Below are 57,671 nucleotides of genomic sequence, written 5' to 3'. Positions count from 1 at the left end.
GACCACTGCCTCGAACGGCTGCGCGAGCCGGAGTTCGCCGAGCACCTGTGGACGGACCACTCGACCGTGCCGAAGACCGCCGACCGCATCGCCGTCCTGGCCGGCCTGACGCTCCGCCCGAACCACGAGGGCCGGCTGCGCACCCGGGCGCGCCAGGTACGGGTCGGGCTCCGGCACATCCGCTTCGACTGACCGGCCCCGGCCGCGCACGCGGAGGCACATAGCCTGTGCGGGTGAGCGAGGAAGCGGCGGACGAGGGACCCGGGCCCGAGTGGCAGGGGTGGCGGGAAGCCGCCCAGGAGGCCCTGTACGGGCCGGAGGGCTTCTACCGGCGCCAGGGGCCCGAGGGGCCCGCCGGACACTTCCGTACGTCCGTACACGCCTCGCCGCTCTACGCGGCCGCCGTGGCCCGGCTGCTCGCCCGGGTCGACACGGCGCTGGGCCGCCCCGCCGAACTGGCCTTCGTCGACATGGCGGCCGGCCGCGGGGAACTGGCCGCCGGTGTCCTCGCCGCGCTCCCCGGGGAGCTCGCGACCCGCACGCGCGTGTACGCCGTCGAGATCGCCGGCCGTCCCGGGGGGCTCGACCCCCGCGTCACATGGCTGACCGCGCCCCCCGAGGGCGTCACCGGGCTGCTGTTCGCCAACGAGTGGCTCGACAACGTGCCCGTGGACGTGGCGGAGACGGACGCGGCGGGGGTACGGCGCCGGGTCCTCGTACGGCGGGACGGCACCGAACGGCTCGGGGAACCCGTCACCGGCCCGGAGGCGGAGTGGCTGGAGCGGTGGTGGCCGCTGCCGGCGGGCGAGGGCCCACGCGCGCGTGGAGGGCTGCCCGCCGAGGCGGACGCGCTCGACGAGGCGGGGCCACGCGTGGAGGCGGGTCTGCGTGCCGAGATCGGGCTGCCCCGGGACGCCGCCTGGGCCTCGGCCGTCGCCTCGCTCGGCCGGGGGCTGGCCGTCGCCGTCGACTACGCGCACACCAGGGACGCCCGTCCGCCCTTCGGGACCCTCACCGGGTTCCGGGCGGGCCGCGAGACGCGCCCCGTGCCCGACGGCGGCCACGACCTCACCGCGCACGTCGCCCTGGACGCCTGCGCGGGCCCCGGCGCCCGGCTGCTGCCCCAGCGGGAGGCACTGCGCGCCCTGGGCGTCACCGGCGCCCGTCCCCCGCTCGCCCTGGCCACCACCGACCCGGCGGCGTACGTACGCGCCCTGGCGTCGGCCGGCGAGGCCGCCGAGCTGACGGCCCCGGGCGGTCTCGGCGACTTCGGGTGGCTGCTCCAGCCGGCCGGAATCGCGGACGTGCCCCTTTAAGGAGCACGGTTTCCGCGTACCGCCCTACTTGTCGATGTCGCCGACCACGAAGAACATCGACCCCAGGATGGCCACCATGTCCGCGACCAGCGTCCCCGGGAGCAGTTCGGTGAGCGCCTGGATGTTGTTGTACGAGGCCGAGCGCAGCTTGAGCCGGTACGGCGTCTTGTCGCCCTTGCTGACCAGGTAGTAGCCGTTGATCCCGAGCGGGTTCTCGGTCCAGGCGTAGGTGTGGCCCTCGGGGGCCTTGAGCACCTTGGGCAGGCGCTGGTTGACCGGGCCGGGCGGCAGCTCGGCGAGCCGGTCCAGGCAGGCGTCGGCGAGGCCGAGGGCGTTGTGGGTCTGCTCCAGCAGGCACTCGAAGCGGGCCAGGCAGTCGCCCTCGTCCCGGGTGACGACCTTCAGGACGTCCTGGAGCTCCCCGTACGCCAGGTAGGGCTCGTCCCGCCGCAGGTCGAAGTCGACCCCGGACGCGCGCGCGATGGGGCCGCTCACCCCGTAGGCGTGCACGGCCTCGGGCGCCAGGACGCCGACCCCGCGCGTACGGCCGCGGAAGATCTCGTTGCCGAGGACCAGGTCGTCGTAGACGTCCATGCGGGAGCGGACGGCGGCGACGGCGGCACGCGCGCGCGTGGTCCATCCGGCGGGCAGGTCCTCCTTGAGGCCGCCGACCCGGTTGAACATGTAGTGCAGCCGGCCGCCGGAGACCTCCTCCATGACGTGCTGGATCTCCTCGCGCTCCCGGAACGCGTAGAACATCGGCGTGATGCCGCCGAGCTCCAGCGGGTAGGAACCGAGGAACATCAGGTGGTTGAGCACCCGGTTCAGCTCCGCGAGCAGCGTGCGGATCCAGACCGCGCGGCCGGGGACCTCCATGCCGAGCATCCGTTCGACGGCGAGGACGACGCCCAGTTCGTTGGCGAAGGCCGACAGCCAGTCGTGGCGGTTGGCGAGCACGATGATCTGGCGGTAGTCGCGCGCCTCGAACAGCTTCTCGGCGCCCCGGTGCATATAGCCGATCACCGGCTCGGCGCTCAGGATCCGCTCGCCGTCCAGTACGAGGCGCAGCCGCAGCACGCCGTGCGTGGAGGGGTGCTGGGGGCCGATGTTGAGCACCATGTCGGTGCTCTCCGCGGCGCCGCCGACACCGACCGTGGTCTCCGTCGTGGGAGTCATGGCACCAGTCTCTCGTACGTACGCTTGCGGCATGGAGCAGGGGAGCACCGCGGCCGGTACCGCGGCGGACGGCGGGGACGGGGGCGCGGCCGACGGCGGTGACGCCGGCGGCGAGCCCGTGTGGCGGGGGCTGCCGCCCGGGCTGCTGCGGATGCGGCGGCTGCTGCTGGTGCTGTGGCTCGTGCCCGCGGCCCTCGCCGCCGGGCTGCTGCCGGGGCTGCTGGCCGGGCCCGGCTGGGCGCTGTGCGCGCTGCTGCCGCTCGTCGCCCTTGCCTGGGGCTGGGTGCTGCTCGGCCGCAACTGGCGCTCCTGGCGGTACGCCGAGCGCGCGGACGAGCTGCTGATCAGCCGGGGCGTGCTGTGGCGCGAGGAGACCGTGGTGCCCTACGGCAGGATGCAGCTGGTGGAGGTCTCCTCCGGCCCCGTCGAACGGCGGTTCGGGCTGGCGACCGTGCAGCTGCACACGGCGGCCGCGGCGACGGACGCCACGATCCCGGGCCTCGCCCCCGCCGAGGCCGAACGCCTGCGCGACCACCTCACCCGGCTCGGCGAGGCCCGATCGGCCGGGCTGTGACGGGCGAGGAGGCGCACACCGGCGCGGGAACCCGGCCCGGTGAGCGGCGGCTGCACCCCGTCACGCCGTTCCGGCGCGCCTGGGCGCCGGTCGCCGTCGTCTTCGGCTGGGCCGTGCACGACCCCGACCAGACCCAGCGCCAGCTGGACCGGCTGACCACCACCACCCTGCTGGTCGCCCTCGCCGTCCTCGTCCCGGCCGCCGCCCTGTACGGCTTCCTGAGCTGGTGGTTCACCCACTTCTCGGTCACCGACAGCGAGCTGCGCATCCGCACCGGACTGCTGTTCCGCCGCACCGCGCACATCCGGCTCGAACGGCTCCAGGCGGTCGACGTCACCCAGCCGCTGCTCGCCCGGGTCGCGGGCGTGGCCAAGCTGCGGCTGGACGTCATAGGCGTCGACAAGAAGGACGAACTGGCCTATCTGGGCCAGTCCGAGGCCCGCTCCCTGCGCGCCGAACTCCTCGCCCGCGCGGCCGGGTTCGCGCCCGAGACCGCGCACCAAGTGGGCGAGGCACCGGCCCGCCGACTGCTGCGCGTGCCGCCCGGCAGGCTCGCCGTCTCGCTGCTCCTGACCGTCACCAACTGGGCCGCGCCGGCCGGCGCGCTCGTCGTCCCGGCGCTGCTGTGGCTCGCCACCCACAACCTGTGGACAGTGCTGGCGACCGCGCTGCCGCTGCTCGGCGCGGCCGGCGCGGGCAGCGTGGGCCGGTTCGCCACCGAGTACGACTGGACGGTGGGCGAGTCGCCCGACGGGCTGCGCATCGACCGCGGACTGCTCGACCGCGCGCACGAGACCGTGCCGCCGGGACGGGTGCAGACCGTGCGGATCGTGCAGCCGGTGCTGTGGCGGCGGCGCGACTGGGTGCGGGTGGAGCTGGACGTCGCCGGGTCGTCCAACTCGCTGCTCGTGCCGGTCGCCCCGCGCGAGGTCGCCGAGGCGGTCGTGGCGCGGATACTGCCCGGCGTCACCGTGCCGGCGGGTCTGTCCCGTCCGCCGCGCCGGGCGGGCCGCTGTCTGCCGCTGTGGTGGCGCGGCCACGGGCTCGCGGTGACGGACACGGTGTTCGCCGCCGGGCACGGACTGCTGCGCCGCCGGCTCGCCCTGGTCCCGCACGCGAAGGTGCAGAGCGTACGGCTGACGCAGGGGCCGTGGGCGCGGCTGCACGGGCTGGCCTCGGTGCATGTGGACAACGGCGCGGGCGGCACGGTCACGGCCCGGCTGCGGGACGCGGGCGAGGCGGCGGCCCTCCTCCGCGCCCAGGCGGACCGCTCCCGCACGGGACGCCGGGCGGCGAGGCCGGACCGCTGGATGGCGTGAGCGACCCTTGAGCGCGTGAGCGGCCCTTGGGAGCGCGCTGTCGGCCGCCGACACCGGCGGGGGCCGACCGCGCCACCGCGCCGGAGGCGCGCGGAGATGCCCGAAGCGCTGCGGAAACCCGGAGGCGCGTTGTCGGGTGACGGCCGGTGGGGGCTGGTCGCGCCACCGCGCCGGAGGCGCGCGGTGCCCGGAGCGCCGGGAACCCGGAGGCGCGTTGTCGGCCCGTCGGCCGACGGGAGCCGACCGCGCCACCGCGCCGGAGGCACGCGAAGGTGCCCGAAGCGCTGCGGGAACCCGGAGGCCCGTTGTCGGCCGACGGCCGACGGGAGCCGACCGCGCCACCGCGCCGGAGGCGCGCGAAGGTGCCCAAAGCGCCGGGAACCCGGAGGCCCGTTGTCGGCTGACGGCCGGTGGGGCTGGTCGCGCCCACGCGGCGGAGCCGCGGATCGGATACGGCCCCGCGCCCCTCGCGCGGCGCGGTGCGTGCTCGCCTTCCCCGCTGCGGAGCCGCGCGAGAGCGGGCCCGGGCCGCCGGGGAACCGACGCGGCCGGGAGCCGGGGGCACCCCGGTCGGCCGCGCGTGGTTACGACGCCGCCGTGCGGAGGCCCTCGATGTCGATCTGTTCGGTCTCGTCGTGCTCGGTCAGGTCGATGACCTGTCCGGCCCGCACCTCGGGGCCGGCCGGCTTGAAGCCGGACTCGGCCTCCGCCTTGTGCAGCGCGAGCGCCTCCTGGCCGACGACGTCCGCGAGGTCCTCGTTGTGCACGGAGTCCGCCGTGCGCTCGGGAGCCGTCTTCTGGGTGCCGAAGAAGTCGAAACCGCCCTGGACGAAGGGGCGCCGGGGGGCCTCGGCCGGTACGACGGCGACCGCCGTCGGCACGGTGAAGTGCCCGGGTCCGGCCGGCCGGCCCGGGGAGGCGGGTGCGGCGTGCTCGGGGGCGGGGGCCGCCGCCGAGTCCGTCGGCCCATGGGCGGTGGTGTCCTGCGCCGGGGCGTCGGCCGCGGCGGCCGCGTCCTCGGCGGAGCGCTGCCGGGGAGCGCGGGTCGGCGGGTCGTCCTGCGGGCCCCGGTCGTCGGGCGAGCCGCCCTCGCCGTCCTGCTTCGGCTCGGGCTCCTGCCCGCGCGGGGCGGCCCCGGCGGCGGCCGGCTCGGGAAGGGCGTCGCCCTCCGCGGCCGCCTCGGGCGCCTCCGCCCCGGTGGCCGACGCGTCCTCGGCGACGGAGACGGGCTCCGCGGCGTCCGTCTCCTCTTCGGCGCGGGCGGCCTTGTCGGCGGCGCCCTCGCGCACCAGGCGCTCCAGCGCGGAGCCGGCCTGCTGGAAGAGCTTCCCGCCGGCCGGGGAGAACGCCCGGGGCACCCCGGAGGCCGCCAGTGCCGACGCGTCGGCGCCGCTCCCGCCCGCCGTGGCCGTACCGGCCTTGGCCGCCGTGGCGGCCGTCGTCGTACCGGCCTTGCCCGCCGTGGCGGCCGTCGTCGCCACGTCCGACGCCGCCGTGTCCTCGGATGCGGACTCCTCCGTCTCCGGTGCCGCCTCTATCTCCAGCAGGCGGCGGCCCTCCAGGGCGCTCGCCCGCTCCGTCTCCGCCGTGGCGTACCGGCGCAGCAGCGCGGCGTGCTCGTTGCGCAGCCGGGCCAGCTCCGTGCGCTTGCCGCGCAGCTTCTGCTCCAGCTTCTGGCGCAGCTCGCGCGACTCCTCGAGGTCGGTCTCGAGTTCCGCGACCCGCTCCTCGTGCCGCCACTCGTCGCTCGCCCGCGCGCGCGTGAGGTCGGCGACGCGCTTGCCCGCCGCGACGTCCCAGCGGCGCATGACGAACGTGCCGACGACAGTTGTCACCGCGGCACCCGCCGCCAGCCCACGGAGCAGCGCGGCTTCCGTGAACAACCAGGGCCCCACGGCGCAGACGACCGAGACGCCTGCGATCACCGAGGGAGGCAACAGCCGGTGCAGGGGCGGGGAATGACGGTGACGTCCACGTGGCATGGCCAGAAACTTACCGCGCGTAGGCGAATGATGGTGCCCCGCCCGGTAAAAACACGGCCACGCCGAAAGCTTCGCCCCGCATCAGCCGTACCAAGGGCACGGACGGGAAGTGCGGGAGCGGTGCGCGGGAGTTCCGGCATCGCACTTTCAAGATCGTTTATGGCCGGGGCGCGGGGTGACGGGCAGCGCGGAATTCCGGTGCCGCACACGCCACCTGACCTGCGCGTACATCACCGTCGACCATTGCACCGCGAATTACCGCGCGCCGAGCCGGTCGCTCATCCACCGCAGCGTCGCCGGGATCTCCCGCCGCCAGGTGTTGAAGTTGTGGCCGCCGCTGTCCAGGATGATCGACGAGATCCGGGTGACCCCCTTGGCCTTCACCCGCCTTATGAACTCCAGTGTGTCCTTGTAGTTGTTCTCGCCCGTGCGGCTGCTGCTGACGAGCAGTGAGGTGTCCGGCGCGGGCAGATGGGCGAGGCACCACCACAGGTCGGCGCGGTCGCGCAGGTTCTGGTCGCCGCCGTAGAGGTCGCCGGTGGTGCGGTCGACCGGCGCCCGGTAGTACGGCGACAGCCCCGCCCCGGCCGCGTAGGCCTCCGGGTGACGCATGGCCAGTTTCAGTGCGCAGTAGCCGCCCGTGGAGTCGCCGACGACGCCCCAGCCGGCGGGGGCGCGGTCCACCCGGTAGTGCGTGCGGACCGCCTCGGGCAGGTCCTCGGCGAAGAACGACTCGGTGCGCGGGCCGCCCGGGACGTCCGCGCACTCCGTGTCGCGCGGCGGCGCCACGGTGGGCCGCAGCATCACGAGCACCATGGGACGCATCCGTCCCGCCGCGACCAGCCGGTGGGCCGTCTGCGGGTAGCGCAGCCCCCGGACGAGCGCCTCGGCCGTCCCCGGGTAGCCGGTGAGCACCACGGCGACGGGGAACGTGCGGGTGCGGTAGCGGGGCTGGAAGTACTCCGGCGGCAGATAGACCAGCGCGGGCGTGGCGATCCGGGTCGTACGGCCGACGATACGGACGCGCTGGATCCGCCCACCGGTCCCGTCCGCGCTGTGGAGGCCGACGACACGGAGCGGTCCGCCCGCGCCGTCCGTGCCGTACGGAGTGTGGTCGACGACCACGCCCTCTCCCCGTTCCCGGCCGAAGAGGTCCGCCCAGCTCGCGTAGAAGCCGAAGCTGCGGTTGGCGGCCAGGGCGACGCAGGCGAAGAGGGCGAGCTGGGCGGCCAGCAGAAGGCCCACGCGGCCGCCGACGGTCCGCCAACTGGTGCGGGCGAGGCGGGGCCAGCACCAGACGGTGCCGGTGAGCAGCGCGGCGGCGCACAGCGTGGTCGTGAGGAGGGTGGGGGTGCTGGTGAGGCCCACGGGGCGTCCCTTCGCCTGTGCGGGGGTCCCGGCGGGCCGGGAGGAAACAGGTTATAGGGGGCGGGGGAGGGCGCGGGCGCAAGCGCGGTGGAGCGCGGACGGTGCGGTGCGGTGCGTCGGCGGGTGCGGGTGCAGGTGCAGGTGCAGGTGCAGGTGCGCTGTGTGGCTGGTCGCGCCCACGCGGCGGAGCCGCGGATCCGGCACAGCCCGCGCCTCCTACCGTACGTGCGCCGCCTAGGCTGAACACATGCGCGACAAGACCGGGCGGAGCCCCGTGGGTGGACTGCCGAGATGGGACCGCTGTGCGGTCATGGGCGTCGTCAACGTGACGCCCGACTCCTTCTCCGACGGGGGCCGCTGGTTCGACACCACCGTCGCCGTCAAGCACGGCCTGGACCTCGTCGCGGAGGGCGCCGACCTCGTCGACGTCGGCGGCGAGTCCACCCGGCCCGGCGCCACCCGCGTCGACGAGGCGGAGGAGCTGCGCCGTGTCGTCCCCGTCGTGCGGGGCCTCGCCTCCGAGGGGGTCGTCGTCTCCGTCGACACCATGCGCGCGCGGGTCGCCGAGCAGGCGCTCGCCGCCGGTGCCGTCCTCGTCAACGATGTCAGCGGCGGACTGGCCGACCCGGCGATGGTCCCCGTCGTCGCCGCCTCGGGCGCCCCCTTCGTCGTCATGCACTGGCGCGGCTTCCTGGCGGGCGGCAACGTCAGGGGGGTCTACGAGGACGTCGTCACCGAGGTCGTCGACGAGCTCCACGCGCGCGTGGAGGCCGTGCTGGCCGGCGGCGTCGCGGCCGACCGCGTCGTCGTCGACCCGGGGCTCGGCTTCTCCAAGGACGTCGACCACGACCTCGCCCTGCTGGCCCGCCTGGACCGGGTGCTCGGCCTCGGCCACCCGCTGCTGGTCGCCGCCTCCCGCAAACGGTTCCTGGGCCGGGTACTGGCCGGTCCGGACGGCGCCCCGCCGCCCGCGCGGGAGCGGGACGCCGCCACGGCGGCCGTCTCCGCGCTGGCCGCGGGGGCGGGCGCCTGGGCGGTCCGGGTGCACGAGGTGCGCGCGACCGCCGACGCCGTGCGCGTCGCCCGTGCCGTGGAAGGAGCCCGGTGACCGCTCCCCACCTCGACGTCGAACAGGTCGAACAGGCCAACACCGCCTTCTACGAGGCGATGGAGCGCGGCGACTTCGAGGAGCTGTCGTCGATGTGGCTGACGCCGTCCGACGTGGGCGTCGACGAGGAGTACCACGACCCCGCGGAGGCCGGCGTGATCTCCTGCGTCCATCCCGGCTGGCCGGTGCTGACCGGGCGCGGCGAGGTGCTGCGGTCGTATGCGCTGATCATGGCGAACACGGAGTACATCCAGTTCTTCCTGACCGACGTGCACGTCTCGGTGACCGGCGACACCGCGCTGGTCACGTGCACGGAGAACATCCTCAGCGGCGGGCCCGCCGAGGACGGCGACGAGCCGGGTCCGCTCGTCGGCCAGCTGGTGGTCGCCACCAACGTCTTCCGCCGCACGGCGGACGGCTGGCGGCTGTGGTCCCACCACGCCTCCCCGGTGCTGGCCGAATCCGACGGCGGGGAGCCGGACGGCACGCCGGACGCGACGGCCTGAGCGGACCCGTTCGCCCGGCCGGTACGGGCGGGAACGCCCCGGAACGTCCCCCCGCACGCGGGACGTGGGGGGAATCACGGCCGCCGGGCGGCGGCCTGCCCGGCGGCGCCCTTCGCCCAGGTGGCGCGGCCGGAGCGGCCCGTTCCGGCCGTCCCGCCCGGGAAGGGGACGCGTGCCCCCGCGCGGGGGTGCTGTCGGTGGGCGCGGGTAGATTCGTTCGTGGCCGTTATGCCGCCCGCATATGGCCCCGACGGCCGCTGCCCGGCCGTCCCGTACGAGACGCAGGAGTGAGGCGCGTGGATCGTGTCGCGTTGCGCGGCCTGAGGGCCCGCGGGCACCACGGCGTGTTCCCCGAGGAACGCGAGCGGGGCCAGACCTTCGTGGTGGACGTGGTCCTCGGCCTGGACACCCGCCCCGCCGCGGCGGACGACGACCTGACGAAGACGGTGCACTACGGCATCGTCGCCGAGGAGATCGCCGCGATCGTCGCGGGCGACCCCGTCGACCTCATCGAGACCCTCGCCCAGCGCATCGCCGACGCCTGCCTGCGGCACGAGCCGGTCCAGGAGGTCGAGGTGTGCGTGCACAAGCCCGAGGCCCCCATCACCGTGCCGTTCGACGACGTGACCGTCACCCTCACCCGGAGCCGCGTATGACAGCCTTCCCCCCCGGTCCCGGCGACCCGGTGGTCCAGCCCGTGCCCGCCGCGGTGACCGCGCGCGTGGACGCCGCCGACAGCACCCTTCAGAACCCCCGGCGCGCGGTGCTCTCCCTGGGCTCCAACCTCGGCAACCGCCTGGAGACGCTCCAGGGCGCCGTCGACGCCCTGGAGGACACGCCCGGCGTCCGCGTCAAGGCGGTCTCCCCCGTCTACGAGACGGAGCCGTGGGGCGTCGAGCCCGGCAGCCAGCCGTCGTACTTCAACGCGGTGGCCGTGCTGAAGACCACCCTGCCGCCGTCCTCGCTCCTGGAGCGGGCGCACGCGGTGGAGGAGGCCTTCCACCGGGTCCGGGACGAACGCTGGGGGCCGCGCACCCTCGACGTGGACATCGTGTCCTACGACGACGTCGTCTCCGACGACCCCGTGCTCACCCTCCCCCACCCCCGCGCGCACGAGCGGGCCTTCGTCCTGGCGCCCTGGCACGACGTGGACCCCGCGGCGGCGCTGCCCGGGCGCGGTCCCGTGGCCGAACTGCTCGACGGGATCACCCGTGAAGGCGTGGCGCCGCGCGCCGACCTGGAACTCCGGCTGCCCGAGTAGTCGTTAAGGTCTACCGAGCCGGAACGACCGCTCGACACCGACGAAGGGGCACCGTGGAAGAGCTGCGCATCAGGACGCTGGCGGCGGTGTTCGTGGTGGCCGGAGTGCTGTCCTGGTCGGGCGCCCGCCTGTGGATGGCGGTGGGGACACTGCCGAGTGTCCCGCTGGCCGCGCCGATCGTGCTGGCGCTGATCGCCGTGGTCCTGCTGGCCACCGCGCTGTCGCTGCGCGCCCGGCTGCGGGCCCAGCGCGAGCGCCGCCCCGGGGCGAAGGGCGTGGACCCCCTGATGGCCGCCCGCGCGGTCGTCTTCGGCCAGGCCAGCGCCCTGGTCGCCGCGCTCGTCGCCGGCATGTACGGCGGCACGGGCGCCCTCCTGCTCGAGTACCTCGACTTCCCCGCCCGCCGGGACCAGGCGATCTACGCCGGGTTCTCGGTCGTGGGCGGCATCGCGGTCATAGCGGCCGCCCTCTTCCTGGAGCGCGTCTGCAAGCTCCCGGAGGACGGGGACGACGACAACAGCGACAACGACGGCACCGCGGCCGCCGCCTGACCGCCGCCCCCGTGTCGCGCCGGGGGCTCAGCGCGCCATGATCAGGCTCATGGCCTCGTTGCGGGTGGCGGCGTCGCGCAGCTGGCCGCGCACCGCCGAGGTGATCGTCTTGGCGCCGGGCTTGCGGATGCCCCGCATCGACATGCACATGTGCTCGCACTCGACCACGACGATCACGCCGCGCGGTTCGAGGATCTCCATGAGCGAGTCGGCGACCTGGGTGGTGAGCCGCTCCTGCACCTGGGGGCGGCGGGCGTAGACGTCCACGAGCCGGGCCAGCTTCGACAGACCGGTGATCTTGCCGTTGGCCGACGGGATGTACCCGACGTGCGCCACACCGCGGAACGGCACCAGGTGGTGCTCGCAGGTCGAGAACACCTCGATGTCCTTCACCAGGACCATCTCGTCGTGGCCGAGGTCGAAGGTCGTGGTCAGCACGTCCTCGGGACGCTGCCACAGCCCCGCGAATATCTCCTGGTACGCCCGCGCCACCCGGCCCGGGGTGTCCCGGAGGCCCTCGCGGTCGGGGTCCTCTCCGATGGCGAGGAGGAGCTCGCGCACGGCGTTCTCGGCGCGCTTCTCGTCGAACTCGCCGATCGTGTTCTCACCGTCCAGCGTCACCGGGTCGGTCATGTGGTGCCTCGTTCCTGAGCCTGTGACGCGTTCGGGTCTGTCACGCGTCGTGCGTAGGGGCCGCGCATACGTACGGACATACGTGCGGGCATACGACGAATGCCGCGCCTCCCAGGCTAGAACCTGGGAGGCGCGGCATTTGTTCCGGGCCCGGCGGGCGGCCGGCGGGGCCGGCCGGAGCCGTGGGCTCAGCTGTCCCGGCGGTCCTCCGGGGCGGGCTCGGCCGCCGGGGCGGACTCGCTCGCCGTGGACTTGGCCGTGCTGATCGCCGGAGTGCCGTTGGCCCCGTTGGTCAGTGCGAGCTCCTTGGGGGAGAGCACCGGCGGGCGGGTGGACGGCGTGCGGCGCGAGGAACCGGTCCACGCGGGCCGCGGGGGACGCTTGTGGATGGGGGCGAAGATCTCGGCGATCTGCTCCTTGCCCAGCGTCTCCTTCTCCAGCAGGGCCAGCACCAGGTTGTCGAGCACGTCGCGGTTCTCGACCAGGATCTCCCAGGCCTCGTTGTGCGCGTTCTCGATCAGCTTCTTGACTTCCTCGTCCACCAGCGCGGCGACCTCTTCCGAGTAGTCACGCTGGTGGGCCATCTCACGGCCGAGGAACGGCTCGGTGTTGTCGCCGCCGAACTTGATGGCGCCGAGACGCTCGGTCATGCCGTACTGGGTGACCATGGCGCGCGCCGTGGACGTGGCCTTCTCGATGTCGTTGGCCGCGCCCGTGGTCGGGTCGTGGAAGACGAGCTCCTCGGCCGCGCGGCCGCCCAGCATGTAGGCGAGCTGGTCCAGCATCTCGTTGCGCGTGGTCGAGTACTTGTCCTCGTCGGGCAGGACCATCGTGTAGCCGAGGGCCCGGCCCCTGGACAGGATTGTGATCTTGTGGACCGGGTCGGAGTTCGGGGAGGCCGCCGCGACCAGGGCGTGACCGCCCTCGTGGTACGCGGTGATCTTCTTCTCCTTGTCCGACATGATCCGGGTCCGCTTCTGCGGGCCCGCGACCACGCGGTCGATCGCCTCGTCCAGCATCTGGTTGTCGACCAGCTTGCGGTCGCTGCGGGCCGTGAGCAGCGCGGCCTCGTTCAGCACGTTGGCCAGATCGGCACCGGTGAAGCCGGGGGTGCGGCGGGCGACGGCCGACAGGTCGACGTCCGGGGCGACCGGCTTGCCCTTCTGGTGGACCTTGAGGATCTCGAGGCGGCCCTGCATATCCGGACGGTCGACGGCGATCTGCCGGTCGAAGCGGCCGGGACGCAGCAGCGCCGGGTCCAGGATGTCGGGCCGGTTGGTGGCCGCGATGAGGATGACGCCGCCCTTGACGTCGAAGCCGTCCATCTCGACGAGCAGCTGGTTCAGCGTCTGCTCGCGCTCGTCGTGACCGCCGCCGAGGCCGGCGCCGCGGTGGCGGCCGACCGCGTCGATCTCGTCGACGAAGACGATGGCCGGGGCGTTCGCCTTGGCCTGCTCGAACAGGTCACGGACCCGGGAGGCACCGACACCGACGAACATCTCGACGAAGTCGGAACCGGAGATCGAGTAGAAGGGGACCCCGGCCTCACCGGCGACGGCCCGCGCGAGCAGGGTCTTGCCGGTTCCGGGCGGGCCGTACAGCAGCACGCCCTTGGGGATCTTGGCGCCGACGGCCTGGAACTTGGCGGGCTCCTGGAGGAACTCCTTGATCTCCTGGAGCTCCTCGACCGCCTCGTCCGAACCGGCGACGTCCGAGAACGTCGTCTTCGGGGTGTCCTTGGTGATGAGCTTCGCCTTGGACTTCCCGAAGTTCATGACCCGGGAGCCGCCGCCCTGCATCTGGTTCATCAGGAACAGGAAGACGACCACGATCAGGACGAAGGGCAGCAGCGAGAGCAGGATCCCGAGGAACGGGTTCTGCTTGGACGGCGAGACCGTGTAGCCGTCCGGGATCTGCTTGTTCTGGTACTTGTCCTGAAGGGTGTTGGCCACATTGACGCCCTGGTCGCCGATGTAGCTCGCCTGGATCTTCGAGCTGCCCTCGACCTTGACGCCGTCCTTGAGCTGGACCTTGATGACCTGCTCGTCGCCGGTGGTGACCTTGGCCGACTCGACCTTGTTCTGGTTGATCGCCTGGACGACCTGGCCGGTGTCCACCGTCTTGTAGCCGCCGGAGGAGCCGACGACCTGCATCAACACGACCACGGCAAGGACGGCCAGCACGATCCACATGACCGGCCCACGGAAGTATCGCTTCACGTCCATCCATACGGAGCGGTGCCGCCCCGTCCCTCCTGCCATAGTGAGTTTGATAAAAGACTGTTCTTCGGACGGTACCCCAGGATTGTCACCCGACGCCGCAGGGGAGTTCCCGCGATCCCGTCCTCGCATGCTTCAACGGCGCGGACCCCGCCGGGGTTCCCGGCCGTCCCGGCGGAAGCCGCGGGGGTCCTGCCGAGCGGGGTTCAGCCGCCGTAGACGTGGGGCGCGAGCGTACCGACGAACGGGAGGTTGCGGTACTTCTCGGCGTAGTCGAGGCCGTACCCCACGACGAACTCGTTGGCGATGTCGAAGCCGACCCACTCCACGTCGATCGCGACCTTCGCCGCCTCCGGCTTGCGCAGCAGCGTGCACACCTTGAGGGAGGCGGGCTCCCGGGAGCCGAGGTTGGAGATCAGCCAGGACAGGGTCAGTCCGGAGTCGATGATGTCCTCGACGATCAGGACATGCCGCCCCTTGATGTCGGTGTCGAGGTCCTTGAGGATCCGCACCACGCCGGAGGACTGGGTGCCGGCCCCGTAGGAGGAGACCGCCATCCAGTCCATCGTGACGGGGGTGGACAGCGCGCGGGCGAGGTCGGCCATGACCATCACCGCGCCCTTGAGGACGCCGACGATCAGCAGGTCCTTGTCCGCGTACTCCGCGTCGATCTTCGCGGCCAGCTCGGCCAGCTTCGCGTCGATCTCTTCCTTGGTGATGAGCACCTCTTTGAGGTCGGTGCCCATGTCTTTCGCGTCCACCCGCATCACTTTCGGTCGTCCCACCGGCCGTTCCGGGCCACCGCGCGACCCCTGCGGAGGGTCCGATGGGAGGGGCCCGGATTCAGCCTTGCCGAATCACCAGTCTGCCACCCTGCCGACGGACCACGACTCGGCCCGGGAGATTGATGGCTCCCTGACCTCGCCAGGCGGTGACCAGCCGGTCGACCTCCTCGATGTGGCGGGCGAAGAGGGAGCCGCCCGGGGCCCCGGCCGCGAGGGCGGCGCGGCGCAGGATGCGGCGGCGGACGGCCGGAGGGAGTGCGTCGAGTTTGGCGCATTCCAGCCGTCCGGCGTCGTCCCGTACGCCCCGCTCGGCCTCGCGGGCCCAGGCGTCGAGGGCGTCGGCGTCGTCGCGGGAGAGCTGGGCGGTGCGGGCGAGCGCCTCGACGACGCCCTTGCCGAGCGCCTTCTCCAGGGCGGGCAGTCCCTCGTGGCGCAGCCGGGAGCGGGTGTAGGCGGGGTCGGTGTTGTGCGGGTCGTCCCAGACGGGCAGGGACTGGACCATGCAGGCCTTGCGGGCGGTCTGCCGGTCGAGCCGCAGGAAGGGGCGCCGGTAACGGCCGGCGGCCCCCGAGACCGCGGCCATTCCGGACAGGGAGCGGATGCCGGAGCCACGGGCGAGGCCGAGCAGGACCGTCTCGGCCTGGTCGTCGCGGGTGTGGCCGAGCAGGACGGCGGCGGCGTCGTGACGCTCCGCGGCGGCGTCGAGCGCGGCGTAGCGGGCGTCGCGGGCGGCGGCCTCGGGGCCTCCGTCACGGCCGACGGAGACGGCGACCGCGTCGACGGGGTCGAGACCGAGCTCGCGCAGGCGTTCGACGACCTCCTCGGCGCGCCGGTCGGAGCCGGCCTGTAGACCGTGGTCGACGGTGATGCCGCCGGCCCGGACACCGAGCCGGGGGGCCTCGAAGGCGAGGGCGGAGGCGAGCGCCATCGAGTCGGCGCCGCCGGAGCAGGCCACGAGCACGAGCGGCGCGGGACGGCCGGGGCCGAGCGGGGCGGGTACGGCCGGGAAGGCACCGGGCGCGCGGGGCGGACGGGCGGCCTCGGCGGGCGGCGCGGGGTGGTCGGTGCGCGCGAGCGCGGGCCGCGCGGGGTGGGCGGCGGTCGTCGCCCGCGCGGTGCGGCCGGCGCCGGCGAGCGGGGCGTGGGCGCGGCGAGGGGCGCCGGCGCCGTCAGGGGCGTCGGCGGTGTGTTCGGTGAGGATGTCGTGGAGGACGCGGCGGACCGCCAGGCGTATCGCCGCGACCGCGGGGTGGGGACCCATGTCCGGTTCCCTTCATGAAGTTTTCGGGGGGTTGGCCCCGGGTTCGGTCACGCAGAGTGTGTAGATGGTGACAGAACCGAGGCGTTTCCCGAGCATTGCACGCCTTTCCTGGGCCGGCGGTCCCTCGGACGGGTGATTGAGGGGGCGTTCCCCTGCCGTCGACCGCCCTCCGTCTCAGGATTCCGACGTGCGGTGCACCCTGGCGATCCAGTCCGCCGGTGCGGCGATCTCCGCCTTGGTGGGCAGGGTGTTCGGTGAGGTCCACACCCGGTTGAAGCCGTCCATGCCGACCTCCTCGACGACGGCCCGGACGAACCGTTCGCCGTCCCGGTACTGCCGGAGCTTGGCGTCAAGACCGAGCAGCCGGCGCAGGGCGAGGTCGAGGCGGGAGGCGCCCTTGGCGCGGCGCTGCTGGAACTTCTCCCGGATCTCGGCGACGGACGGCACGACCGAGGGGCCCACGCCGTCCATCACGAAGTCGGCGTGGCCCTCGAGGAGGGACATCACCGCGGTCAGCCGTCCGAGGATCTCCCGCTGTGCGGGTGTCTGCACCAGTTCGACCAGGGAGCGGCCGCCGTCCTCGTCCTGTTCGCCCTCGGAGCGGCCGCCGGCCAGTGACTGGGCCGCCTCCCGGATGCGCTCCAGGATCGTCATGGGGTCCATCTCGGTCTCGCCGAGGAAGGACTGGATCTCGCCCTGGAGGTGGTCGCGCAGCCAGGGGACGGCCGTGAACTGCGTGCGGTGCGTCTCCTCGTGCAGGCAGACCCAGAGCCGGAAGTCGTGCGGGTCGACCTCCAGTTCGCGTTCCACGTGGACGATGTTGGGCGCGACCAGGAGCAGCCGGCCGCCGCCGTTTTCGCCCGCGGGCAGGTCGCGGGAGGCCGGGGCGAAGGTCTCGTACTGGCCGAGGACCCGGGAGGACATGAAGGACAGCAGCATGCCGACCTCCACGCCGGTGACCTTGCCGCCGACGGCGCCGAGGACGGCGCCGCCGGGGGTGCCGCTGCGACGTTCCTGCATCCTGTCCAGCAGCGGCTTGAGCAGTTCGCGGAAGCCGGCGACGTTGGCCCGGACCCAGCCGGGGCGGTCGACGACCAGGACGGGGGTGTCGTGCGCGCCCGCCTCGCCGAGCCGGGTGAAGCCGCGGACGTGCTCCTCGGAGGCCTTGGCGTGCCTGCGCAGTTCCGTGACGACGGCCCGGGCCTCGTCACGGCTGACGTCGGGGCCCGGCCGCACGAAGCGGGTCGCGGTCGCCACCGCGAGATTCCAGTCGACCATCCCGGATGCTGCACCACCGATGCGCGTCATGTCTTCAACCGTACGGGAGCGCTGCCGCTGGGGGCAGGTGGAAGAGGGGCGCCCGTTCTGACCCCGGGCGCGTTCTGTGCCGGCCCTTGCGGTGACGTGGCGGCTGACGGCCGGTTCGTGGTCGCGCGCGCCCGCGCGGCGGAGCCGCACACGTCACAGCCCCGCGCCCCCTTGGGGCACGGGTGCCGGCCCCTGACGTCATCGGCTCGCCAGGCGGGCCGCCGCGCGGTCCAGGGCTGCCCGGGCCGCGGGCTGGTCCATGGAGTTCTCGGTGAGGAAGGCGAAGGCCAGGAGGTGGCCGTCCGTGTCGACGACCGTGCCGGCGAGGGTGTTGACACCGGTGAGGGAGCCGGTCTTGGCGCGGACGAAGCCGGTGCCGGCGCGGGAGTCGGTGGACTCGTAGCGGTCGCTGAGGGTGCCGGTGAAGCCGGCGACGGGCAGGCCGGTGAGGACCGGGCGGAGCTCGGGGTGGTCCTTCGAGCCGGCCAGGGCGAGCAGGGAGGTCAGCAGGCGGGCGGTGAGCTTGTCGCGGCGGTCGAGGCCGCTGCCGTCGTGGAACTCCGCGCCCTCGACCGGCAGTCCGAGCTTCTTCACCTGGGCGCCGACGGCCGCCGCGCCGCCGGCGAAGCTGCCCTTGCCGCCGGTGCCGAGGGCGGTCTGGCGGGCCAGGGCCTCGGCGATGTCGTTGTCGCTGTGGGTGAGCATGCGTTCGACGACGGCGGTGAGCGGCGGGGACTGGACGGAGGCCAGGGCCTTCGCGCGGTCGGTGGCCCCGGCGGAGCCGGCCGGGGTGGCCTTGACGCCGTGGTCCCCGAGCAGGGCGGCGAAGCGGTGGGCGGCGGCCTCGGCCGGGTCGGCGGCGCGGGGGGCGGGGCCGCTCGTGGAGTCGTCCAGGCGGCCCTCGTCGGCCGTCAGCGGGGTGACGGCGGCGAGGTTCTCGTTGACGCCGAGGGGGTGCCGGGACATGCCGGCGTAGAGCGAGGTGTCGTACGTCAGGGTCACGGAGGTCAGGTGGCGCTTCTTCAGCGCGGCGGCGGTGGTGTCGGCGAGCGTGCGCAGGCTGGCCCAGCCGTCGGCCTTCTCGCGTGCGGTGAGGGTGGGGTCGCCGCCGCCGACGAGGACGACCTTCTTGGTGCCGGGCTCCAGGACGGTGCGGGTGGTGAGGCGGTGGTCGGGGCCGAGGGCGGAGAGCGCGGCGACGGCGGTGGCGATCTTGGTGGTGGAGGCGGGGGTGAGCCCGGCGTCGACGTCCTTGGCGTACAGACGTCTCCCGGTGGCGACGTCGACGACGGCGGCCCCCCGGTGGTCGCCGAGCGAGGGGTCGCCCAGCAGCGGGTCGAGGACGTCGGCGAGGCTCTTGCCGGTGGCTCGCGTGCGGCCGAGGCCGGCCAGGACGGCGGCGGCGCTGGGGGCGGGGCGGGGGGCGCCCGCGCGGCTGCCGGAGCCGTGGTCCGCGCCGGTTGCGGCGCGCTCCCGCTCGGCGACGCGCCGGCCGTCGGCGCTCCAGGGACCGGCGGCGGTCACCGCCCCGGCGGCGAGCGCCATCCCGACGACGACGGCCACGGCGACGAACTGCGCGGTGGTGAGCCGCGCGGAGCGCGCACGCAGCGAACGCAGGGCCCTCGCGAGGTCCCCGCGCCCGCGCCGCGCGCCGCGCACGGCGCGGGCCCGCACACCCCGCGCCACGCGCACGACGCGCGCGACCGCGCCGTCCCACCCCGGAGCCGACGCGACGGCCCGGGAGCCCGGGCCCGCGGCCACCCCGGCAGCGCCTTCCCCGTCGGCTCCCCTCGCTGAGGGCGCGGGAACCGCGTCCGCCGCGGCCGGGGCCGTCGGCCCCGGGCCCGGCACCGGGGGCGGCTCGGGGGAGGCGGTGTCGGTGGCCGCCTTCCCCCGCGTGCCGCTCGACTCGGGTGCGCCGCTCGACTCCGTCGTGCCGTTCGACTCCGGTGCGCCGCTCGACTCCGGTGCGCCGGGTTTTGTGATGTGTGTCACGAGCGAGCCCCCTGTCTCGTGATCCGTGCCACACGCGGTGTCACCGTGTGCTCGGTTCGTGCCACCCTCTGTTCCGGCACGGCCTCCGCGAACCGCGCCGGGCGCGGGTGCGCGGCCGGCCAGGCCCTCAGCTCCGGCACGACCACCAGCCCCTTTCGCGATCACACACCTGCGTGAGGGACACTTAATCACCAGAACTATGTGTTGATCATGGAGGAGCCACCGGTGGAGTTCGACGTCACGATCGAGATCCCGAAGGGTTCGCGGAACAAGTACGAGGTGGACCACGAGACCGGTCGGATCCGCCTGGACCGTCGACTCTTCACCTCGACCAGCTACCCGGCCGACTACGGCTTCGTCGAGAACACCCTCGGCGAGGACGGCGACCCGCTGGACGCGCTTGTCCTGCTGGAGGAGCCGACCTTCCCCGGCTGCCTCATCAAGTGCCGCACCATCGGCATGTTCCGGATGACCGACGAGGCCGGCGGCGACGACAAGCTGCTGTGCGTCCCGGCCTCGGACCCGCGCGTGGAGCACCTGCGGGACATCCACCACGTGTCCGAGTTCGACCGCCTGGAGATCCAGCACTTCTTCGAGGTCTACAAGGACCTGGAGCCCGGCAAGTCGGTCGAGGGCGCCAACTGGGTCGGCCGCGCGGACGCCGAGGCCGAGATCGAGCGGTCGTACAAGCGTCTCAAGGAGCAGGGCGGTCACTGACCCTCTCCCGCAGTACTCCACGGGCCGCGTGACTCTTCCGGGTGACGCGGCCCGTTGGCATGTCGTGCGCATACTGAGGCGTGCGGGGAGTACTCGTACCGGAGGTGCAGGGATCGGGACCCGCGGGCGGAAGGTGGGGCGAGCTGGTGGCGGAGGGCGAGGCGGACGACCGCAAGCCGCGGTCGGACGAGGCACGCAGCGCGTTCGTTCCCCCGGCGGCGGTCGTGACGGGGACACACGGCACCCCGGGCGCGCACGGCGCACCGGGTGACAACGAGTCGTCGACGACGTCCGAGTTCGCGATCCCGGCGGGCCTGGACGTCCCGCAACCGCCCGCCGTCGAGCCGGAGACCACCTCCGAGTTCGCCGTGCCGAGCGGCCTCGACGTGCCGCAGGCCCCGCCCGCCGAGCCCGAGGGCTCCGCGTTCAGCCCCCCGCGCACGTACAGCGCCCGGGACGCCCTCCACGCCTTCACCCCGCCCACCGGCGTGCCCCTGGTGAAGCTCACCAAGGAGGCGCCCTGGCAGGACCGGATGCGCGCGATGCTGCGCATGTCCGTCACCGAGCGCCCCGCCCTGGAGACCGTACGGCGCGCCGACGAGCCGGGCCCGGCCGTGCCGCGCGTCCTGGACCTCACCCTCCGCATCGGCGAACTGCTGCTCGCGGGCGGCGAGGGCGCCGAGGACGTCGAGGCGGCGATGTTCGCGGTCTGCCGCTCCTACGGCCTGGACCGCTGCGAGCCCAACGTCACCTTCACGCTGCTGTCGGTCTCCTACCAGCCGTCCCTCGTCGACGACCCGGTCTCGGCCTCCCGCGTGGTGCGCCGCCGCGGCACCGACTACACCCGGCTGGCCGCCGTCTTCCACCTCGTCGACGACCTCAGTGACGACGAGACGGAGATCTCCCTGGAGGAGGCCTACCGGCGGCTCGCGGAGATACGGCGCAACCGGCATCCGTACCCCGGCTGGGCGCTGACCGTGGCGAGCGGGCTCCTCGCGGGCGCGGCCTCGGTGCTGGTCGGCGGCGGACTGTTCGTGTTCGTCGCCGCGGCGGCGGGCGCGATGCTCGGCGACCGGCTCGCCTGGCTGTGCGCCGGGCGCGGACTGCCCGAGTTCTACCAGTTCACGGTGGCCGCCACGCCCCCGGCCGCGATCGGCGTCGCCCTCACGCTCGCGCACGTCGACGTGAAGGCGTCCGCCGTCATCACCGGTGGCCTGTTCGCGCTGCTGCCGGGGCGGGCGCTGGTGGCGGGCGTGCAGGACGGGCTGACCGGCTTCTACATCACCGCCTCCGCGCGCCTGCTGGAAGTCATGTACTTCTTCACCGGCATCGTCGTCGGCGTCCTGATGGTGCTGTACTTCGGCGTCACCCTGGGCGCCAAGCTCAACCCGGACGCGGCGCTCGGCAGCGTCGACCGGCCGGGGTGGCAGCTCGCCGCCTCCATGCTGCTGTCGCTGACCTTCGCGGTGCTGCTCCAGCAGGAGCGGTCGACAGTGCTGCTGGTCACCCTCAACGGCGGGGTGGCCTGGTCGGTCTACGGGGCCATGCGCGACGCGGGCAACCTGTCACCGGTGGCGTCCACGGCCGCGGCGGCCGGCCTGGTCGGCCTCTTCGGACAGTTGCTGTCCCGCTACCGGTTCGCGTCCGCGCTGCCCTACACCACGGCGGCGATCGGTCCGCTGCTGCCCGGTTCGGCGACGTACTTCGGGCTGCTGGGCATCGCCCAGAACGACGTCGACGGCGGCCTGGTGTCGCTCACCAAGGCCGTGGCGCTGTCCATGGCCATCGCGATCGGGGTGAACCTGGGGGCGGAGGTCTCCCGGCTGTTCCTGCGGGTCGGCACGGCGGAGGGACGGCGGGCCGCGAAGCGGACGCGCGGGTTCTGAAGAGGTCCCCGCCCCGGCCGTCAGCCCTGGTTGTCGTACGGGTACTGCTGCTGACGGCCGCCCTGGTCGTAGCCGTACGGCTGCTGGGGCCGGCCCTGGTACTGGTCGTGGTGCTGCGGGGGGTACTGCTGCCCCTGGCCGTAGTCCCGGTGCCCGGGGTCCTGGTGGCCGTACTGCTGGTCGTACCCCTGCCGGCCGCCGTATCCCTGCTGGTCGCCGTACCCCTGCTGGTCGCCGTAGTGCTGCTGGTCGCCGTACGGCTGCTGCTGCCCGGCGTCGCCGTTGCCGTAGTGCTGGTCCCGGTGGGCCGGGGGGACGGCGCGCAGACGGGTGGTGGCGTCGTCCATCGGGGGGTGCTGAGGGGAGCCGTACGCCGCCTGTCCGGCCGGCACCGGCCGGGGCGCGGCCTCGGGGGGGTTCTTCTTCGCCTTCGAACGGGCGCGCAGGAACTCGATGGCGATCGGGATCACCGAGACGAGGACGATCAGGATGAGGATCGCCTCGATGTTGTTCTTGACCGCGTCGATCTTGCCCAGCCAGGAGCCGAGCAGCGTCACGCCCGCGCCCCACAGGACGCCGCCGATGACGTTGAAGACCACGAACGAGCGGTACCGCATGCCGCTGACGCCCGCGATGATCGGGGTGAACGTGCGCACGACGGGCACGAAGCGGGCCAGTACCAGGGACTTCGGGCCGTACTTCTCGAAGAACTCGTGCGCCTTGACGACGTTCTCCTGCTTGAACAGGCGGGAGTCCGGCCGGTTGAAGAGCGAGGGGCCGACCTTCTTGCCGAACATGTAGCCCGCCTGGTCGCCCAGGACCGCGGCGAGGCAGATCAGCGCGATCGCCGCCCACAGCGGGAAGTCCATCTGGTGCGAGGTGATCAGCAGGCCGCAGGTGAACAGCAGCGAGTCGCCCGGCAGGAAGAAACCGATGAGCAGACCCGACTCGGCGAAGACGACGAGGAGCAGGCCCCAGATGCCGAACGTGTCGAGGAGGTGATTCGGATCCAGCCAGCTCGGTCCGAGGGCAAGCGTCTGCACGGTTCCGGGCTCCCGAGGAGTGAGGGGGTACGGCCGTACCCGAGAAAGGTACGGCCGGTCAAAGCTATCAACGCAAGGTGTCCCCGCCAGGTTCCACGGGTGTCACCAGGATGCCCTGTGCGCCCCCTGGGACGAAGCTGTGGGTCGCCGTAGCGGCCCGGTCGCCGTGGCGGCTCGCGCCCGCCCGGTCAGAACGGGAAGCGGCTGCGCCCGTGCTGCACCGAGATCCACTTCTGCGTGGTGAACGCCTCCACCGTCGTCTCGCCGTTCAGCCTCCCCACCCCGGAGTGCTTCTCGCCGCCGAAGGGGACCTGCGGCTCGTCGTGGACGGTGCCGTCGTTGACGTGGAACATGCCGGTGTCGATCCGCTGGGCGAAGGCGACGCCGCGCTCGACGTCCCCGGTGTGGACGGCGCCGCTGAGGCCGTAGGGCGTGTCGTTGACGAGGCGGACGGCCTCCTCCTCGCCGTCGAACGGCAGGAGCAGCGCCACCGGGCCGAAGAGCTCCTGCTTGAGCAGGGGCGAGCCGGCCGGGATGTCGGTGAGGACCGACGGCTCGACCAGGTTGTCCGTGGTCCGGCCGCGCACCAGGGCGGTGGCGCCGGCCTCGACGGCCTGGTCGACGGCGGCGGTGAGGGCGTCGGCCTGGGAGGAGTTGATGACGGGGCCGATGACCGTGGCCGGATCCTTCGGGTCGCCGGTCTTGAGGGACGTCACCTTGGCGACGAACTTGGCCGTGAACTCCTCCAGCACCGAGCGGTCCACCAGGACGCGGTTGGCGGCCATGCAGACCTGGCCCTGGTGGACGTACCGGCTGAAGACGGCCGCGTCGACGGCGTAGTCGATGTCGGCGTCGTCCAGCACCACCAGGGCGCTGTTGCCGCCGAGCTCCAGGACCGTGCGCTTGAAGTACGAGGCGCAGACGGTGGCGACGTGCCGGCCGACCTTGTCGGAGCCGGTGAAGGAGATCACCTTGGGCACCGGGTGCTCCAGGAAGGCGTCGCCTATCTCCGAGATGTCGGTGACGACGACGTTGAGCACGCCGCCGGGCAGCCCCGCGTCCTCGAAGAGCTTCGCGACCAGGGTGCCGCCGGTGACGGGGGTGTCCTGGTGCGGCTTGAGGACGACCGCGTTGCCGAGCGCGAGCGCCGGGGCGACGGACTTCAAGGAGAGCAGGAAGGGGAAGTTGAAGGGGCTGATCACCCCGACGACGCCGACGGGGACCCGGTAGAGGCGGTTCTCCTTGCCCTCGGTCGGCGAGGGGAGGACGCGGGCCTGGGGGGTCAGCGTGAGCTGGGCCGCCTCGCGCAGGAACTCCTTGGCGAGGTGCAGTTCGAAGCCGGCCTTGGTGCGGGTGCCGCCCAGCTCGGCGATGATCAGCTCGGCGATCTCCGCCTCGCGCTCCTCCAGCAGGCGCAGCGCCTTCTCGAACACCGCGCGGCGGGCGTAGGCGTTGGTGGCCGCCCACTCCCGCTGGGCGCGTTCGGCGGCGCGGTAGGCCTGGTCCACCTCGTCCACGGTGGCTGTCGTGATCGCCGCGAGCTTCTCGCCGTCGTACGGGTTGAAGTCGATGATCTCCCAGCCGCCGGTGCCCGGACGCCACTCGCCGTCGATGTACTGCTGAGCCAGGTCCGTGAAGTAGGACGACATGTGCTCCCTCAATCCCTGTCGCTGCCGTGCGATCCCTGTCGCTGCCGTGACAGCCTTCGCAGTCATCATCCGATCAACGTTCGATATGACGTCATCGTACGTGTGACGGACGGGAGTTGGGAGGAGTCAGGAGAGACGGGAACGGGTACCGGGGCGACACGGGAACGGGTACCGGGGCGGCTCCGGGCACGCTCGGGGAAGCGGTTCGGGCGCGCTCGGAGAAGCGGTTCGGGCGCATTCGGGGAAGCGGTTCGGGCGCGCTCAGGAGAGCTGGAGCAGCCCGCGCAGGAGGTCGCGGCTCTCCTCGGGGGAGGGGCTGTCCTGCTGGAGCTGCTTGAGCGCCTGCTCGTACTGGGCGACGTCCTCGGGTTTGTCGAGGTAGAGGGCGCTGGTGAGCTGCTCGAGGTAGACGACGTCCGAGAGATCGGACTCGGGGAAGCTGAGCAGGGTGAAGGCGCCGCTCTCGCCGGAGTGGCCGCCGAAGCCGAAGGGCATGACCTGCAACCGCACGTTGGAGCGCTCGGAGAGGTCGATGAGGTGCTGGAGCTGGCCGCGCATCACCTCGCGGTCGCCGTAGGGGCGGCGCAGCGCCGCCTCGTCCAGGACGATGTGGAACTCGGGGGCCTTCTCGGAGACGAGGTACTTCTGCCGCTCCAGGCGCAGCGCCACCCGCCGGTCGATGTCGGCCGCGCTCGCGCCGCCCATGCCGCGGGAGACGACGGCGCGGGCGTACGCCTCGGTCTGGAGCAGACCGTGCACGAACTGCACCTCGTAGGAGCGGATGAGGTGGGCCGAGCCCTCCAGGCCGATGTACGTGGGGAACCAGCTGGGCAGGACGTCCGAGTAGCTGTGCCACCACCCGGCGACGTTCGCCTCCTTCGCCAGGGAGAGAAGGGAGGTCCGCTCCGCCTCGTCGGCGACGCCGTACAGCGTCAGCAGGTCCTCGACGTCCCGCGTCTTGAAGCTCACGCGCCCCAACTCCATGCGGCTGATCTTCGATTCGGAGGCGCGGATCGAGTAGCCGGCCGCTTCCCGGGTGATGCTCCGCGACTCCCGCAGACGCCTGAGATGCGACCCGAGCAGCATGCGCCGCACCACCGAGCCGCTAGTGGACTCCCCAGCGCTCACTTCGTCAGCCCTCCCCAACGTCTTCCGGACGCGCAGTCTGCCACTAAACCACGACGAGCAGTACTCGTGCGGTTACAGAAATGGAAAGGAGTGGCCGTCCGGCCACGGCGGAGGGCTCGGGGAGCGCTCCCGCACGGGGAACCGGGGAAGAAAGTGGCGGAAGAAATGCGTGACAAGCGGTACTTGGGGGCCCATTTCCGGCGCGTGCACGTGCATCTGCCCTTGCATCTGCCGTGCGCATCGGAAACCATGGTGCCGCGCCACCGCTGCATCGCCACGACCGCGAACACCCGGGAGTGCCTCGCATGGGGACGAATGGATCGACCATGCTCGAGCCCTTACGGCAGGGACTTCCGCCGCTGGACCCCGCGTCCGTGTCCACCGCCGCCTCCTGCGGTCTGCCCGCCCGTTACGAAGCGGTGCGCGAGGCACGGCAGTTCACCCGGCGGACCCTGGACCAGTGGGAGCGGGGCGACCTCTTCGACGACGTCTGCCTGGTGGTCTCCGAACTCGTCACCAACGCGCTGCGTCACGCGCTGCCCGCGGACCCGCCGCGCGGCGCCGAACAGGCGGCTCCGGTGCGGCTGCACCTGATGCGGTGGGCGACGCGACTGGTCTGCGCGGTGCGCGATCCCAGCGGGGAGAGCCCCGTCGCGCCGGACGCGGAGGATGCCGTGGACGACTTCTCGGCGGAGTGCGGCCGGGGACTGCTCCTCGTCGAGTCCTTCGCCGACGGCTGGGGCTGGCACCCGCTGGCCGGCACGCTCGGCGGCAAGGTCGTGTGGGCGATGTTCCGGCTGGCGCCGGCGGACTGATCCGCCGGGGTCCGGCCGAGCAGACACCGGGGCGCGGAAGCGCTTCGACGCTTCGGCGTGGAACGGGGCGACGGGGCGACGGGGCTCACGAAGCCCGTCGCTCCGTTTCCGCGCTTTTCGCGTCCACTTGACGCGTGTCACACGATGCGACGCGTGTCAGACGATCAGATGGTCGAACTCGCCGTCCTTGACGCCCAGCAGCATGGCCTCGATCTCGGCGCGCGTGTAGACGAGCGCGGGTCCGTCCGGGAACCGCGAGTTCCGTACGGCCACGTCACCGCCCGGCAGCCGGGCGAACTCCACGCAGGAGCCCTGCGAGTTGCTGTGCCGGCTCTTCTGCCAGGCCGCTCCGGACAACTCGGTCGCAGCCATGCCGTTGTACACGTCATCCACGTCGCACACGTCGTGGTCCACAGGTCGCTCCCCGGGTGGTGCATTGGCTGATGTGGCCATTGATGCAGTGGTCAACTGCCCCGGATCATAGCCCCGTTCACCTGCGGATGCATGAGCAGATGCACGTGCACGCGGGGTGTTCCTGCGGTTACAGCTTTTACGGTCCCTTGACTGACCACTCCCCCCACCGTTTGCCCAGCCCCCCGCCCCCCATGCGACCCCACCTCACGAGTGGCCAGTTTTCCGCCCACACAAGCAAAGACGAGCGAATTCCCACCCCTGTTCCCCAGAAGCGGCGCGGGACTGTGCCGTCTACGCGGCTCCGCCGCGGGGAGGGGCGCGAGCTGCCACCGTGCCCCGCAAGGGGCGCGGGGAACTGCGCGACCAGCCCCCACCCACCCGCGCCCGAGAACGAACCCGCGGGGTCCAAGGGGCGGAGCCCCTTGAAGGGACGGGAAGGGTAGGGGCGGCGGGGGCGAAAACCCCCACAACACCCCCACCCACCCCGCCGTCCCCTCCTGATAACTTGCCGCCACGCCGACAAAAACCGGCACCGGCAACCCCCTGGAGGCACACGTGACGTCGGCGCCCCGCCCCACCCGCCTCACCACGGCAACCACGGCCACCACCCTCGCCGCCGCGCTCACCCTCGCCCTCACCCTCACCGCTTGCAGCAGCGACAACGACGGCGACGACGCAACACCCACCACCTCCACCTCCACCGCAGCCTCCGGCACCGACTCCCCCTCCCCCGGCACAAAACCCGGAAAGCTGGACGGCAGCTGGCTGACCACCACCGACGGCAAGGCGGTCGTCCTCATCGTCACCGGCAAACAGGCCGCCCTGTTCGCCACGGGCGGCACCGTATGCAGCGGCACGGCCGCCGAGACGTCGGACACCTGGACGATCCACCTGCCCGACTGCCAGGGCGCGTCCGACAACGACCGCGGCACCGGCACGGTGGACTCCGTGACCTCGAAGACCCTCAAGGTCACCTGGAAGGGCGACGCGGGCACGGAGACGTACCAGAAGTCCGACGGCACCCACCTGCCCAGCGGCTTCCCGACATCGGGCCTGCCGGGGTCGTAGCCCTCGGGCCCGCCCGGGTCGCGGCCCCGCACGTACGCCGGGGGCGCGCGTGCACGACGTACGCGCCTGCACGATGATCGTGATCCCGACGCACCGGCACGAACGTCCGTGCCACCGTCACGAACCGCTGAAGGACCTCATGCGCGCCACGTTCCCCCTCGCCGTCACCGCCCTCGCGGCGGCCCTCGCCCTGACCGCTTGCAGCAGCGACGACTCGGGTACCGGCAAAGGCACCGACACCGCCACCGCCACCGGCGGCAAGAACGGCAGCAGCACGGCCGCCGCCGACGCGAAGGCCTGCGCCCTGACCGGGCTCGACATCGAGGTCGGCCCGGCCAACGCCGCCCCGGCCGTGGGCGACACGGGCAACCTCCCCGTCACCCTGACCCACACCAAGGCCGGCACCTGCACACTCGACGGCTTCCCCAAGGTGACGCTGCTGGCCGGCAGCACCTCGTGGACCGTCGCCGAGGAGAAGTCGGCGCAGCCCACGAAGCTGACCCTGCACCAGGACGAGTCGGCGACGTTCACCCTCACCTACGTACGGGGCGAGGCGGACGGCAAGGGCGCCGCGGACACCCTGCGGTTCTCGCTGCCCGGCGACTCCGGCGACAAGACGGCGAAGTGGACCTACGGCGTGATCGCCGAGAAGGGCTCGGGCCTGGACGTCACGGTGACCCCCTTCCAGACGGCAGGGGACTGAACGACGGGACCGTGGACCGTCCCGGACGGCCGGAACACTGCCGTCGGCGCAGCGGCCGGCCGTCGGTGCAGCAGTCGGCCGTCGGTACGGCAGTCGGCAATCGGCCGTGGGTGCGGCAGTCGGCCGTCAGCCCAGCCAGTCGGCCGTCAGCGCAGTGGCCGGTGCCGCTCCACCCTCGCCCGGTCGGCCGCCGCCGCGCCCTCGTGCCAGCCTGCCTCGTCGGAGACACCGCGCAGCCGGGTGGTGACGGTCTCGGGGAACATCTGTTCAAGGTGTTCCGTCACCGCCACGTCCCGGGCCGCGAGGACCGGCAGGAACTCTCGGCCCTCCCCCGCCGCCGCGGCCGTCTGCTCCCGCACGGCGGCCGCGAGCCGGTCGCCCACCCGGTGCGCGTACGCCGCCAGGAACGACTGCCGGAACGTCTTCGTCCGCCTCCGTCCGCCCGCGCGCTGCGCCGCCTCCGCCCTGGTCATCGCGGTCGTCGCCTGGACCAGCAGTGAGGTGTGGAGCAGCTCGACCGCCTCCAGGTCGGCCTCGAACCCGACGACCGTGGAGAAGCCGAACTGCTCGTGCCACACCGCACGGCAGCGGTTGGCGGCGGCGACCGCGTCCAGCAGGACCGCCTTGGCCGTCTCGTACGGCGGATCGACACCTATGCGGCAGGCCCCGGGCACGTCCGCGGCGCCGGGACGCGCGGGGGAGCCGCCGGCCGCGAGCACGGCCTCGTCGATGCTGTGCCGGGCCATCAGCTCCTGCGCCTTGGCGCTGAGCGCCTCCGCCTCCTCCGGATACCCGGTCGCCTCCGCCTTGGCGAGCAGGGCCCGGATCCGGGCGAGTATCCGGGAGCCGGACGAGGAGGCGTCGGCGGCCCGGCGCGGCGGGTCCAGCGGCTCCAGGGCGGGCAGCCGGAGCAGCAGCCGGTACAGCTCCAGCAGGGCGGTGGCCCGCGAGAAGCGGTCGGTGCGCGGGGGCGGGCTGCCGTCCAGCTCGGCCAGCTGCGCCGCCCAGCGCGCATACGGTGTCGGCCGCTCCCCCGCCTCGCCGAGGATCAGCGCCGACACCAGCCGTATGTGCTCCTCGCCCAGCTCGCGGCGGACGTACCGCACGAGATCGGCGGGCTGCCACCCGCGCCGCCAGGCCGCGGCGACGAACTCCTCGCCCCGCCGGGCGAGTTCGGCGTCGGCGGCGGGGTCGGCGGCCAGCAGGGAGGCCCCGGCGTCGAGGGCGGCGTCGGTCTCGGCGTACAGCGCGGCCTCGAAGGCGCGCTCGACGGTGGTCGGCGTACTCACCCCTCGATCGTGACACGGGGGTACGACAACGCACTCGACCCGCTCCACGACGCGATGCTCGCCGCCGAACACCTGGACGAGGTGGCCGACCATCCGATCGGCCACCTCGTGGACCAGGCACGGCGGTCCGGAGCGCCCTGGACCGACATCGGCCGGTGCGTGGGCGTCACCCGGCAGGCGGCCCAGAAGCGCCTCGTGCCCAAGGAGGGCCCGGACCTCGACCCCAGCCATGGTTCAGCCGCTGCACGACGCGCGCGCGGAGCGCAGGCATCACCCTGGCCGCCGTCCGCGAGGCGGCGGTGGAGGCGTACGTGGCCGGACAGCTCACCGCCCTGACGAAGGAGGCGTAGGGCGGGGCCCCGGCGGTCGGCGGTCAGCGGCCGGCGGTCGGCGGTCGGGGGCCGGCAGTCAACGGCCGGCGGCCGGCGGTCGGCAGTCGGCGGCCGAAGTCGTTGTCAGACCCTCCTGCGAGACTCGGAACCATGACCGGCCACTGGGCACTCGTCCCAGCCGAGGACGGCGGCGCGCACCTCGCCCCCCTCGGTCCGGACGGGCTGCCCGCCGGCCCCGTGCGGCGGGAGCCGGACCTCGCGGCGGCGGTCCGCGGCCGCCCGGAGGTCACCCGCTGGGTGTGGCGCTCGACCCCCGAGCTCTACCCGCGCCTGCTCGCCGCCGGCCTGCGCGTCGAGCGGTGCTACGACGTGGAGGACGCCGAGACGCTTCTGCTCGGCCACGAGGGCAGGCTCGGCGAGCCCCGGTCCGCGGCGGCCGCACTGGCCAGACTGCGCGGGACCGCCGTACCCCCGGACCCGCCGGCGCGCCCCGCCGACCCCGGCACCCAGTCCTCCCTCTTCGACCCGGGCCCCGCACGCGAAGAGGTGTCCCTGGAGGATTTCGCCGAGGTCTACGCCGCGCAGCAGCGCCGTATCGACGCCACCGCCCGGCCGGACCGGATGCGGCTGCTGATCACGTCGGAGTCGGCCGGCATGCTGATCGCCGCCGAGATGAACGCCGCGGGACTGCCCTGGCGCGCGGACGTGCACCGCGAGGTGCTGCGGGAACTGCTCGGCGAGCGGTACCCCGGCGGCGGCGAGCCGACGCGGCTGGCGGAGCTCGCGGAGGAGGTGTCGGCGGCGTTCGGCCGCCGGGTGCGGCCGGATCTGCCGGCCGACGTCGTCAGGGCCTTCGCGCAGGCCGGGATCAAGGTCCGGTCCACCCGGCGCTGGGAACTCGAGTCCCTGGACCACCCCGCCGTGCGGCCGTTGCTCGAGTACAAGCGGCTGTACCGCGTCTGGGTCGCCCACGGCTGGTCCTGGCTCCAGGACTGGGTGCGCGACGGCCGCTTCCGCCCGGAGTTCCACGCGGGCGGCACGGTCACCGGCCGCTGGGTCACCAACGGCGGCGGCGCACTGCAAATACCCAAGGTCATCCGGCGGGCGGTGGTCGCCGACCCCGGCCACTGCCTGGTCGTGGCCGACGCCGCGCAGCTGGAACCGCGGGTGCTGGCGGCGATCTCCCGCGATCCGGGGCTGATGGAGGTCGCCGGCCGTACGGACGACCTGTACCAGTCGGTGTCGGACCGGGCGTTCTCCGGCGACCGCGCCCAGGCCAAGCTCGCCGTGCTCGGCGCGATCTACGGCCAGACGTCGGGGGACGGCCTGAAGAACCTCGCCGCGCTGCGCCGCCGTTTCCCCCGGGCCGTGGCGTACGTCGACGAGGCGGCCCGCGCGGGCGAGGAGGGGCGGCTGGTGCGGACATGGCTCGGACGGACGTGCCCGCCTGCGGCGGGAGCCGGCGACGCGGAGGAGGAGGCGGGTATCCCGCAGGAGGACCCCGACGGCGACGGCCGCCGGGTCCCCGGCGACGCCCGGTCGCGGGGCCGGTTCGCGCGCAACTTCGTGGTGCAGGGCAGCGCGGCGGACTGGGCCCTGCTGCTCCTGGCCGCCCTCCGTCGCGCCTGCGCCGGCCTCTCGGCCGAGCTGGTCTTCTTCCAGCACGACGAGGTGATCGTGCACTGCCCGGTGGCGGAGGCGGACACGGTCGTGGCCGCGCTCGGGAGGGCTTCCGACCTGGCCACCCGCCTCGCCTTCGGCGACATACCGGTGCGGGTGCCGTTCACGACGGCGGTGGTGGAGTGCTACGCGGACGCGAAGTGAGGGGTCGGCAGGGGGCGGCGGGGGCGAAGTCCCCCGCCGCGGCCAAGCCTCAGTCCGTCCCCGACTCCATCGCCGCCCGGTCGAGCAACTCGACCTCCTCCGACACCTCGCCCCGCGAAGCGATCGCCTCCGCGCCACCGCTCGGCATCGCCCCGATCAGCCCCGTCGCCGCCGCCTGCGCCGCCCCGATGAGCGCGGGGTGGTCCGTCCCGACCATGCCGATGCTCGCGTACTGCTCCAGCCGCGCCCGCGAATCCGCGATGTCGAGGTTCCGCATCGTCAGCTGCCCGATCCGGTCCACCGGCCCGAACGCCGAGTCCTCGGTCCGCTCCATGGACAGCTTGTCCGGGTGGTAGCTGAGCGCGGGGCCCCGCGTGTCGAGGACGGAGTAGTCCTCGCCGCGCCGCAGCCGCAGCGTCACCTCACCGGTGACCGCCGCGCCGACCCACCGCTGTAGCGACTCCCGCACCATCAGCGCCTGCGGGTCCAGCCACCGCCCCTCGTACATCAGCCGGCCGAGCCGCCGCCCCTCGTTGTGGTAGGCGGCCACCGTGTCCTCGTTGTGGATGGCGTTGACCAGCCGCTCGTAGGCGATGTGCAGCAGCGCCATGCCGGGCGCCTCGTAGATGCCCCGGCTCTTGGCCTCGATGACCCGGTTCTCGATCTGGTCGGACATGCCGAGCCCGTGCCGGCCGCCGATCGCGTTGACCTCCATGACGAGGTCGACGGGGGAGGCGAATTCCTTGCCGTTGACCGTCACCGGACGGCCCTGGTCGAAGCCGACCGTGACGTCCTCGGCGGCGATCTCGACCGCGGGGTCCCAGAACCGGACGCCCATGATCGGGTCCACGGTCTCGATGCCGGTGTCGAGGTGCTCCAGCGTCTTCGCCTCGTGCGTGGCGCCCCAGATGTTGGCGTCGGTCGAGTACGCCTTCTCCGTGCTGTCGCGGTAGGGCAGCCCGTGCGCGAGCAGCCACTCCGACATCTCCTTGCGCCCGCCGAGCTCGGTCACGAAGTCCGCGTCGAGCCAGGGCTTGTAGATGCGCAGATGCGGGTTGGCGAGCAGACCGTAGCGGTAGAACCGCTCGATGTCGTTGCCCTTGAAGGTCGAGCCGTCGCCCCAGATCTGGACGTCGTCCTCGAGCATCGCCCGGACCAGCAGGGTCCCGGTGACCGCGCGGCCGAGCGGCGTGGTGTTGAAGTACGCGCGCCCGGCGGAGCGGATGTGGAACGCGCCGCAGGCCAGCGCGGCCAGGCCCTCCTCGACCAGCGCCGCACGGCAGTCGACCAGGCGTGCGATCTCCGCGCCGTACGACGTCGCACGGCTGGGCACCGAGGCGATGTCGGGCTCGTCGTACTGACCGATGTCGGCGGTGTACGTGCAGGGCACGGCGCCCTTGTCACGCATCCACGCGACGGCGACCGAAGTGTCGAGGCCGCCCGAGAAGGCGATACCGACGCGCTCGCCGGTGGGCAGGGAGGTGAGAACCTTGGACATAGCAAGAGTATGCACTGCTCCGCATTATCATGCAATTCTGATCACGCAGGACGCGCGGCGGGACGGCGACCGGGAAGCCCGCCGCGTCCTCTCCGACACTCATACCCGCAGCTCAGCAGCCCCATGGTGGTGAAAACCCCCTCACCTCTCCGGGGGACAGCACCGCTCGGATACGGGGCCCAGCAGGCTGCCACGCCCGGCCGTCCGTCCGTAGAGTCACCGCATGACGATCCCGACGGACAGCCGCCCCGCCCACGGCCCGCCCCTGGGCGCCGGTACCGGAACCGAACGCGGAACCGGAACCGCCGAACCAGGCGCCGGCAGTGACTTCGCCCGCCTCTCCCACCGCATCGCCGAGGCCGGCCTGATGGAACGGCGCCCCGGGTACTACACCGCGCGCCTGACCCTGGTGACCGCGGCCCTGGCAGCGGGCTGGGCCGCCTTCGCCGCGCTCGGCGACACCTGGTGGCAGCTGGCGGTCGCCGCCTTCCTGGCCTTCGTCTTCGGCCAGATCGCCCTGGTCGCCCACGACCTGGCGCACCGGCAGATCTTCCGGCGCCGCCGGCCGAGCGAGATAGGGGGCCGACTGTTCGGCAACCTCGGCGTCGGCATGAGCTACGGCTGGTGGATGAACAAGCACACCCGCCACCACGCCAACCCCAACCACGAGGAGCTGGACCCGGACGTCGCCCCGGACATCCTGGTGTGGTCCACCGATCAGGCCCGCTCCAGCCGGGGTCTCGCCCGCTTCGTCGGCGGCCACCAGGCGCTGCTGTTCTTCCCGCTGCTCACGCTGGAGGGCTTCAACCTGCACGTCGCCGGGTTGCGGGCGCTGCGCTCACCGTCGATGAAGCAGCGGCCGCTGGAGGCCGCGCTGCTCCTGCTGCACCTGACGGCCTTCCTGTCCGCCCTCTTCCTGGTGCTGTCGCCGGGGCGGGCGCTGGCGTTCCTCGCCGTGAACCAGTGCCTGTTCGGCGTCTACCTCGGCTGCGTCTTCGCCCCCAACCACAAGGGCATGCCGACCCTCACCGGCGAGGACCGCCCCGACTTCCTCCGCCGCCAGGTGCTGACCTCGCGCAATGTGCACGGCGGCCGGTTCACCGACCTGATGCTCGGCGGCCTCAACTACCAGATCGAGCACCACCTGTTCCCCAGCATGCCCACGCCGCACCTGCGCCGGGCGCAGCCGATCGTCCGCGCGTACTGCGCCGAGATCGGCGTCCCGTACCACGAGACGGGTCTGCTCCGGTCGTACCGCGAGGCCCTGACCCATCTGCACCGGGTGGGCGAGCCGATCAGGCGGCAGCGCGAGAAGAAGTGACCGCACCGCGACCGCACGGCTCACGCACCGCGGCTCACCCGTCGCGCCGCACGGCTCACACACCGCGGCTCACGCCTCCCACCGCACGGCTCACGCACCGCGCCGCGCGCCCCCGAGTCCGTCGATCATCAGACCGAGGGTGAAGTCGAAGCGGTCGGGAACCGTCCCGGCGGTGAGCTCGGCGGCGTACCGCCGGGTGTGCGGGAAGGTGTCGGGCAGCGCGGCGAACCGGCGCAGCAGTTCGTCCCGGCCGACCACCCAGTGGTCGTCGCCGCTGCTCAGCCGGCTGTTCACCAGGGAGACCTCGTAGCTGTACGCGTTGACGTAGAGCACCAGGGCGTCGAGGGCCCAGGCGGCGGCCTGCGGCTCTATGCCTCCGGCGAGCAGCAGGGCGAGCATGCCCTCGCTGACGCGGAGGGTGTCGAGGTTGGAGGGGGCGGCGGCGAAGGCGGCCCGGGAGATGCCGGGGTAGCGCAGATACTGGTCGCGCAGCTGGGTGCAGACGCCGATGAGCTGCCGCCGCCAGTCGGCGGGATCGGGTTCGGGGAGGTCGATCCCGGCGCACAGCCGGCCGATGAGCAGCTCGTCCAGGTCGTCCTTGTTGACCACGTGGGCGTAGAGCGAGGACGGCCCCGTCTCCAGCGCGGTGGCCACGCGCCGCATCGTCAGGGCCTCGTAGCCCTCCCGCTCCACGATGCCGAACGCGGTGTCGATGATGGCGTCGACCGTGATCGGCTTCTTGCGCCCGCCGGACGGTCCCCGGCGGCCCCCGGGCGCGTCCGGGCCGGCGCCGAGCTGGTGCCGCGCCGCGCGCCGTTCCTGCGGAGTCGGTGACATGGGCGCAGTCTAACGAACCCGCGAACAGTGTTCCGTGCCACAGAGAACGCCGCTCGCGTTGCTACGAACACTGTTCTTCTGTAGAACAGTGTTCGTGTCCACTTCTCAGCTCTCCTCCCCGGCGCCCCCGACCCCCTCCGACCCCCGCCCGTCGCGCACCGCGTGGCTGGTCCTGATCGTCGTGGTCCTGGCCGACCTCATGGATCTGATCGACTCGAGCATCGCCAACCTCGCCGGTCCGTCCATCCACGCCGACCTCGGCGGCGGCCAGGTGACGGTGCAGTGGGTGCTCAGCGCCTACACCGCGACGTTCGCCCTCGGCCTGGTCACCTCCGGACGGCTCGGTGACCTGCTCGGCCGCCGGCGGCTGTTCCTGCTCGGCATGACCGGCTTCACGCTGGCCTCACTGGCCTGCGGCCTCGCCCCGGACGCGGTCTTCCTGATCGTCGCCCGGGCGTTGCAGGGGCTGTGCGGGTCGGTCATGATCCCGCAGGGCCTGGCCCTGGTGAAGGTGGTGTTCCCGCCGCGGCACCTGCGCAAGGCGCTGACCCCGGTCGGGCCGCTGATGGGCATGACCATGGTGGGCGGCCCCCTCCTGGCCGGCTGGCTGCTCCATCTGGACCTGTTCGGCAGCCAGTGGCGCTCCCTCTTCCTGATCAACGTGCCGTTCGGCCTCGCCGCCGCCCTGCTCGGCCACCGGGTCATGCCCCGCCACGGCGGCGAGGACCCGGACGCCCGCCTCGACCTCACCGGCATCGGCCTGCTCACCGCGGCCTCGGCCCTGCTCGTCGTCCCCCTCATCCAGGGCCGCGAGCTGGGCTGGCCCGCCTGGACCTACGTCATGATGGCCGCCGGGGCCCTGCTGTTCGCGCTGTTCGCCGTCTCGCAGCGGCGCAGCAGACACCCGGTCGTCGCGCCGACGCTGCTGCGCAGACGCAGTTTCGTCGTCGGCCTGACGATCGTCGCCGGGTTCTACGCCTCACTCAGCGCGTTCGTGCTGGTCGTCAACCTGCTGTTGCAGCAGGGCATGCACTGGACGCCGCTGCGCACCGGCCTCACCCTGCTGCCCTGGGCCCTCGGCACCGCCGTCGCCGTCCTGCTCGCGGGCGCCGTACTCGCCGAGCGGCTGGGCCGGGCCACGCTGCACCTGGGGCTCGCCCTGGCCGCCGTCGGACTGCTGGCCCTGTGGTGGTCCGTGGCCCACTGGGACACCGGCATCACGGTCTGGAAGCTGACCCCCGCGCTGCTGCTGACGGGCTTCGGTTCCGGACTGGCGTTCGTCCCGCTCACCGACTTCATCATCGGCGACGCCACCCCCGAGGAGGTCGGCACCGGAGCGGGCCTCCTCAACGCCGTCCAGCAATTCGCCGGCGCCCTCGGCGTCGCCGCCCTGGGCACGCTCTTCTACATCCGTGCCGGCCACCTGACCCCCCACACCGCCCTCACCGCAGCAGAACTGGTGTTCGCCGTCGCGGCGGCCCTGAACCTCCTGACACTGCCTTTGGTGAGCCTCCTGCCAAGACACCCCCAGAACGCCCACGCCTGACCCCCGGGCGTCGTCCCGCTCGCCCCGCGCCGCTACGGGCAGCACGCGTCACCCACGCGACTGGGCCGGCATCGCCTGCGCGGGAAGTGCGGGCTCTCCCCGCTCGTTCACAGGCGTGTCCGACGGGTAGCGGGCACACCCGGAGTGCGCGGTGACGTCGAGACGATCACGGGGCTCCGCCCTGACCCACACGGTGTCCTCCGTGCCGGGAGGCCGCAGGCGCAGACGGAGCGCGTGACCAGCGCTCTCGTACGCGGTGACGTCCCAGCCCCGCTCGGTCAGCCGCCTCTGTACCCGGCGCAAAGCCGCCGTCGCCCGATCCGGAGCGACACCCTTCAACGCCCATTCACTGCTCACGGTGACCACTCCCGGCATGCTCGGCGGAGTGTCGTTCCACTGCTTGTCGAGGTTCTTCAGACCGCGGTAGCCGCAGTCGGCGCCGACCCTCCGGCCGTCCCGGGGCCACTCGGCATCCAGTTCGGCTTCCGGCAGACCGAGCGCGTCGTAGACGGTCTGGGTGTGGGCGTCCAGCCGCCGGGCCGTGGCGGACGGATCCTCGACGGGGTAGGCATCGCCCTCCCAGAGCCGCCCGACGCACAGAGCCGCCACCACCACCGCGGCACCGGCGAGCGCCCCGGCCACCACCACGAGAACCTTCCGACGCCGACCGGGACGGTTGGGCCGCTGCCCCGGGTACGGCGGTGCCGCCGCGTACGGCTGGGTGGAGTACGGCTGTGTCGAGCGGGGCCGTGCCGGGTGAGACTGCGTCATGTACGGCATCGTGCGCCGGGCACCGTCCCGCCGGCATGAGTAGCCGTACTCAACAGTCGCCCGGACGAGGTGGCCGAGTACATGAGTGCGCACAGCACAAAGGGCCAGGTCTCGCAAGACCTGGTCCCAGTCGGAGCCGCCTTCGGGATTCGAACCCGAGACCTACGCATTACGAGTGCGTTGCTCTGGCCATCTGAGCTAAGGCGGCGAGTCGGCTGTGTGCACCCATGGTGCGATCAGCGACGACGGTAAGTCTACACAGTTTCCGGGGGTGGTCCGAACCGCCCCCGGGGCGTAGGGCGGGGGCGGATTCGGGCGGGGTTCGGCGGTCAGGTGCAGCGTTTGCCGTTCGCCGGCGCGGTGCCGCGGAGCAGGTAGGTGTTGATCGCCGTGTCGATGCAGCGGCTGCCGCGGCCGTACGCCGTGTGGCCGTCGCCCTCGTAGGTGAGGAGGCGGCCGGAGGAGAGCTGGGCGGCGAGGGATTTGGCCCAGCGGTACGGGGTGGCCGGGTCGCGGGTGGTGCCGACGACCACGATCGGCGCCGCGCCCTTCGCCTCGATGCGGTGCGGCTTGCCCGTCGGCTGGACCGGCCAGTACGCGCAGGTCAGTGAGGACCAGGCAAGGCTCGGTCCGAACACCGGGGAGGCCTTCTCGAACGCCGGGAGCGCCTTGTCCACCTCGTTCGGGGACCGGACGGCGGGGGGCAGGTCGAGGCAGTTCACGGCGGCGTTGGCGTACATCAGATTGGTGTAGTGGCCGTCGGCGTCGCGTTCGTAATAGCTGTCCGAGAGGGCGAGGAGCGCGGCGCCGTCCTTGTCCTTCATCGCGGAGGTGAGCGCCCGGCGCAGCTGGGGCCAGGCCGCCTCGTCGTACATCGCGGCGATCACGCCCGTGGTGGCCAGGGACTCGCCGAGCGTGCGGCCGTCCGCGTCACCCGTCTTCAGGGGCTTCGCGTCCAGTTGCCGGAAGAACGCCTCCAGGTGGTCGCCGGCCTGCGCGGGGGTGGTGCGCGAGGTACCGAGGGGGCAGCCGGAGCGGCGTACGCAGTCCTTGGCGAAGGACTGGAACGCCGTGTCGAACCCCGCGGTCTGGTCCTCGTTCAGCTCGCGCGCGGACAGCGAGGGGTCCATCGCGCCGTCCAGGACGAGGCGTCCGGCGCGGTCGGGGAAGAGGCCCGCGTACGTGGCGCCGAGGAACGTGCCGTACGAGGCGCCCACGTAGTTCAGTTTCTTGTCGCCCAGCGCGGCCCGGACGATGTCCATGTCGCGCGCCGCCTCGACCGTGGAGACGTGGCGCAGCAGTTTCGGGTCGTGCTTGCCGCAGCCCGCCGCGAACCTCTTGTACGCGTCGACGAGTTTCGTGGTCTCCCCGCGGTCGTCCGGGGTGGCGTCCGTCTGCGTGTACGCGTCCATCTGACGGTCGGTGAGGCACTCGACCGGCTCGCTGCGGGCCACGCCGCGCGGGTCGACGGCCGCCATGTCGTACCGCGCGCGGACGTCGGCCGGGTAGCCGATGCCCGCGAACTGCTGGAGGTAGCCGATCGCCGAGCCGCCGGGGCCGCCCGGGTTGACCAGCAGCGAGCCGAGGCGTTTGCCCGGACCGGTCGCCTTCTTCCGGGCCACCGCGAGCCGGACGTCGCCGGCGGAGGGCTTGTCGTAGTCCAGCGGCGCCTTGACCGTGGCGCACTGGAAGCCGGGGACACCGCACGCGCGCCACGCCGGTTTCTGGCTGTAGTAAGAGGTCAGCGCGGGGGGTGTGGAGCGGGGCAGTGCGGCCAGGGCGGCCGGCGCCGCCTGCGCCGGGGAGGGTGCGGCGGGCGTCGCCGAGTGCCCCGAGGAGCACGCGGCGGAGAGCAGCAGGGCGAGCGCGGCGGCCAGCGGGGTGCCGCGGGTGAGGAACCGGCGGGAGGGGCGGGGGCCACCGGACAGGGGGGCACGGGCGGTACGGGGTGCGGGAGGGCGGCTGAGGTGCATTCCGCGAGCGTAACGTTGCGTCGTCGATCGCTCACCGAATGTCGCACACGGTCCCCTTTCGGGTGAGGACGTCAACCCGTACGTCGGCCGCCCGGTGCCGGCCCCGCGCGCAACGCCGTCGTCGGCCGATGGTGTCGGCCCGCGCGCCTCGCCGTCGTCAGCAGGCGGTGTCGGCCCCTGCGCATCGCCGTCGTCAGCCGACGGTATCGGCCCCTGCGCATCGCCGTCGTCAGCCGACGGTATCGGCCCCTGCGCATCGCCGTCGTCAGCCGCCCGGTGTCAGCCCGCGCGCAGCGCCATCGTCATCGCCTCCACCGCCAGCAGCGGTGCCACGTTGCGGTCGAGAGCCTCGCGGCAGGCGGCGATCGCCTCGATGCGGCGCAGCGTGGCCTCCGGGGTGCTGCTGCGGGCCAGCCGCTCCAGCGCGTCCTCGGCGTCCGTGTTGGCGAGGGCCAGCCGGGAGCCGAGCTGGAGGGCGAGGACGTCGCGGTAGAAACCGGTCAGGTCCAGCAGGGCGACGTCCAGGCTGTCGCGCTGGACGCGTCTTCTGCGGCGCTTCTGGTCCTCCTCCAGCTCCTTCATCACGCCCGCGGTGCCGCGCGGCAGTCGGCCGCCCTGGACCGCGCCGAGCGCCGCCTTCAGCTCCTCGGTCTCCTTGGCCTCCCGCTCCTCGGCGAGCTGCTTGGAGTCCTCCGCGGCCGCGTCGACCAGTGTCTGCGCGGCCTTGAGGCAGCCGCCGACGTCGTCCAGGCGGAGCGGCAGCGCGAGCACGGCCTTCCGGCGGGCACGGGCCCGCTCGTCGGTGGCGAGGCGGCGGGCGTGGTCGACATGGCCCTGGGTGGCGCGAGCGGCGGCGACCGCGATCTCCGGCTCGATGCCGTCCCGCCGGATCAGCAGATCCGCGACGGCGTCCACCGGGGGTGTGCGCAGATTCACATGGCGGCAGCGGGAGCGGATGGTGGGCAGGACGTCCTCGACGGAGGGGGCGCACAGGAGCCAGACCGTGCGGGGGGCGGGCTCCTCGACGGCCTTCAGGACCGCGTTCGCCGATTGTTCGTTCAGACGTTCGGCGTCCTCGACGAGGATCACCTGCCAGCGGCCGTTCGCGGGCGAGGTGAACGACTTGCGGACGGTGTCGCGCATGTCGGCGGCGCGGATCTGGGCGCCGATGGCGGCGACGGTGGTGACGTCGGCGTGCGTGCCGATCAGGGCGGTGTGGCAGCCGTCGCAGAAGCCGCAGCCGGGGGTGCCGCCCAGCGCGCGGTCGGGGCTGACGCACTGGAGGGCGGCGGCGAAGGCGCGGGCCGCCTGGGTGCGGCCGGCGCCGGGCGGGCCCGTGAACAGCCAGGCGTGCGTCATGCTCGACGCTTCGGGGAGCGGGGCGTTGGTCGCCGCGGCGGTGACGAAGGCGTCGGCGTCGCGGGCGGCAGCGGTGAGCTGGGCGCTCAGCCGGTCCTGGCCGACGAGGTCGTCCCATACGGGCATGGGCCGCCGCCTTTCGGGTTCGTGCGAGGTGTGTCGGTTCCCATTGTGGGGGTGGGCACTGACAGTGGGGGTGCGGGTGGGGTCGTTCGCCCCCGCCGCCCCTGCCCTTCCCGTCCTCCAGGGGCGCTGCCCCTTCGACCCCGTCGAGCGCCTGAGAGCCCGGGTGGGTGAGGGGCGTCGGCGACCGCGGGTGCGCCGTGGCCGGTCGCGCAGTTCCCCGCGCCCCTGACGGGGGCGCTGCGGCTGGTCGCGGCGACGCGGCGGGGCCGCGAAACAGTACAGCCGACGGCGGACCCGCGGAACGGCAGAGCCCCGTGCGTCTTACGGAGCGTCCACGGCCCGCCTCTGCCTCGCGCCGCTACGACCTGCCCCTCCGACCGTTCTCCTCGTCGTCCCTCGGGCCCAGGAGTTCGTCGGCCAGGGTGGGGAGGTCGTCCAGCGGGGTTTCCTCGGCCCAGTCGGGGCGGCGGCGGGTGCGGCGGCCCCGGCGTGGGGGTGCGTCCTCGGCGGGGACCTGCGGGAGTTCGCGGGTGCGGTCCTCGCGGCCGTCGGGGCGCGGTTCCGTGCGTTCGCCGCGATCGCTTTCGCCGCGCCCGTCGCGCCCGTCGTCCTCGTCGCGGAAGTAGCCCGGCGGGACGCGGTCCGCCGGGTCCTCGCCCCGGTCGTCCGCCTCGTCGCCGTAGTCACCCTCGTCGCCGTCGTCCCGTACCGGCGGCAGTACCGCCGTCTCGTCCGCCGCGCCCGGGGTGACCGCCGGGAGCACCGTCGTCTCGTCGTCCGCCGGTGTCTCCGGGCCCGTCGGACGGGGGAGCTGTGTGGTCGTCTCGGCGTCGGGGCCGTCCGGGGTCACCGGGGGCAGGACCGCCGTCTCGTCCACGGGGCCGCCCGTGGCGTTGGTCGGGGTGACCATCGGCGTCGGTACGGTCTCCGCCGCGGCCGCCGGACCCGCCGCGGCGCGCTCCTCCTCCGCGGCCCGCGCGTTGCGCGCCGCGGTCTCGGCCGCGGCGGCCGCTGCCGCCGCCTCCGCCGCCCGGCGGGCCTCCTCCGCCCGCAGCAGCGCGGCCTCGGCCTTGCGCTGCTTCTCCAGGCGCCGTTCCTCGGCCTCGGCGCGCAGCCGCGCCTCCTCCTCGGCCTGCCGGCGCAGCCGGTCCTGCTCCGCCTTGCGGCGGGCCTCCTCCTCGGCGCGCGCCTTCTCCTCCGCGAGCAGCCGGGCCTGCTCCTCCTCGGCCCTGCGGCGCGCCTCCTCCGCCCGCTGCCGGGCCTCCTCGGCCTGCCGCTCGGCCTCGCGCCGCTGAGCCTCCTCCAGCTCACGGCGCTTGCGCTCCTCCTCCTCGGCACGGAGCCTGGCGAGCTCCTCCTGGCGCTCGCGCTCCTTGCGCTCCTCCTCGGCCTTGCGCCGCGCCTCTTCCTCCGCCTTGCGCCGGGCCTCCTCCTCGGCCTTGCGGCGCGCCTCCTCCTGGGCCTTCACCTCGGCCTCGGACAGCGGCAGCATCCGGTCGAGCCGGTGCCGTACGGCCGTCGTAACTGCCTCGGGCTCCTGGCCGCCGTCGACGACCAGATAGCGACCGGGGTCGGCGGCGGCCAGCGTGAGGAAACCGGCCCGCACGCGCGCGTGGAACTCGGCGGGCTCGGACTCCAGCCGGTCGGGCGCCTCGGTGAACCGCTCGCGGGCGGCCTGCGGGTCGAGGTCGAGCAGCACCGTCAGGTGCGGTACGAGGCCGTTGGTCGCCCAGCGCGAGATGCGGGCGATCTCCGTCGGGGACAGGTCGCGGCCCGCCCCCTGGTAGGCGACGGAGGAGTCGATGTACCGGTCGGAGATGACGACCGCGCCGCGTTCCAGGGCGGGCCGTACGACGGTGTCCACGTGCTCCGCGCGGTCTGCGGCGTAGAGCAGCGCCTCGGCGCGGTGCGAGAGTCCGGCGCTGGAGACGTCCAGCAGGATCGAGCGCAGCCGCTTGCCGACCGGGGTCGCGCCCGGCTCATGGGTGAGGACCACCTCGTGGCCCTTGGCGCGGATCCACTCGGCGAGCGCCTCCGCCTGCGTCGACTTCCCGGCGCCGTCGCCGCCCTCCAGGACGAGGAAGAAACCGTTCGTCGCGGGACTCTGCACCGGGTCGTCCCCGCCGCGCAGCGCGTCCCGCAGGTCGAGCCGCAGGGGGACGCCGGAGCGGTCGTCGACCTTGGCGAGCACCAGGGCGGCGACCGGCAGCAGCAGCGCGCCCACCAGCATCAGGGTGAAGGCGGCGCCGCCGTGCGCGAAGACGAACTTGCCGTTGACCAGCCGGTGCGGTCCGATACCGGCCGCCACCAGCGGGCCAAGCAGCGCACCGAGCGTGACGAACACCCGTACGACCGCGTGCAGGTGTTCGGTCGTACGGGACCGGCGCTGGTCCTCGGTCTCCTGGTCGAGCAGGGTGTGCCCGGTATTGGCGGCGACGCCGGCGCCGATGCCGGCCAGGGCGACGAGCAGCAGCACGGTGGTGTCGTCCGGGACGAGCCCGGCGGCCAGCAGTGCCAGCCCGGTGAAGGCGATCGCCAGCGCGAGGAGCCGGCGCCTGGACAGCGCGGGCAGCAGCCCGGGCGCCGTACGGATGCCGACGACCACGCCGCCGGTGACGGCGAGCACCAGCAGCCCGTACAGCACGGGGCCGCCGCCGAGGTCCCTGGCGTGCAGCACGCTCACGGCGACGGCGGCCGCTATGGCGCCCGCGACCGAGGCGCAGGCCAGCACGAGCAGCGGCAGCACACCGGTGCGGCCCTTGTCGGGCACGACGCCTTTGTCCGGACCGCCGCCCGCCCTCGGGCGGCGCAGCCCCTCAAGCGGCGACCGCGCGCGCGGGGTGCGGGTGCCGGGCAGTTCCAGGGCCGTCAGCACGGAGAGGGCGGCGGCGAACAGGCCCGCGGTGACGTACGACGCCAGCGCGGCCTGGTGCTGGGCGAACCATTCGATCCCGGCGCCCAGCAGGTTGTTGACCAGCCCGGCGAGGACCAGCGTGGCCGCCGCCACCGGCACCGACACGAAGCCCGTGCGCAGCGACAGCCGGCGCAGCGCGTCCATGTGGTCGGGCAGCGGGCGCACGGAGGCGCCCTCCGGCGGGGGCGGCGGCAGCAGGGCGGGCGCCGCGCTCTCCTTGCACACCGTCCACAACCGCTCGGCGACGCCGCCGACGAAGGCGGTCACCAGGAGCAGCAGCAGCGCGTTGTCCGGGGTCCAGTCGATCCACAGCGGGGCGACGATCATCAGCGCGGCCCGCAGTCCGTCCGCGCCGACCATGGCCCAGCGGCGGTCGAGCGGGCCGTCCGGCGCGGTGAGCGTGGCCAGCGGGCCGAGCAGGACGGCGCCGAAGAGGAGCGTCGCCAGGATCCGCGCGCCCAGGACGCACGCGACGGCGAACGCCACCCCGCGGTAGCCGCCGCCGAGGGAGCTGTGCAGGACCGCGGCCTGGAGGGCGAGGACGACCAGGACGAGCAGGCCCAGGGCGTCCCCGACTCCGTCCACGAGCTGTGCGCTCCACAGCCGCCTCAGCTGCGGCCTGCGCAGCAGCGCCCGTACGGCGCGCTCGCGGGAGTCGGCGACCAGGGCGTCGTCCGGGGCCTCGGGGGCCGTGGTGGGGGCCGTTGGCTGCTCGGCTCGCGTCATGCGTTCAGACTATCCGCAGCCACCGACACCCCGAAGCAACCACCCGAACGTACGCACGGCCTTCGCATTTACATACCTTCACATATGCCGAACACCTCGCCGAACACGGGGTTCTGACGAGGTGTCAGGCATACGGCCTACCGTGTCGGGACGCTCCGGCCCGGGCGTGGCGCCGGGGCCGGACGCGACCGGAACCCGTCACCGGGCCGGGCACTGCCAGAACGTGAGGCCGGGCCCGACCCGGCCGGGACGCGACACCGGGCCGGACACGCCCGGGACGCGACACCGGGCCGGACACGCCCGGGACGCGGCGCCCGGCCCCTGCCCCGGCGGCCCGTGGCCTCCGGCCCTGGCCCTGGCCCTGGCCCTGGCCCCTGCCGCGCTACTCCGCCGGCGCGGTCTTCTTCGCGGCCGTCTTCTTGGCCGCCGCCGCCGCCGTCGCCGTCGTCGTCTTCTTCGCCGCGGTCTTCTTCGCCGTCGTCGTCTTCTTGGCGGCCGTCTTCTTCGCGGTGGCCGCCTTCTTGGCGGGTGCCTTCTTGGCAGGCGCCTTCTTGGCGGTCTTCTTGGCCGGCCCCTTCGCCCGCTTCTCCGCCAGCAGCTCGAACCCGCGTTCGGGGGTGATCTCCTCGACGCTGTCGCCGGAGCGCAGCGTCGCGTTGGTCTCCCCGTCGGTGACGTACGGCCCGAAGCGGCCGTCCTTGACCACGACCGGCTTCTCGCTGACCGGGTCGGTGCCCAGCTCCTTCAGCGGCGGCTTGGCCGCGGCCCGGCCCCGCTGCTTGGGCTGGGCGTAGATCGCCAGCGCCTCTTCCAGCGTGATCGTGAAGAGCTGCTCCTCGGCCTGCAAGGAGCGCGAGTCGGTGCCCTTCTTCAGATACGGGCCGTAGCGGCCGTTCTGCGCGGTGATCTCCTGGCCCTCGGCGTCGGTACCGACGACCCGGGGCAGCGACATCAGCTTCAGGGCGTCGTCCAGCGTGACCGTGTCCAGGGACATCGACTTGAACAGCGAGGCCGTGCGCGGCTTGACGGCGTTCTTGCCGGTCTTCGGGGTGCCCTCGGGGAGCACCTCGGTGACGTACGGGCCGTAACGGCCGGCCTTGGCCACGATCGGGCGGCCGGTCGACGGGTCGGTGCCCAGCTCGAAGTCGCCGCTCGGCTTGGCGAGCAGCTCCTCCGCGTACTCCACGCTCAGCTCGTCGGGCGCGAGGTCGTCGGGGACGTCCGCGTGCTGGTACCCCTCGGACTCCTTCTCGCCGCGCTCGACGTACGGCCCGTAGCGGCCGACCCGCAGCACGATGCCGTCGCCGATGGGGAACGACGACACCTCGCGCGCGTCGATCGCGCCCAGGTCGGTCACCAGTTCCTTGAGGCCGCCGAGGTGGTCACCGTCGCCGTTGCCCGCCTCCGCGGCGCTGCCGGTGCCGTCCTCGCCCTCGCCGAAGTAGAACCGCCGCAGCCACGGCACGGCCCGTGCCTCACCGCGTGCGATGCGGTCGAGGTCGTCCTCCATGCGGGCGGTGAAGTCGTAGTCGACGAGCCGCCCGAAGTGCTTCTCCAGGAGGTTGACGACGGCGAAGGACAAGAAGGACGGCACCAGGGCCGTGCCCTTCTTGAAGACATAGCCGCGGTCGAGGATGGTCCCGATGATCGACGCGTACGTCGACGGGCGGCCGATCTCGCGCTCTTCGAGCTCCTTGACCAGGCTCGCCTCGGTGTAGCGGGCCGGGGGCTTGGTGGCGTGCCCGTCGACCGAGATCTCCTCGACGCCCAGCGCGTCGCCCTCGGCGACCTGCGGCAGCCGGCGCTCGCGGTCGTCGAGCTCGGCGTTCGGGTCGTCGGCGCCCTCGACGTACGCCTTGAGGAAGCCGTGGAACGTGATCGTCTTGCCGGAGGCGGTGAACTCGGCGTCCCGGCCGTCGGCGGCCGTGCCGCCGATCCGCACGGTGACGCTGTTGCCGATCGCGTCCTTCATCTGGGAAGCGACGGTCCGCTTCCAGATCAGCTCGTAGAGCCGGAACTGGTCGCCGCTCAGGCCCGTCTCGGCGGGCGTGCGGAAGCGGTCGCCCGACGGGCGGATCGCCTCGTGCGCCTCCTGGGCGTTCTTGACCTTGCCGGCGTACGTACGGGGGCGCTCCGGGAGGTAGTCGGCCCCGTAGAGCTGGGTGACCTGGGCGCGGGCGGCGGACACGGCGGTGTCCGACAGCGTCGTGGAGTCCGTACGCATGTACGTGATGTAGCCGTTCTCGTACAGCTTCTGCGCGATCTGCATGGTGGCCTTCGCGCCGAAGCCGAGCTTGCGGCTCGCCTCCTGTTGCAGCGTCGTCGTACGGAACGGGGCGTACGGCGAACGGCGGTAGGGCTTGGACTCGACGGAGCGGACGGCGAAGCGCGTCTGCTCCAGGGCGGCGGCCAGGGCGCGGGCGTTCGCCTCGTCCAGGTGCAGGACCTGCGCGTTCTTGAGCTGTCCCAGCGAGTCGAAGTCACGGCCCTGCGCGACCCGGCGTCCGTCGACGCTCGCCAGGCGGGCGACGAGCGAGGACGGGTCCGACGGGTCACCGGCGCGGCCCGTCGCGAAGGTGCCCGTCAGGTCCCAGTACTCGGCGGAACGAAAAGCGATCCGCTCGCGTTCCCGCTCCACGACGAGCCGGGTGGCGACGGACTGGACGCGGCCCGCCGACAGCCGCGGCATGACCTTCTTCCACAGCACGGGCGAGACCTCGTAACCGTACAGACGGTCGAGGATGCGGCGGGTCTCCTGGGCGTCGACCAGCTTCTGGTTGAGCTCGCGCGGGCTGCGTACGGCCTGCTGGATCGCGTCCTTGGTGATCTCGTGGAAGACCATCCGGTGGACCGGGATCTTCGGCTTCAGCACTTCCTGGAGGTGCCACGCGATGGCCTCGCCCTCGCGGTCCTCATCCGTGGCGAGGAAGAGTTCGTCGGACTCGCGCAGCAGCTCCTTGAGCTTCTTGACCTGCTGCTTCTTGTCCGCGTTGACCACGTAGACGGGCTGGAAGTCGTGTTCGACGTCCACACCGAGGCGGCGCACCTCGCCGGTGTACTTCTCCGGCACCTCCGCGGCGCCGTTGGGAAGGTCGCGGATGTGCCCGACGCTCGCCTCGACGATGTAGCCGGGGCCCAGGTAGCCCTTGATCGTCTTCGCCTTGGCAGGCGACTCGACGATGACGAGTCGGCGGCCGCCCTGTGCGGTCTCGCTGGTCGGGGACAACTTCGCTCTTCTCTCCGGTCGGCGCAGTGGGTCTCCATCTCCCGGGCCTGTGCCCAGGGGGTGGGTCGTCATGGTGACGCTGCGGAGTGTGACGGTACATCCCGCCCCCGTGTCAAACGGGAAAAGCCCGCAACGGCCACTCGAACGGTAACCCGACTCGTGCTATTCCTGCCGCCCGGAGTGGGTGACGGCCCCGCGCGGCCGGAACGGAGCGGCCTCCCCCACTTGTCCGGGGCCCCCGGTCCGGAGCCTTCCGGCGCCGGTACGAGGGGGCCTGCCGGTGGGGTGCGCGGTGATGCGTACGGTGGCGTAGGCGGTGGTACGTACGGCGGCGTACGCGGTGCGGTGTGCGACGGAGGGCGCGGCCGTCGGAGCGCGCCTCGCCGTGGGGGCGTGCGCCGGTCCGCTCACAGGCGCGTGAAGCAGTAGGCCGCCGCCACGAGCGCGGCGGCCGAGGCGAGGGCCGCGACGGTCGCGGATGCGACGGGACTCACACCGTCGGCCACCGGTTCGCGGTGCCGCCACCGGACGGCGGTCCAGGTCAGCAGCGCGCCGCCGAACAGGGCGAACACCGTCCCCGCGAAGATCGCCGGTCCGCTCTCCATGCCCCGCTCCCCTCCCGTCCCGGCTGCCGCGACCGGGGCGTGTCCGCCGGGCCGCCCGGCCCGGCGAGGGGAGGCTGACACGCGGGGGAGACGGCGGACCGGCGGCCGGGCGAACCCGGGGTGAACGGGGGCGGACGCGAGTGGGTGGGTGCCGGGGCGGGGCAGCACAGCAACAGGTGACCCGGGGGCTCCGGGGCCGCCGCAGGTGGGCAGGGGCCGGAGGCGGGGCCGTCAGCCCGCCGGGCCGTCAGCCCACCGGTTCGAGGAAGCCCTGTTCCACCAGGAGCCGGATCTGCGCGGGCGTGCGGTCGCGCAGGGCGACCGGGTCCTCGCCGACGAGCTGGGCGATGGCGTCCAGAATGCGCCCCGCGCTCAGCGAGCCGTCGCACACCCCGGCGAAGCCCGCGCCGACCGTGTCCACCGTGGTGGCCCGGCGCATGCCGCGGTACTGGCGCAGCACCACGTGCTCGGGGTCCTCCGCGCCGGGCAGCCCGACCTGCTCCTGCACCACCTCGGAGGCCAGCCGGAAGTGCCCGGCGAGCAGCGCCGCGTCGTCGTGCGCCCGGAGGAAGTCGATCCGGTCGAAATGCGCCCGCACGACGTCACCGAGCGGCTGTTCGACGGAATGCGGCCACTCCTCGACGGTCACCGAGGGTTCCGTCGCGTCCGTCCGGCGCAGGGTGATCCAGCCGAAGCCGACGGCCTTCACCTTGCGCGCCTCGAACGCGTCCAGCCACGCGTCGTAGCGCGCCTGGTACCGGGCCGTGTCGTCGCGATGGTCGCCGGCGTCCCGCAGCCACAGTTCGGCGTACTGGGTGACGTCCTGCACCTCGCGCTGCACGATCCACGCGTCGCAGCCGCGCGGCACCCATGAGCGCAGCCGCTCCTGCCAGTCCTCCCCCTCCACGTGCTGCCAGTTGGCCAGGAACTGGGCGAACCCGCCCGGGTTGAGCCGGTCCCCCGCCTGCTGAACGAGCGAGCGGCACAGATCGTCCCCGGCCATTCCGCCGTCGCGGTAGGTGAGCCGTGCGTCGGGCGAGATCACGAACGGCGGGTTCGACACGATCAGGTCGTACGTCTCCCCCTCCGCGACCGGCTCGAACAGGGAACCCTCGCGCAGGTCGGCGGCGGGCGCCCCGGAGAGGGCGAGGGTGAGCGCCGTGATGTGCAGCGCACGCGGGTTGACGTCGGTCGCGGTCACCCGCGTGGCGTGCCGGGAGGCGTGCAGCGCCTGGATGCCGGAGCCGGTGCCGAGGTCGAGGGCGGAATCCACGGGCGTACGGACGGTGAGCCCGGCCAGTGTCGTCGAGGCGCCGCCGACGCCGAGCACCACGGACTCCTGGCGGCTGCCGATGCCGCCCGCGCCGCCGACCGCGCAGCCCAGGTCGGAGACGATGAACCAGTCCTCGCCGTCGGCCCCGCCGTACGGCCGTACGTCGACGGTGGCGGCGACCTCGTCGTCCGCCCGGGTCAGCCAGCCGGCCTCCAGGCAGGCGTCGGCGGGCAGGATGCCGGCCACGCGCGCGTGGGGCACGGGCTGCTGAAGCAGGAACAGGCGTACGAGCGCCTCCAGCGGGGTGTCGCCCCGGGTGGCCCGCAGCGCCGGAACCACCTCGCTGCGGGCCAGGGCGGCGTAGGCCGGGGCGCCGAGGAGTTCGAGCAGCCCGTCGGCGGTGAAGGAGGCCGAGAGCAGCGCGTCCCGCAGCGCGGCGGTGACGTCGGGGCGGTCGGCGGAGGGCAAAGGGGCCAGGGGGGCCGGGCTGGAGGTGCTCACGCCCCCATTGTGGCCCGCACGCCCGCCCTCTCGCCCTTCACCGACGGCACGTCGCCGCCCTCGCGTCTCCGGCCGACGCCACGTCGCCCGTTCCCGCGCGCCTCCCGCCGACGCCACGTTCGCCCGTCCGCGCGCCCTTCGCCGGCACCTGGTCAGTCCACGGCCGCGGCACCGTGAGTGCTACGCCGCCGAGGCCGTCGCCGTGGCCGACGCGGACTTGCAGCTCTCCTGCTTGGCCATCGCCTTGCCGACGTCGCCCTCCTCGAGGTCCTTCAGTGCGTCGCTGCCGCTCTTGCTCAGCTTCTCCAGCTGGGTCGCCACGTCCTTGAGACCGTCGGCGAACTTGGCCTGGTCCTTGGTGTCGAGGTCCGCGGTCTGCTTCTTGAGGTCGGCGTAGGCGGAGGAGAGGTTGTTGAGCTCCTTGACCGCGTTGGTCTTCTTGGTGTCGCCCTTGTCGACGTTGGGCGGCGCGCCCGCCTTCTGCACGGCCTGTGCCATCGCCTTGTAGGCGTCGGAGATGTCCTGGAAGGCCTGGGAGTCCGTCTTCTGGACGTCGGCCGGCGTGCTGTTGTCCGACGTCTGCTTCTGGATCGCGGTGTTGGCGGCCTCGATCTTCTTGGCCTGCGGCTGGACGCCGTCGCACACCTTCTCGGCCCAGGCGTCCAGTTCCTTGCTGCTGTCGTCGCCGGCGCTGCAACCCGTGAGCGCCACTACCAGTACCGCACCGCCGGACAGTGCGGCAGCGAGCTTCTTGTTCACCGGATTGGTCCCTTCCATGGCTTCCGGCCCCGGAACATACACGCCGGACGGAATGCGACCGGACGCCGGACCGCCGTTATGTACCCCGGTGAAGCCATTTGCACCAGGGCGCCCGCGCGGAGCGAGAGAAGGCTCACGAACCGGCGCGCGCACACGTGCGACGGGCGGGCGGCACCCCGGCGCGCGCCGTGCACAACGGGCGGACGGCGCGTCAGTGCGCGCCGTGCACAACGGGCGGACGGCACGTCAGTGCGCGCCGTCCGCCCGTCCGTTGGGGCCGCCGCTCGCGGCCGTCCGTGCGTCCCGCCTACGACACCACCGCGGGATCCGCCGTTTCGCTCACCCGTTCTGCGCCCTCGTCCTCGTCCCCGACCGCGATGCCGCGCCGCTTGGAGACGTAGACCGCGACGACGATCACCAGCAGGGAGAGCAGCGCGATGACCACCCGTACGCCGATGTTCTTGTCGTCGCCGTAGGAGAACTTGATGACCGCCGGCGCGATGAGCAGCGCCACCAGGTTCATCACCTTCAGCAGCGGGTTGATGGCCGGACCCGCGGTGTCCTTGAACGGGTCACCGACGGTGTCGCCGATGACCGTCGCGGCGTGCGCCTCGCTGCCCTTGCCGCCGTGGTGGCCGTCCTCGACGAGCTTCTTGGCGTTGTCCCAGGCGCCGCCGGAGTTGGCGAGGAAGACGGCCATCAGCGTGCCGGTGCCGATCGCGCCCGCCAGGTACGCGCCGAGCGCGCCGACGCCGAGCGTGAACCCGATGAAGATGGGCGCCATCACGGCGAGCAGCCCGGGCGTGGCGAGTTCCCGCAGGGCGTCCTTGGTGCAGATGTCGACGACCTTGCCGTACTCCGGCGTCTCCGTGTGGTTCATGATCCCGGGCTTCTCCCGGAACTGCCGCCGCACCTCGTACACCACGGCACCCGCCGACCGCGAGACCGCGTTGATCGCCAGCCCCGAGAAGAGGAAGACGACCGCCGCGCCCGCGATGAGCCCGACGAGGTTGTTGGGCTGCGAGATGTCCATCATCAGGCTCATCGGCGCGCCCTCCCCGGAGAGCTTCTCGCCGACGTCCTGCGCGCCCGTGGTGATCGCGTCGCGGTACGACCCGAACAGCGCGGAGGCGGCGAGGACGGCGGTGGCGATGGCGATGCCCTTGGTGATGGCCTTGGTGGTGTTGCCGACCGCGTCCAGGTTGGTGAGCACCTGGGCGCCCGCGCCCTCGACGTCGCCGGACATCTCGGCGATGCCCTGCGCGTTGTCGGAGACCGGGCCGAAGGTGTCCATGGCGACGATCACACCGACCGTGGTGAGCAGGCCGGTGCCGGCCAGCGCCACCGCGAACAGCGCCAGCATGATCGAGGTGCCGCCGAGCAGGAACGCCCCGTAGACGCCGAGCGCGATCAGCAGGCCGGTGTAGACGGCCGACTCCAGGCCGACGGAGATGCCGGCGAGGACGACGGTGGCCGGGCCGGTCAGCGAGGTCTTGCCGATGTCCCGTACGGGGCGCCGGGTGGTTTCGGTGAAGTAGCCGGTCAGCTGCTGGATGAGGGCCGCGAGCACGATGCCGATGGCCACGGCGACGAGCGCGAGGATGCGCGGATCGCCGTTCTTGCCCGCGATCGCGGCGTCGCCGACGCCGTCGAGGTCGGCGTACGTCGCCGGCAGGTAGGCGTAGACGGCCGCGGCCACCAGCGCCAGCGAGATGACCGCGGAGATGAAGAAGCCGCGGTTGATGGCGCTCATGCCGCTGCGGTCGGCGCGGCGCGGCGCGACGGCGAAGATGCCGATCATGGCGGTGAGGACGCCGATCGCGGGCACGATCAGCGGGAAGGCGAGCCCGGCGTCGCCGAAGGCGGCCTTGCCGAGGATCAGCGCGGCGACGAGCGTGACGGCGTACGACTCGAACAGGTCGGCCGCCATGCCCGCGCAGTCGCCGACGTTGTCGCCCACGTTGTCGGCGATGGTCGCGGCGTTGCGGGGGTCGTCCTCCGGGATGCCCTGTTCGACCTTGCCGACCAGGTCGGCGCCGACGTCGGCGGCCTTGGTGAAGATGCCGCCGCCGACCCTCATGAACATGGCGATCAGCGCGGCGCCGAGGCCGAAGCCCTCCAGAACCTTCGGCGCGTCGGCGGCGTAGACGAGCACCACGCAGGAGGCGCCCAGCAGTCCGAGCCCCACCGTGAACATGCCGACGACGCCGCCCGTGCGGAAAGCGATCTTCATGGCTTTGTGCGAGACGGAGGTGAGATCCTTTTCCGGCTCTCCGGCCGCCGGTGTCGCCTCGCGCGCCGCCGCGGCGACCCGCACATTGCTCCGTACGGCGAGCCACATGCCGATATAACCGGTGGCCGCCGAGAACGCCGCGCCGATCAGGAAGAACACCGACCGTCCGGCGCGCTGATTCCAGTCGTCCGCGGGGAGCAGCATGAGCAGGAAGAACACGATCACGGCGAATACGCCGAGCGTGCGCAACTGGCGGGCCAGATAGGCGTTGGCGCCCTCCTGGACCGCCGCCGCGATCTTCTTCATGCTGTCGGTGCCCTCGCCGGCCCGGAGCACCTGGCGGACCAGGACTCCGGCGACCACGAGCGCCGCGAGCGCGACGATCCCGATGACGATGACGATCAGACGATTGTCGTCGGTCAGCACCGCACCGGCGAGGTTGATGGGGTGGTCGAACTGCTGAGGGGTAGAAAGCCCCGCCATTCGTCCTCCTTGACGCTTGGGCTGAGCTCAAGATGTGGACGGATTGTAGGTAGCGGAACCCGATCTAAACAGTGCGCGGTAAACGGAATCGGTCTTGGTTCGCTCATGTTCGTCCATCGGAATGAGATCAAGGACCACCCCGGTGAACCCGAAAGCAGTAACGCCCCAAAACCATTGACCGGATATTTCACCGGATTGCCGCGTGATCGAATGATCGGGCCGGTGGCGGGGCGAGTGATCGGGAATTTGATCGTGAATTCTTTCACGCGCTCGGCGGAGCTGCGGAAACGCCGCCGGAACGCACGAGGAGGGCCCCGCCGGAGCGGGGCCCTCCTCGGAAGGCGGTGAGCGTTTCCCCGGGTCCCGAGGGTCTGGCTGGGCCCGGGGCCGGGCTTCGGGAGTTTGAGCCCGGGGTTTGAGCCCGGGGTGGGGGCCCGGGGTCAGGGAAGCAGCACGGGCGCGGTGGGCGGTGGCGTGGTGGGCCAGGTCATCCTGATCCGCCCGCCGTGCTCCCCCGCGGTCACCTCCACGTCGTCGACGAGCCCGCTGATGACGGCGAGACCCATGTCGTCCTCCTCGCCGTCGGAGTCGGGGTCGTCCGCGCCCGCGGTGCCCGGGATGCGCTCCACGGGTGCCGTGCTGCGCGGGGCCTCGTCGCCGACCTGGATGGAGAACTGCTTCTCCTCCTCGACCAGCACCACGTGCACCGGCGCCTGCACGCCACTGCTTTGATGCAGCCCGACGGCCCGCGAGCAGGCCTCGCCGACGGCGAGCCGGACCTCGTCGAGGACGGCCTCGTCCACTCCGGCCCTGCGCGCCACCGCCGCCGCCACCAGCCTGGCGGTCCTGACGTGCTCGGGCAGCGCGCTGAAGCGGAGCTCAACGGTGGCCATGCATCCCCCTCGGAACTGGGCGTGCTCTCGGGGGGCCGGGCCACCGCGGCCCCGGCCCTCCGCTTCGGTCCGCCGGCCGGGCCCGGGGCCCGGCGACGGGGTCAGTCGGTGGCCGCCACCGCTTCGTCGACCGAGGTGTGGATGGGGAACACCTTGGTGAGACCGGTGATACGGAAGATCTTCAGAATGCGCTCCTGGTTGCACACGAGGCGCAGCGAGCCCTCATGGGCGCGCACCCGCTTCAGGCCACCGACCAGCACGCCGAGCCCGGTGGAGTCGAGGAAGTCCACGCCCTCCATGTCGACGACGAGGTGGAAACTCCCGTCGTTCACCAGCTCGACCAGCTGCTCGCGCAGCTTGGGCGCGGTGTATACGTCGATTTCGCCACCGACCTCGACGACCGTACGATCGCCGACGGTACGGGTCGACAGGGACAGGTCCACGGATCCTCCAGCACCTTGCTATCGAGCGTTCGTCCTTCGGGTCATCTCGGCATGAGAGCCCTGGGACGGTTCGCCAGCCGCGATGGCATTCAATCACTTACCGGCAGGCGTGCACGACGCCTTGGGCCCATTGTCCGTCACGCCGGTGACACACTCGGTGCCGATGGCCAAGAATCACCGATCCGAACGACCCCCGGCGGGCACCGCGGGGCGGACCCCTCCGGGCACCGTCCTGGACCGGCTCGCCGGCGGGCCGAGCCGGGCTGCGCGCGTCACTCATACGGAGCACTTGCCCCCGCGGGCGGGCCGCCATGCCGTCTGGCCTGACCGGATTCGTGCGGAGGTGCTCGCCGCCGTACGCGACTGCGGTATCGAACACCCCTGGGCCCACCAGGCACTGGCCGCCGAACACGCGCTGGACGGCGATTCGGTCGTGGTCGCCACCGGCACCGCGTCCGGCAAGTCGCTGGCCTATCTCGTGCCCGTGCTCTCCCGTCTCCTCGACGGCTCCGAGGCGCCCAACGGCCGGGGCGCCACCGCGCTCTATCTGGCGCCCACCAAGGCCCTCGCGGCCGACCAGTGCCGGTCGGTGAAGGAACTCGCCGGGCCCCTGGGCACGGCCGTCCGGCCCGCCGTGTACGACGGCGACACCGCGCCCGAGGAACGCGAATGGGTACGTCAGTACGCCAACTACGTCCTCACCAACCCCGACATGCTGCACCGCGGGATCCTGCCCTCGCACCCCCGCTGGTCCTCCTTCCTGCGCGCCCTGAAGTACGTGGTCATCGACGAGTGCCACACCTACCGGGGTGTCTTCGGCTCGCACGTCGCCCAGGTGCTGCGGCGGCTGCGCCGGCTGTGCGCCCGCTACGGCTCCTCCCCCGTCTTCCTCCTCGCCTCCGCCACCGCCGCCGACCCCACCGTGGCCGCGGGCCGGCTGACCGGGCTGCCGGTGGTGGAGGTCGCGGACGACGCCTCCCCGCGCGGTGAACTGGTGTTCGCCCTCTGGGAACCCCCGCTCACCGAACTGCACGGCGAGAAGGGCGCCCCCGTCCGCCGCACCGCCACCGCCGAGACCGCCGACCTGCTGACCGACCTCGTCGTGCAGGGCGTGCGCTCGGTCGCGTTCGTACGGTCCCGGCGCGGCGCCGAGCTGATCTCGCTGATCGCCCGGGAACGGCTGGCCGAGATCGAACGCCCGCTCGCCCGGCGTGTCGCCGCCTACCGCGGCGGCTACCTCCCCGAGGAGCGCCGCGCCCTGGAACGCGCCCTGCACTCCGGTGAACTCCTCGGCCTCGCGGCCACCACCGCCCTCGAACTCGGCATCGACGTCTCCGGCCTGGACGCCGTCCTGATCGCCGGCTACCCGGGCACCCGTGCCTCGCTGTGGCAGCAGGCCGGCCGGGCGGGCCGCGCCGGACAGGGCGCCCTCGCGGTGCTGGTCGCCCGCGACGACCCGCTGGACACCTTCCTCGTCCACCACCCCGAGGCCCTGTTCGACCAGCCCGTCGAGTCCACCGTCCTCGACCCCGACAACCCCTACGTCCTCGCCCCGCACCTGTGCGCCGCCGCCGCGGAACTGCCCCTGACCGAGGACGACCTGACGCTCTTCGGTCCCGCCTGCGCGGAGCTGATGCCCCAACTGGAAGCCGCCGGCCTGCTGCGGCGCCGGACCAGGGCCTGGCACTGGACACGCCGGGAGCGCGCCGCCGACCTCGCCGACATCCGCGGCCAGGGCGGACGGCCGGTGCAGGTCGTGGAGGAGGGCACCGGGCGGCTGCTCGGCACGGTCGACGCGGGTGCCGCGCACACCACCGTGCACGAGGGTGCGGTCCACCTCCACCAGGGCCGCACCTACCTGGTGCGCTCGCTCGACCTGGAGGACTCCGTCGCCCTGGTCGAGCAGGCCGAGCCGCCGTACACCACCGTCGCCCGCGACACCACGGCGGTCTCC

General features: G+C 73.1%; 46 protein-coding genes and 1 tRNA gene (2 of these 47 cut by a window edge). 19 read left to right on the top strand and 28 right to left on the bottom strand.

What is annotated here, in order from left to right:
• Both IO29_RS08805 and IO29_RS08800 read left to right on the top strand, forming a co-directional pair.
• On the top strand, positions 1–192 hold the end of the coding sequence (locus IO29_RS08805; RefSeq protein WP_030378592.1) for an AAA family ATPase. The gene continues 441 nt to the left of window position 1, outside the view; 192 of the gene's 633 nt are visible here — the last part of the coding sequence; the start codon falls outside the window, past its left edge; it ends in the stop codon at positions 190–192.
• Between the two features lie 41 nt (positions 193–233).
• On the top strand, positions 234–1,316 hold the full coding sequence (locus tag IO29_RS08800; protein ID WP_030378593.1) for an SAM-dependent methyltransferase: 1,083 nt from the start codon (positions 234–236) through the stop codon (positions 1,314–1,316).
• A 24-nt stretch (positions 1,317–1,340) separates the two neighbouring features.
• Here the strand turns inward: IO29_RS08800 and IO29_RS08795 are convergent, their stop codons facing one another.
• Positions 1,341–2,492: an NADH-quinone oxidoreductase subunit D gene (locus IO29_RS08795; protein ID WP_030378594.1), complete on the bottom strand. Its 1,152-nt coding sequence runs from the start codon at positions 2,490–2,492 to the stop codon at positions 1,341–1,343.
• Between the two features lie 31 nt (positions 2,493–2,523).
• Here IO29_RS08795 and IO29_RS08790 point away from each other — a divergent pair, with 31 nt between their 5' ends.
• Positions 2,524–3,066, top strand: coding sequence for a PH domain-containing protein (locus IO29_RS08790; protein WP_030378595.1), 543 nt, complete (start codon positions 2,524–2,526; stop codon positions 3,064–3,066).
• Positions 3,063–4,385, top strand: coding sequence for a PH domain-containing protein (locus tag IO29_RS08785; RefSeq protein ID WP_030378596.1), 1,323 nt, complete (start codon positions 3,063–3,065; stop codon positions 4,383–4,385). Before IO29_RS08790 ends, IO29_RS08785 begins: the two co-directional genes overlap by 4 nt.
• A 584-nt stretch (positions 4,386–4,969) precedes the next feature.
• On the opposite strand, the gene IO29_RS08780 is transcribed toward IO29_RS08785, so the two are convergent.
• Positions 4,970–6,367, bottom strand: coding sequence for a hypothetical protein (locus IO29_RS08780; RefSeq protein WP_078618146.1), 1,398 nt, complete (start codon positions 6,365–6,367; stop codon positions 4,970–4,972).
• A gap of 255 nt (positions 6,368–6,622) precedes the next feature.
• Positions 6,623–7,735, bottom strand: coding sequence for an alpha/beta hydrolase (locus IO29_RS08775; RefSeq protein ID WP_030378598.1), 1,113 nt, complete (start codon positions 7,733–7,735; stop codon positions 6,623–6,625).
• Between the two features lie 247 nt (positions 7,736–7,982).
• Between IO29_RS08775 and folP the strand changes: the two genes are divergently transcribed.
• The 5 genes from folP to IO29_RS08750 all read left to right on the top strand — a co-directional run bounded on the left by folP (position 7,983) and on the right by IO29_RS08750 (position 11,161).
• Positions 7,983–8,843, top strand: coding sequence for a dihydropteroate synthase (gene folP, locus IO29_RS08770; protein ID WP_078618147.1), 861 nt, complete (start codon positions 7,983–7,985; stop codon positions 8,841–8,843).
• On the top strand, positions 8,840–9,349 hold the full coding sequence (locus tag IO29_RS08765) for a nuclear transport factor 2 family protein (RefSeq protein WP_030378600.1): 510 nt from the start codon (positions 8,840–8,842) through the stop codon (positions 9,347–9,349). The genes folP and IO29_RS08765 overlap by 4 nt, the downstream gene beginning before the upstream one ends.
• 296 nt (positions 9,350–9,645) lie before the next feature.
• Entirely contained in the window at positions 9,646–10,005 is a 360-nt protein-coding gene (folB, locus tag IO29_RS08760) for a dihydroneopterin aldolase (RefSeq protein WP_030378601.1), read from the top strand.
• Positions 10,002–10,610: a 2-amino-4-hydroxy-6-hydroxymethyldihydropteridine diphosphokinase gene (gene folK / locus IO29_RS08755; protein WP_030378602.1), complete on the top strand. Its 609-nt coding sequence runs from the start codon at positions 10,002–10,004 to the stop codon at positions 10,608–10,610. The genes folB and folK overlap by 4 nt, the downstream gene beginning before the upstream one ends.
• 53 nt (positions 10,611–10,663) lie before the next feature.
• Positions 10,664–11,161 (top strand): DUF3180 domain-containing protein, encoded by a 498-nt coding sequence (locus IO29_RS08750; protein WP_030378603.1) that lies wholly within the window; start codon positions 10,664–10,666, stop codon positions 11,159–11,161.
• Between the two features lie 27 nt (positions 11,162–11,188).
• Here the strand turns inward: IO29_RS08750 and folE are convergent, their stop codons facing one another.
• From folE to dacB, 6 genes are all read right to left on the bottom strand, one after another.
• Positions 11,189–11,794: a GTP cyclohydrolase I FolE gene (gene folE / locus IO29_RS08745; RefSeq protein ID WP_030378604.1), complete on the bottom strand. Its 606-nt coding sequence runs from the start codon at positions 11,792–11,794 to the stop codon at positions 11,189–11,191.
• 188 nt (positions 11,795–11,982) lie between these two features.
• Positions 11,983–14,019, bottom strand: coding sequence for an ATP-dependent zinc metalloprotease FtsH (gene ftsH / locus IO29_RS08740; protein WP_030378605.1), 2,037 nt, complete (start codon positions 14,017–14,019; stop codon positions 11,983–11,985).
• Between the two features lie 200 nt (positions 14,020–14,219).
• Positions 14,220–14,780 (bottom strand): hypoxanthine phosphoribosyltransferase, encoded by a 561-nt coding sequence (gene hpt / locus IO29_RS08735; protein ID WP_030378606.1) that lies wholly within the window; start codon positions 14,778–14,780, stop codon positions 14,220–14,222.
• Between the two features lie 76 nt (positions 14,781–14,856).
• Entirely contained in the window at positions 14,857–16,059 is a 1,203-nt protein-coding gene (gene tilS, locus IO29_RS08730) for a tRNA lysidine(34) synthetase TilS (protein WP_030378607.1), read from the bottom strand.
• A gap of 174 nt (positions 16,060–16,233) precedes the next feature.
• The gene (locus IO29_RS08725; RefSeq protein ID WP_030378608.1) at positions 16,234–17,367 is read right to left on the bottom strand and encodes a zinc-dependent metalloprotease; all 1,134 of its coding nucleotides are present in this window, start codon (positions 17,365–17,367) and stop codon (positions 16,234–16,236) included.
• Positions 17,368–17,565: 198 nt separating this feature from the next.
• The gene (dacB, locus tag IO29_RS08720; RefSeq protein WP_420705361.1) at positions 17,566–19,041 is read right to left on the bottom strand and encodes a D-alanyl-D-alanine carboxypeptidase/D-alanyl-D-alanine endopeptidase; all 1,476 of its coding nucleotides are present in this window, start codon (positions 19,039–19,041) and stop codon (positions 17,566–17,568) included.
• Between the two features lie 546 nt (positions 19,042–19,587).
• On the opposite strand from dacB, the gene IO29_RS08715 reads away from it, so the two are divergent.
• Positions 19,588–20,079 carry an inorganic diphosphatase gene (locus IO29_RS08715; RefSeq protein WP_030378610.1) on the top strand — a complete coding sequence of 164 codons (492 nt, stop codon included), beginning with the start codon at positions 19,588–19,590 and terminating at the stop codon, positions 20,077–20,079.
• Between the two features lie 146 nt (positions 20,080–20,225).
• Entirely contained in the window at positions 20,226–21,965 is a 1,740-nt protein-coding gene (locus IO29_RS08710) for a threonine/serine exporter family protein (RefSeq protein WP_030378611.1), read from the top strand.
• Between the two features lie 20 nt (positions 21,966–21,985).
• On the opposite strand, the gene IO29_RS08705 is transcribed toward IO29_RS08710, so the two are convergent.
• The 3 genes from IO29_RS08705 to IO29_RS08695 form a co-directional block, all read right to left on the bottom strand.
• On the bottom strand, positions 21,986–23,008 hold the full coding sequence (locus IO29_RS08705) for a DedA family protein (protein WP_030378612.1): 1,023 nt from the start codon (positions 23,006–23,008) through the stop codon (positions 21,986–21,988).
• Between the two features lie 188 nt (positions 23,009–23,196).
• Positions 23,197–24,657 (bottom strand): aldehyde dehydrogenase family protein, encoded by a 1,461-nt coding sequence (locus tag IO29_RS08700; RefSeq protein ID WP_030378613.1) that lies wholly within the window; start codon positions 24,655–24,657, stop codon positions 23,197–23,199.
• Between the two features lie 261 nt (positions 24,658–24,918).
• Positions 24,919–25,743, bottom strand: a complete 825-nt coding sequence (locus IO29_RS08695; RefSeq protein ID WP_051707486.1) for a helix-turn-helix domain-containing protein — start codon at positions 25,741–25,743, stop codon at positions 24,919–24,921.
• Between the two features lie 347 nt (positions 25,744–26,090).
• Here IO29_RS08695 and IO29_RS08690 point away from each other — a divergent pair, with 347 nt between their 5' ends.
• Complete coding sequence (locus IO29_RS08690) at positions 26,091–26,600, top strand: ATP-binding protein (protein WP_078618149.1); 510 nt, start codon at positions 26,091–26,093, stop codon at positions 26,598–26,600.
• 156 nt (positions 26,601–26,756) lie between these two features.
• On the opposite strand, the gene IO29_RS08685 is transcribed toward IO29_RS08690, so the two are convergent.
• Positions 26,757–27,014 (bottom strand): DUF397 domain-containing protein, encoded by a 258-nt coding sequence (locus IO29_RS08685; protein WP_030378616.1) that lies wholly within the window; start codon positions 27,012–27,014, stop codon positions 26,757–26,759.
• Between the two features lie 555 nt (positions 27,015–27,569).
• Between IO29_RS08685 and IO29_RS08680 the strand changes: the two genes are divergently transcribed.
• Positions 27,570–28,082 carry a hypothetical protein gene (locus IO29_RS08680; protein ID WP_030378617.1) on the top strand — a complete coding sequence of 171 codons (513 nt, stop codon included), beginning with the start codon at positions 27,570–27,572 and terminating at the stop codon, positions 28,080–28,082.
• Positions 28,083–28,131: 49 nt separating this feature from the next.
• Entirely contained in the window at positions 28,132–28,785 is a 654-nt protein-coding gene (locus tag IO29_RS08675; RefSeq protein WP_234307446.1) for a DUF4232 domain-containing protein, read from the top strand.
• A 146-nt stretch (positions 28,786–28,931) separates the two neighbouring features.
• Here the strand turns inward: IO29_RS08675 and IO29_RS08670 are convergent, their stop codons facing one another.
• Complete coding sequence (locus tag IO29_RS08670) at positions 28,932–30,074, bottom strand: DUF2786 domain-containing protein (RefSeq protein ID WP_030378619.1); 1,143 nt, start codon at positions 30,072–30,074, stop codon at positions 28,932–28,934.
• A 9-nt stretch (positions 30,075–30,083) separates the two neighbouring features.
• Between IO29_RS08670 and IO29_RS36420 the strand changes: the two genes are divergently transcribed.
• Together IO29_RS36420 and IO29_RS08665 are read left to right on the top strand one after the other, a co-directional pair.
• Positions 30,084–30,410, top strand: a complete 327-nt coding sequence (locus tag IO29_RS36420) for a hypothetical protein (RefSeq protein WP_420705360.1) — start codon at positions 30,084–30,086, stop codon at positions 30,408–30,410.
• A gap of 146 nt (positions 30,411–30,556) precedes the next feature.
• Positions 30,557–32,230 (top strand): bifunctional 3'-5' exonuclease/DNA polymerase, encoded by a 1,674-nt coding sequence (locus IO29_RS08665; RefSeq protein ID WP_030378620.1) that lies wholly within the window; start codon positions 30,557–30,559, stop codon positions 32,228–32,230.
• Between the two features lie 49 nt (positions 32,231–32,279).
• On the opposite strand, the gene argG is transcribed toward IO29_RS08665, so the two are convergent.
• On the bottom strand, positions 32,280–33,728 hold the full coding sequence (gene argG / locus IO29_RS08660; RefSeq protein ID WP_030378621.1) for an argininosuccinate synthase: 1,449 nt from the start codon (positions 33,726–33,728) through the stop codon (positions 32,280–32,282).
• A gap of 223 nt (positions 33,729–33,951) precedes the next feature.
• Here argG and IO29_RS08655 point away from each other — a divergent pair, with 223 nt between their 5' ends.
• A complete protein-coding gene (locus tag IO29_RS08655; RefSeq protein ID WP_030378622.1) occupies positions 33,952–35,049 on the top strand; it encodes a fatty acid desaturase family protein in 1,098 nt (365 codons plus the stop codon).
• Positions 35,050–35,139: 90 nt separating this feature from the next.
• On the opposite strand, the gene IO29_RS08650 is transcribed toward IO29_RS08655, so the two are convergent.
• The gene (locus IO29_RS08650; protein ID WP_030378623.1) at positions 35,140–35,886 is read right to left on the bottom strand and encodes a TetR/AcrR family transcriptional regulator; all 747 of its coding nucleotides are present in this window, start codon (positions 35,884–35,886) and stop codon (positions 35,140–35,142) included.
• A 94-nt stretch (positions 35,887–35,980) separates the two neighbouring features.
• Between IO29_RS08650 and IO29_RS08645 the strand changes: the two genes are divergently transcribed.
• Complete coding sequence (locus IO29_RS08645; RefSeq protein ID WP_234307447.1) at positions 35,981–37,432, top strand: MFS transporter; 1,452 nt, start codon at positions 35,981–35,983, stop codon at positions 37,430–37,432.
• Between the two features lie 48 nt (positions 37,433–37,480).
• Here IO29_RS08645 and IO29_RS08640 read toward each other — a convergent pair whose 3' ends face one another.
• The 12 genes from IO29_RS08640 to bldG form a co-directional block, all read right to left on the bottom strand.
• The gene (locus IO29_RS08640) at positions 37,481–38,203 is read right to left on the bottom strand and encodes a hypothetical protein (protein ID WP_158709307.1); all 723 of its coding nucleotides are present in this window, start codon (positions 38,201–38,203) and stop codon (positions 37,481–37,483) included.
• A 134-nt stretch (positions 38,204–38,337) separates the two neighbouring features.
• Positions 38,338–38,411: transfer RNA gene (locus tag IO29_RS08635), tRNA-Thr, on the bottom strand.
• A 121-nt stretch (positions 38,412–38,532) separates the two neighbouring features.
• Entirely contained in the window at positions 38,533–40,176 is a 1,644-nt protein-coding gene (locus tag IO29_RS08630) for an alpha/beta hydrolase (protein ID WP_051707485.1), read from the bottom strand.
• A gap of 279 nt (positions 40,177–40,455) precedes the next feature.
• Positions 40,456–41,661 carry a DNA polymerase III subunit delta' gene (locus IO29_RS08625; protein ID WP_030378627.1) on the bottom strand — a complete coding sequence of 402 codons (1,206 nt, stop codon included), beginning with the start codon at positions 41,659–41,661 and terminating at the stop codon, positions 40,456–40,458.
• 358 nt (positions 41,662–42,019) lie between these two features.
• Entirely contained in the window at positions 42,020–45,301 is a 3,282-nt protein-coding gene (tmk, locus tag IO29_RS08620; protein WP_030378628.1) for a dTMP kinase, read from the bottom strand.
• Between the two features lie 382 nt (positions 45,302–45,683).
• Positions 45,684–48,527 (bottom strand): type I DNA topoisomerase, encoded by a 2,844-nt coding sequence (gene topA, locus IO29_RS08615; protein WP_030378629.1) that lies wholly within the window; start codon positions 48,525–48,527, stop codon positions 45,684–45,686.
• Positions 48,528–48,934: 407 nt separating this feature from the next.
• On the bottom strand, positions 48,935–49,132 hold the full coding sequence (locus tag IO29_RS08610; protein WP_030378630.1) for a hypothetical protein: 198 nt from the start codon (positions 49,130–49,132) through the stop codon (positions 48,935–48,937).
• Between the two features lie 247 nt (positions 49,133–49,379).
• Positions 49,380–50,906 carry a DUF7059 domain-containing protein gene (locus tag IO29_RS08605; protein WP_030378631.1) on the bottom strand — a complete coding sequence of 509 codons (1,527 nt, stop codon included), beginning with the start codon at positions 50,904–50,906 and terminating at the stop codon, positions 49,380–49,382.
• A gap of 180 nt (positions 50,907–51,086) precedes the next feature.
• Positions 51,087–51,683, bottom strand: a complete 597-nt coding sequence (locus tag IO29_RS08600; protein WP_030378632.1) for a hypothetical protein — start codon at positions 51,681–51,683, stop codon at positions 51,087–51,089.
• A 289-nt stretch (positions 51,684–51,972) separates the two neighbouring features.
• Positions 51,973–54,381 carry a sodium-translocating pyrophosphatase gene (locus IO29_RS08595; protein WP_030378633.1) on the bottom strand — a complete coding sequence of 803 codons (2,409 nt, stop codon included), beginning with the start codon at positions 54,379–54,381 and terminating at the stop codon, positions 51,973–51,975.
• 440 nt (positions 54,382–54,821) lie between these two features.
• The gene (locus tag IO29_RS08590; protein ID WP_030378634.1) at positions 54,822–55,274 is read right to left on the bottom strand and encodes an ATP-binding protein; all 453 of its coding nucleotides are present in this window, start codon (positions 55,272–55,274) and stop codon (positions 54,822–54,824) included.
• A 101-nt stretch (positions 55,275–55,375) separates the two neighbouring features.
• A complete protein-coding gene (gene bldG / locus IO29_RS08585) occupies positions 55,376–55,717 on the bottom strand; it encodes an anti-sigma factor antagonist BldG (RefSeq protein ID WP_005475923.1) in 342 nt (113 codons plus the stop codon).
• Between the two features lie 82 nt (positions 55,718–55,799).
• Here bldG and IO29_RS08580 point away from each other — a divergent pair, with 82 nt between their 5' ends.
• On the top strand, positions 55,800–57,671 hold the 5' portion of the coding sequence (locus IO29_RS08580) for a DEAD/DEAH box helicase (RefSeq protein ID WP_078618150.1). 648 nt of this gene lie beyond the right edge of the window; the window shows 1,872 of its 2,520 coding nt (coding positions 1–1,872); the start codon lies at positions 55,800–55,802; its stop codon lies beyond the right edge, outside the window.

It is taken from the genome of Streptomyces sp. NRRL F-6676, assembly GCF_000725625.1.
GTDB lineage: Bacteria > Actinomycetota > Actinomycetes > Streptomycetales > Streptomycetaceae > Streptomyces.
Note: the sequence above shows the minus strand (reverse complement) of the source record. Positions and strands in the feature narration are given on the sequence as shown.

Excerpts from the sequence above, each read along its gene's own strand:
- folP (WP_078618147.1), top strand. The coding sequence starts at position 7,983 with ATGCGCGACAAGACCGGGCGGAGCCCCGTGGGTGGACTGCCGAGATGG.
- IO29_RS08600 (WP_030378632.1), bottom strand. The coding sequence starts at position 51,683 with ATGGAAGGGACCAATCCGGTGAACAAGAAGCTCGCTGCCGCACTGTCC.
- IO29_RS08665 (WP_030378620.1), top strand. The coding sequence starts at position 30,557 with ATGACCGGCCACTGGGCACTCGTCCCAGCCGAGGACGGCGGCGCGCAC.
- hpt (WP_030378606.1), bottom strand. The coding sequence starts at position 14,780 with ATGCGGGTGGACGCGAAAGACATGGGCACCGACCTCAAAGAGGTGCTC.
- IO29_RS08650 (WP_030378623.1), bottom strand. The coding sequence starts at position 35,886 with ATGTCACCGACTCCGCAGGAACGGCGCGCGGCGCGGCACCAGCTCGGC.
- IO29_RS08640 (WP_158709307.1), bottom strand. The coding sequence starts at position 38,203 with ATGACGCAGTCTCACCCGGCACGGCCCCGCTCGACACAGCCGTACTCC.
- tmk (WP_030378628.1), bottom strand. The coding sequence starts at position 45,301 with ATGACGCGAGCCGAGCAGCCAACGGCCCCCACCACGGCCCCCGAGGCC.
- IO29_RS08625 (WP_030378627.1), bottom strand. The coding sequence starts at position 41,661 with ATGCCCGTATGGGACGACCTCGTCGGCCAGGACCGGCTGAGCGCCCAG.
- IO29_RS08700 (WP_030378613.1), bottom strand. The coding sequence starts at position 24,657 with ATGTCGTCCTACTTCACGGACCTGGCTCAGCAGTACATCGACGGCGAG.
- folE (WP_030378604.1), bottom strand. The coding sequence starts at position 11,794 with ATGACCGACCCGGTGACGCTGGACGGTGAGAACACGATCGGCGAGTTC.
- tilS (WP_030378607.1), bottom strand. The coding sequence starts at position 16,059 with ATGGGTCCCCACCCCGCGGTCGCGGCGATACGCCTGGCGGTCCGCCGC.
- IO29_RS08630 (WP_051707485.1), bottom strand. The coding sequence starts at position 40,176 with ATGCACCTCAGCCGCCCTCCCGCACCCCGTACCGCCCGTGCCCCCCTG.
- ftsH (WP_030378605.1), bottom strand. The coding sequence starts at position 14,019 with ATGGACGTGAAGCGATACTTCCGTGGGCCGGTCATGTGGATCGTGCTG.
- IO29_RS08695 (WP_051707486.1), bottom strand. The coding sequence starts at position 25,743 with ATGCTGCTCGGGTCGCATCTCAGGCGTCTGCGGGAGTCGCGGAGCATC.
- IO29_RS08790 (WP_030378595.1), top strand. The coding sequence starts at position 2,524 with ATGGAGCAGGGGAGCACCGCGGCCGGTACCGCGGCGGACGGCGGGGAC.
- IO29_RS08725 (WP_030378608.1), bottom strand. The coding sequence starts at position 17,367 with ATGACGCGCATCGGTGGTGCAGCATCCGGGATGGTCGACTGGAATCTC.
- IO29_RS08590 (WP_030378634.1), bottom strand. The coding sequence starts at position 55,274 with ATGGCCACCGTTGAGCTCCGCTTCAGCGCGCTGCCCGAGCACGTCAGG.
- argG (WP_030378621.1), bottom strand. The coding sequence starts at position 33,728 with ATGTCCAAGGTTCTCACCTCCCTGCCCACCGGCGAGCGCGTCGGTATC.
- IO29_RS08795 (WP_030378594.1), bottom strand. The coding sequence starts at position 2,492 with ATGACTCCCACGACGGAGACCACGGTCGGTGTCGGCGGCGCCGCGGAG.
- IO29_RS08595 (WP_030378633.1), bottom strand. The coding sequence starts at position 54,381 with ATGGCGGGGCTTTCTACCCCTCAGCAGTTCGACCACCCCATCAACCTC.
- IO29_RS08780 (WP_078618146.1), bottom strand. The coding sequence starts at position 6,367 with ATGCCACGTGGACGTCACCGTCATTCCCCGCCCCTGCACCGGCTGTTG.
- folK (WP_030378602.1), top strand. The coding sequence starts at position 10,002 with ATGACAGCCTTCCCCCCCGGTCCCGGCGACCCGGTGGTCCAGCCCGTG.
- IO29_RS08690 (WP_078618149.1), top strand. The coding sequence starts at position 26,091 with ATGGGGACGAATGGATCGACCATGCTCGAGCCCTTACGGCAGGGACTT.
- IO29_RS08655 (WP_030378622.1), top strand. The coding sequence starts at position 33,952 with ATGACGATCCCGACGGACAGCCGCCCCGCCCACGGCCCGCCCCTGGGC.
- IO29_RS08610 (WP_030378630.1), bottom strand. The coding sequence starts at position 49,132 with ATGGAGAGCGGACCGGCGATCTTCGCGGGGACGGTGTTCGCCCTGTTC.